General features: G+C 43.0%; 51 protein-coding genes, 2 tRNA genes and 1 riboswitch (1 of these 54 running past the window's edge). Of the genes, 50 read left to right on the top strand and 3 right to left on the bottom strand.

The features are described 5' to 3' along the window. The 4 genes in view from LIZ66_RS10495 to LIZ66_RS10480 are tightly spaced (at most 39 nt apart) and all read left to right on the top strand, a layout consistent with a single transcriptional unit that may run on beyond the window. Nucleotides 1-2,223, top strand: partial view of a PolC-type DNA polymerase III gene (locus LIZ66_RS10495; RefSeq protein ID WP_148462782.1) — the 3' portion only. The gene continues 2,289 nt to the left of window position 1, outside the view; only the last 2,223 of its 4,512 coding nucleotides appear in the window; its start codon lies off the left edge, out of view; the stop codon is at nt 2,221-2,223. A 39-nt stretch (nt 2,224-2,262) separates the two neighbouring features. Next, complete coding sequence (locus LIZ66_RS10490) at nt 2,263-4,221, top strand: fructose-1,6-bisphosphatase (protein ID WP_173718259.1); 1,959 nt, start codon at nt 2,263-2,265, stop codon at nt 4,219-4,221. 15 nt (nt 4,222-4,236) lie between these two features. After that, on the top strand, nt 4,237-5,652 hold the full coding sequence (locus LIZ66_RS10485) for an amidophosphoribosyltransferase (protein WP_148462780.1): 1,416 nt from the start codon (nt 4,237-4,239) through the stop codon (nt 5,650-5,652). A 17-nt stretch (nt 5,653-5,669) separates the two neighbouring features. Beyond that, nucleotides 5,670-6,605, top strand: coding sequence for a YARHG domain-containing protein (locus LIZ66_RS10480; RefSeq protein ID WP_226837704.1), 936 nt, complete (start codon nt 5,670-5,672; stop codon nt 6,603-6,605). Between the two features lie 122 nt (nt 6,606-6,727). Here LIZ66_RS10480 and LIZ66_RS10475 read toward each other — a convergent pair whose 3' ends face one another. Next, nucleotides 6,728-6,940 carry a helix-turn-helix domain-containing protein gene (locus LIZ66_RS10475; protein ID WP_118579180.1) on the bottom strand — a complete coding sequence of 71 codons (213 nt, stop codon included), beginning with the start codon at nt 6,938-6,940 and terminating at the stop codon, nt 6,728-6,730. Between the two features lie 209 nt (nt 6,941-7,149). On the opposite strand from LIZ66_RS10475, the gene LIZ66_RS10470 reads away from it, so the two are divergent. From LIZ66_RS10470 to LIZ66_RS10420, 12 genes are all read left to right on the top strand, one after another. Continuing rightward, nucleotides 7,150-8,739, top strand: coding sequence for a YifB family Mg chelatase-like AAA ATPase (locus tag LIZ66_RS10470; RefSeq protein ID WP_227200791.1), 1,590 nt, complete (start codon nt 7,150-7,152; stop codon nt 8,737-8,739). A gap of 42 nt (nt 8,740-8,781) precedes the next feature. Then, nucleotides 8,782-9,666 carry a DNA-processing protein DprA gene (gene dprA, locus LIZ66_RS10465; RefSeq protein WP_118579174.1) on the top strand — a complete coding sequence of 295 codons (885 nt, stop codon included), beginning with the start codon at nt 8,782-8,784 and terminating at the stop codon, nt 9,664-9,666. Between the two features lie 42 nt (nt 9,667-9,708). Then, nucleotides 9,709-11,787: a type I DNA topoisomerase gene (gene topA, locus LIZ66_RS10460; protein WP_195983261.1), complete on the top strand. Its 2,079-nt coding sequence runs from the start codon at nt 9,709-9,711 to the stop codon at nt 11,785-11,787. A gap of 257 nt (nt 11,788-12,044) precedes the next feature. Then, nucleotides 12,045-12,161, top strand: a complete 117-nt coding sequence (locus LIZ66_RS19980; protein ID WP_368361412.1) for a DUF6783 domain-containing protein — start codon at nt 12,045-12,047, stop codon at nt 12,159-12,161. Further along, nucleotides 12,142-12,927, top strand: coding sequence for a GTP-sensing pleiotropic transcriptional regulator CodY (gene codY / locus LIZ66_RS10455; RefSeq protein WP_118579172.1), 786 nt, complete (start codon nt 12,142-12,144; stop codon nt 12,925-12,927). Before LIZ66_RS19980 ends, codY begins: the two co-directional genes overlap by 20 nt. A 427-nt stretch (nt 12,928-13,354) precedes the next feature. Further along, on the top strand, nt 13,355-13,639 hold the full coding sequence (gene groES / locus LIZ66_RS10450; RefSeq protein ID WP_118579169.1) for a co-chaperone GroES: 285 nt from the start codon (nt 13,355-13,357) through the stop codon (nt 13,637-13,639). Between the two features lie 44 nt (nt 13,640-13,683). Further along, nucleotides 13,684-15,306, top strand: a complete 1,623-nt coding sequence (gene groL, locus LIZ66_RS10445) for a chaperonin GroEL (protein ID WP_195477787.1) — start codon at nt 13,684-13,686, stop codon at nt 15,304-15,306. 390 nt (nt 15,307-15,696) lie between these two features. Continuing rightward, entirely contained in the window at nt 15,697-16,203 is a 507-nt protein-coding gene (locus LIZ66_RS10440; RefSeq protein ID WP_195983262.1) for a DUF6106 family protein, read from the top strand. A gap of 81 nt (nt 16,204-16,284) precedes the next feature. After that, nucleotides 16,285-17,742, top strand: coding sequence for an IMP dehydrogenase (gene guaB, locus LIZ66_RS10435; RefSeq protein ID WP_118579160.1), 1,458 nt, complete (start codon nt 16,285-16,287; stop codon nt 17,740-17,742). Then, on the top strand, nt 17,742-18,515 hold the full coding sequence (locus LIZ66_RS10430; RefSeq protein WP_227198875.1) for a peptidoglycan recognition protein family protein: 774 nt from the start codon (nt 17,742-17,744) through the stop codon (nt 18,513-18,515). Before guaB ends, LIZ66_RS10430 begins: the two co-directional genes overlap by 1 nt. A gap of 152 nt (nt 18,516-18,667) precedes the next feature. Then, a riboswitch (ZMP/ZTP riboswitch) is annotated at nt 18,668-18,750 on the top strand. A 113-nt stretch (nt 18,751-18,863) separates the two neighbouring features. Further along, nucleotides 18,864-19,577, top strand: coding sequence for an IMP cyclohydrolase (locus LIZ66_RS10425; protein WP_148462774.1), 714 nt, complete (start codon nt 18,864-18,866; stop codon nt 19,575-19,577). Between the two features lie 106 nt (nt 19,578-19,683). Continuing rightward, the gene (locus LIZ66_RS10420) at nt 19,684-20,868 is read left to right on the top strand and encodes a phosphoribosylaminoimidazolecarboxamide formyltransferase (RefSeq protein ID WP_148462773.1); all 1,185 of its coding nucleotides are present in this window, start codon (nt 19,684-19,686) and stop codon (nt 20,866-20,868) included. 347 nt (nt 20,869-21,215) lie between these two features. On the opposite strand, the gene LIZ66_RS10415 is transcribed toward LIZ66_RS10420, so the two are convergent. Further along, nucleotides 21,216-21,288: transfer RNA gene (locus LIZ66_RS10415), tRNA-Gly, on the bottom strand. 243 nt (nt 21,289-21,531) lie between these two features. Between LIZ66_RS10415 and LIZ66_RS10410 the strand changes: the two genes are divergently transcribed. The 30 genes from LIZ66_RS10410 to LIZ66_RS10265 all read left to right on the top strand — a co-directional run bounded on the left by LIZ66_RS10410 (nt 21,532) and on the right by LIZ66_RS10265 (nt 53,578). Then, nucleotides 21,532-22,452 (top strand): 3D domain-containing protein, encoded by a 921-nt coding sequence (locus tag LIZ66_RS10410; protein WP_227198874.1) that lies wholly within the window; start codon nt 21,532-21,534, stop codon nt 22,450-22,452. A gap of 173 nt (nt 22,453-22,625) precedes the next feature. Further along, nucleotides 22,626-23,324, top strand: a complete 699-nt coding sequence (locus LIZ66_RS10405; RefSeq protein WP_195699912.1) for a CpsD/CapB family tyrosine-protein kinase — start codon at nt 22,626-22,628, stop codon at nt 23,322-23,324. 52 nt (nt 23,325-23,376) lie between these two features. After that, entirely contained in the window at nt 23,377-24,108 is a 732-nt protein-coding gene (locus LIZ66_RS10400) for a CpsB/CapC family capsule biosynthesis tyrosine phosphatase (protein ID WP_195699911.1), read from the top strand. Nucleotides 24,109-24,189: 81 nt separating this feature from the next. Continuing rightward, a complete protein-coding gene (locus tag LIZ66_RS10395; protein WP_195699910.1) occupies nt 24,190-24,924 on the top strand; it encodes a YveK family protein in 735 nt (244 codons plus the stop codon). A 27-nt stretch (nt 24,925-24,951) separates the two neighbouring features. Then, entirely contained in the window at nt 24,952-25,707 is a 756-nt protein-coding gene (locus LIZ66_RS10390) for an immunoglobulin-like domain-containing protein (protein WP_195699909.1), read from the top strand. Between the two features lie 107 nt (nt 25,708-25,814). After that, nucleotides 25,815-26,732: an LCP family protein gene (locus LIZ66_RS10385; protein WP_195699908.1), complete on the top strand. Its 918-nt coding sequence runs from the start codon at nt 25,815-25,817 to the stop codon at nt 26,730-26,732. A gap of 175 nt (nt 26,733-26,907) precedes the next feature. After that, nucleotides 26,908-27,459 carry a phosphatase PAP2 family protein gene (locus LIZ66_RS10380; RefSeq protein ID WP_195409449.1) on the top strand — a complete coding sequence of 184 codons (552 nt, stop codon included), beginning with the start codon at nt 26,908-26,910 and terminating at the stop codon, nt 27,457-27,459. A gap of 16 nt (nt 27,460-27,475) precedes the next feature. Next, the gene (rlmD, locus tag LIZ66_RS10375; protein ID WP_195699907.1) at nt 27,476-28,633 is read left to right on the top strand and encodes a 23S rRNA (uracil(1939)-C(5))-methyltransferase RlmD; all 1,158 of its coding nucleotides are present in this window, start codon (nt 27,476-27,478) and stop codon (nt 28,631-28,633) included. An 88-nt stretch (nt 28,634-28,721) separates the two neighbouring features. Continuing rightward, nucleotides 28,722-29,066 (top strand): DUF1622 domain-containing protein, encoded by a 345-nt coding sequence (locus LIZ66_RS10370; protein ID WP_173718265.1) that lies wholly within the window; start codon nt 28,722-28,724, stop codon nt 29,064-29,066. A 74-nt stretch (nt 29,067-29,140) separates the two neighbouring features. Further along, a complete protein-coding gene (tsaA, locus tag LIZ66_RS10365) occupies nt 29,141-29,827 on the top strand; it encodes a tRNA (N6-threonylcarbamoyladenosine(37)-N6)-methyltransferase TrmO (RefSeq protein WP_227198873.1) in 687 nt (228 codons plus the stop codon). A 73-nt stretch (nt 29,828-29,900) separates the two neighbouring features. Further along, entirely contained in the window at nt 29,901-31,220 is a 1,320-nt protein-coding gene (locus LIZ66_RS10360) for an aspartate kinase (RefSeq protein ID WP_118579127.1), read from the top strand. Nucleotides 31,221-31,574: 354 nt separating this feature from the next. Further along, the gene (locus LIZ66_RS10355) at nt 31,575-32,924 is read left to right on the top strand and encodes a putative DNA modification/repair radical SAM protein (protein WP_195983300.1); all 1,350 of its coding nucleotides are present in this window, start codon (nt 31,575-31,577) and stop codon (nt 32,922-32,924) included. Beyond that, complete coding sequence (locus tag LIZ66_RS10350; RefSeq protein WP_195699905.1) at nt 32,921-33,700, top strand: TIGR03915 family putative DNA repair protein; 780 nt, start codon at nt 32,921-32,923, stop codon at nt 33,698-33,700. Before LIZ66_RS10355 ends, LIZ66_RS10350 begins: the two co-directional genes overlap by 4 nt. An 89-nt stretch (nt 33,701-33,789) precedes the next feature. Then, entirely contained in the window at nt 33,790-36,159 is a 2,370-nt protein-coding gene (locus LIZ66_RS10345) for an ATP-dependent DNA helicase (RefSeq protein WP_195983301.1), read from the top strand. A gap of 122 nt (nt 36,160-36,281) precedes the next feature. Further along, nucleotides 36,282-37,784 (top strand): serine hydrolase, encoded by a 1,503-nt coding sequence (locus LIZ66_RS10340; protein ID WP_195699903.1) that lies wholly within the window; start codon nt 36,282-36,284, stop codon nt 37,782-37,784. A 130-nt stretch (nt 37,785-37,914) separates the two neighbouring features. Further along, nucleotides 37,915-38,286, top strand: a complete 372-nt coding sequence (locus LIZ66_RS10335; protein WP_195379534.1) for a RidA family protein — start codon at nt 37,915-37,917, stop codon at nt 38,284-38,286. Between the two features lie 305 nt (nt 38,287-38,591). After that, nucleotides 38,592-39,065: a 2-C-methyl-D-erythritol 2,4-cyclodiphosphate synthase gene (gene ispF, locus LIZ66_RS10330; protein ID WP_118579255.1), complete on the top strand. Its 474-nt coding sequence runs from the start codon at nt 38,592-38,594 to the stop codon at nt 39,063-39,065. A gap of 59 nt (nt 39,066-39,124) precedes the next feature. Then, on the top strand, nt 39,125-40,534 hold the full coding sequence (cysS, locus tag LIZ66_RS10325; protein WP_195699902.1) for a cysteine--tRNA ligase: 1,410 nt from the start codon (nt 39,125-39,127) through the stop codon (nt 40,532-40,534). Continuing rightward, on the top strand, nt 40,519-40,944 hold the full coding sequence (locus LIZ66_RS10320) for a Mini-ribonuclease 3 (protein WP_118579103.1): 426 nt from the start codon (nt 40,519-40,521) through the stop codon (nt 40,942-40,944). Before cysS ends, LIZ66_RS10320 begins: the two co-directional genes overlap by 16 nt. A gap of 50 nt (nt 40,945-40,994) precedes the next feature. Beyond that, nucleotides 40,995-41,726 (top strand): 23S rRNA (guanosine(2251)-2'-O)-methyltransferase RlmB, encoded by a 732-nt coding sequence (gene rlmB / locus LIZ66_RS10315; RefSeq protein WP_195409455.1) that lies wholly within the window; start codon nt 40,995-40,997, stop codon nt 41,724-41,726. Nucleotides 41,727-41,740: 14 nt separating this feature from the next. Beyond that, nucleotides 41,741-42,322 carry an RNA polymerase sporulation sigma factor SigH gene (gene sigH / locus LIZ66_RS10310; protein ID WP_118579097.1) on the top strand — a complete coding sequence of 194 codons (582 nt, stop codon included), beginning with the start codon at nt 41,741-41,743 and terminating at the stop codon, nt 42,320-42,322. Nucleotides 42,323-42,787: 465 nt separating this feature from the next. Next, complete coding sequence (locus LIZ66_RS10305; protein ID WP_195991908.1) at nt 42,788-43,291, top strand: hypothetical protein; 504 nt, start codon at nt 42,788-42,790, stop codon at nt 43,289-43,291. 10 nt (nt 43,292-43,301) lie between these two features. Next, nucleotides 43,302-43,988, top strand: coding sequence for a hypothetical protein (locus LIZ66_RS10300; protein ID WP_173773351.1), 687 nt, complete (start codon nt 43,302-43,304; stop codon nt 43,986-43,988). Between the two features lie 21 nt (nt 43,989-44,009). Further along, nucleotides 44,010-44,786 carry a TasA family protein gene (locus tag LIZ66_RS10295; RefSeq protein WP_195983298.1) on the top strand — a complete coding sequence of 259 codons (777 nt, stop codon included), beginning with the start codon at nt 44,010-44,012 and terminating at the stop codon, nt 44,784-44,786. 19 nt (nt 44,787-44,805) lie between these two features. Beyond that, complete coding sequence (locus tag LIZ66_RS10290; RefSeq protein WP_195983297.1) at nt 44,806-46,194, top strand: hypothetical protein; 1,389 nt, start codon at nt 44,806-44,808, stop codon at nt 46,192-46,194. After that, nucleotides 46,191-46,685: a signal peptidase I gene (locus LIZ66_RS10285; protein WP_173772378.1), complete on the top strand. Its 495-nt coding sequence runs from the start codon at nt 46,191-46,193 to the stop codon at nt 46,683-46,685. Before LIZ66_RS10290 ends, LIZ66_RS10285 begins: the two co-directional genes overlap by 4 nt. Before the next feature lies 1 nt (nt 46,686). Then, nucleotides 46,687-47,322 carry a hypothetical protein gene (locus LIZ66_RS10280; protein WP_148462756.1) on the top strand — a complete coding sequence of 212 codons (636 nt, stop codon included), beginning with the start codon at nt 46,687-46,689 and terminating at the stop codon, nt 47,320-47,322. Further along, nucleotides 47,319-51,416, top strand: a complete 4,098-nt coding sequence (locus tag LIZ66_RS10275; RefSeq protein WP_227200790.1) for an isopeptide-forming domain-containing fimbrial protein — start codon at nt 47,319-47,321, stop codon at nt 51,414-51,416. The genes LIZ66_RS10280 and LIZ66_RS10275 overlap by 4 nt, the downstream gene beginning before the upstream one ends. Before the next feature lie 166 nt (nt 51,417-51,582). Continuing rightward, nucleotides 51,583-51,655, top strand: a tRNA-Thr gene (locus LIZ66_RS10270). Nucleotides 51,656-51,910: 255 nt separating this feature from the next. After that, a complete protein-coding gene (locus tag LIZ66_RS10265) occupies nt 51,911-53,578 on the top strand; it encodes a glutamine--tRNA ligase/YqeY domain fusion protein (protein WP_118579073.1) in 1,668 nt (555 codons plus the stop codon). A gap of 168 nt (nt 53,579-53,746) precedes the next feature. Here LIZ66_RS10265 and LIZ66_RS10260 read toward each other — a convergent pair whose 3' ends face one another. Further along, nucleotides 53,747-54,178, bottom strand: coding sequence for a hypothetical protein (locus LIZ66_RS10260; RefSeq protein ID WP_148462754.1), 432 nt, complete (start codon nt 54,176-54,178; stop codon nt 53,747-53,749). 152 nt (nt 54,179-54,330) lie between these two features. Between LIZ66_RS10260 and LIZ66_RS10255 the strand changes: the two genes are divergently transcribed. The 4 genes from LIZ66_RS10255 to LIZ66_RS10240 form a co-directional block, all read left to right on the top strand. Next, nucleotides 54,331-54,933 carry a Maf family protein gene (locus LIZ66_RS10255; protein ID WP_195477772.1) on the top strand — a complete coding sequence of 201 codons (603 nt, stop codon included), beginning with the start codon at nt 54,331-54,333 and terminating at the stop codon, nt 54,931-54,933. Continuing rightward, nucleotides 54,930-55,598 carry an HAD family hydrolase gene (locus LIZ66_RS10250; RefSeq protein WP_195477771.1) on the top strand — a complete coding sequence of 223 codons (669 nt, stop codon included), beginning with the start codon at nt 54,930-54,932 and terminating at the stop codon, nt 55,596-55,598. The genes LIZ66_RS10255 and LIZ66_RS10250 overlap by 4 nt, the downstream gene beginning before the upstream one ends. A gap of 68 nt (nt 55,599-55,666) precedes the next feature. Then, nucleotides 55,667-55,924, top strand: coding sequence for a glyoxalase (locus LIZ66_RS10245; RefSeq protein ID WP_195477770.1), 258 nt, complete (start codon nt 55,667-55,669; stop codon nt 55,922-55,924). Nucleotides 55,925-56,428: 504 nt separating this feature from the next. Continuing rightward, on the top strand, nt 56,429-57,671 hold a 1,243-nt coding region (locus LIZ66_RS10240; protein ID WP_330663592.1), incomplete at its 3' end, for a hypothetical protein.

Below are 57,671 nucleotides of genomic sequence, written 5' to 3'. Positions count from 1 at the left end.
AATGATACGATTCATTCGAAAGAGGATCTGATTGAGATCAACAAAAAAATTGTAAAGCTTGGTGAACAGTTTAACAAGCCGGTTGTTGCTACCTGTGACGTTCACTTTATGGATCCCCAGGATGAAATCTACCGTCGTATTATCATGGCTGGAAGCGGCTTCAAGGATGCCGACAATCAGGCACCTCTTTATCTTCGCACTACTGAGGAAATGCTGGAGGAGTTTTCCTATCTGGGAAGCGAGAAGGCAGAGGAAGTGGTAATTACAAATACAGTGAAGATTGCGGATATGATAGAGAAAATGTCACCGATCCATCCGGATAAATATCCGCCGGTTATTGAGAATTCTGACCAGGACTTAAAGGATATGTGTTTCCAGAAAGCCCATGAAATGTATGGTGAAGTGCTTCCCAAGATCGTAGAAGACCGTCTGGACAAAGAGCTGAATTCCATTATTTCCAATGGATATGCGGTGATGTATATTATTGCCCAGAAGCTGGTGTGGAAGTCCAATGCAGATGGTTATCTGGTGGGCTCCCGAGGGTCTGTAGGTTCTTCCCTGGCGGCTACCATGTCTGGTATTACAGAGGTAAATCCTCTGCCACCCCATTATCTGTGCCCAAATCCGGAGTGTAAGTACAGTGACTTTGATTCTCCGGAGATCAAGGCTTTTTCCGGTATGGCGGGATGCGATATGCCAGACAGGATCTGTCCAAAGTGCGGCACCAGGATGACCAAACAGGGCTTTGACATTCCCTTTGAGACCTTCCTTGGATTCAAAGGAGATAAGGAGCCTGATATTGACCTGAACTTCTCAGGAGAGTATCAGTCCAATGCCCATCATTATACAGAGGTTATATTCGGAAAAGGTCAGACCTTCAAGGCGGGAACCATCGGTACCCTTGCGGATAAAACCGCATTCGGATATGTAAAGAACTATTTTGAAGAGCGGGGACAGCACAAGCGTTCCTGCGAGATCAACCGTATTGTACAGGGGTGTACCGGTATCCGGCGAAGCACCGGACAGCATCCTGGCGGAATTATTGTACTCCCAATGGGAGAGGAAATAGAGAAATTTACCCCGGTCCAGTACCCGGCGAACGATTCCAGCAGTGGATTTATCACCACCCATTTTGACTACCATTCCATTGATGGAAACCTGCTGAAGCTGGATATTCTGGGACACGATGATCCCACCATGATCCGTACCCTTGAGGATATGACAGACCTGAATGCAAGAGAGGTTCCTCTTGATGACAAGGCGGTTATGTCACTTTTTGCCAGTACAGAAGCTCTTGGAATTGATCCGAAGGATATCGGCGGCTGCAAGCTTGGCTGTCTGGGAATTCCAGAATTTGGTACTGATTTCGCCATGCAGATGCTTGTGGATACCAAGCCGAAATATTTTTCTGATCTGGTCCGTATTGCCGGACTTTCCCACGGTACGGATGTATGGCTGGGAAATGCGCAGACACTGATCGAAGAGGGAAAAGCTACTATTTCCACGGCAATCTGTACCCGAGATGATATTATGATCTACCTGATCGGTCAGGGTGTGGAAAGTGGTCTTGCCTTTACTATTATGGAGAGCGTCCGTAAAGGAAAAGGTCTCCGGGATGAGTGGATCACCACTATGAAAGAACACGGCGTTCCGGACTGGTACATCTGGTCCTGCAAAAAAATCAAATACATGTTCCCGAAAGCCCATGCGGCAGCTTACGTTATGATGGCATACAGAATCGCCTGGTTCAAGGTATTCCAGCCGCTGGCTTATTACGGTGCATATTTCAGTATCCGTGCCACAGCTTTTTCCTATGAACTGATGTGTATGGGAAAAGAAAAGCTGGAGTTTTATATGGCAGAGATACGCAAGAAAGGGGACGCTGCATCCAAAAAAGAGCAGGATACCCTGAAAGATATGCGTATTGTCCAGGAAATGTATGCAAGAGGTTATGATTTTATGCCCATTGATATTTACCGGGCGAAGGCACATCGTTTCCAGATCATAGAAGGAAAACTGATGCCGTCCATTGATTCTATAGAAGGTCTTGGAGATAAGGCGGCAGATGCTGTAGTGGATGCTGCTGTACAGGGAAGATTTCTTTCCAAGGATGATTTCCGTGACAGGACCAAGGTCAGCAAGACCGTAATTGATCTGATGGATAAACTTGGATTATTTGGAGATATTCCACAGTCCAATCAGATTTCATTGTTTGATTTCTAACGCTGGTTAAATAAGAGTAATATGAATTTAGGAGGTTCCATGAAAACAGAAGAACTGCGCTACCTACAACGTCTGGCGGAGCTCTACCCCACTATCGGGAAGGCTTCTACAGAGATCATCAACCTTCAGTCCATTCTCAATCTTCCAAAAGGCACCGAGCATTTTCTTTCCGATATCCACGGAGAGTACGAAGCTTTTTCCCATGTGCTTCGAAACGGTTCGGGAGCTGTGCGAAAGAAGATAGATGATGTATTTGGACATACCTTAAGCAACAGTGACAAGCGTTCCCTGGCAACTCTCGTGTATTACCCGAAGGAAAAAATTGCCTATGTGAAGAAAAAAGAGTCTGATATGCAGAACTGGTACAAGATCACCCTGTACCGTCTTATTGAAGTGTGCAAGACAACTGCCTCCAAATATACCAGATCCAAGGTTCGTAAGGCATTGCCTTCGGATTATGCATATGTGATCGAAGAGCTGATCACGGAGAAAGCAGAAGTTCTGGATAAAGAGGCTTATTACGATTCCATTGTGGATACCATTATAGATATCGGCAGGGCAGAGAACTTCATTATCGCTCTTGCTGAACTGATCCAGAGACTGGTTGTAGACCACCTTCATGTGCTTGGAGATATATATGACAGAGGTCCCGGTCCTCATTTTATTATGGACAGACTGATGGATTATCATTCTCTGGATATTCAGTGGGGAAACCATGATGTGGTATGGATGGGCGCCGCTGTAGGACAGGCTGCCTGTATGGCCACAGTGATCCGTAACAGTATCCGTTACGGCAATCTGGATATTCTGGAGGATGGTTATGGAATCAATATGATGCCTCTTGCTGCTTTTGCCATGGAGGTTTACGGGGATGATCCCTGCCAGGTATTTGAAGTACATGGCAATCCTTCCAATTACAATGCTCTTGAGAAAGAGCTGAGCAGGAAAATGCACAAAGCCATTTCCATTATCCAGTTTAAGCTGGAAGGGGTACTGGCGAAAGAACATCCGGATTTTCATATGGAGAATCGATGCGTTCTGGAGGGGATTGATCCGGAGAAGGGCACTGTGCAGCTGCCGGATGGAAGTGTGCATAATCTTCTGGACACCCATTTTCCAACCATTGACTGGGAACATCCTTATGAGCTGACAGATGGGGAAAAAGAAGTAGTGGAGCGCCTGAGCTCAGCATTTCGAAACTGCGAGAAGCTTCAGAACCACATGCAGCTGCTTCTGGATAAAGGCGGCCTTTATAAGACCTATAACGGGAACCTTCTTTTCCATGGAAGTATTCCGCTGAACGAAGATGGAACTCTGAAAGAGGTTGAGATTTACGGTGAGACTTGTAAAGGCAAGGCACTTTATGATAAACTGGAAGCCTACGTAAGAAAAGCTTTTTTTACCGTAGATGAGAAGGAGAAGAAAGCAAGCCAGGATATTCTGTGGTATATCTGGGCCGGGCCTAATTCTCCCCTTTATGGAAAAGATAAAATGACTACCTTCGAGCGTTATTTTATCGCAGATAAAGAGACACACAAAGAGAAAAAGAATGCCTACTATCACCTCTGGGAAAAAGAAGAGGTAGTAAATCGTATGCTGGAAGAATTCGGGCTGGATCCGGATGAGGGGCATATTATCAATGGTCACGTGCCTGTTCATCAGCTGGAGGGAGAGAATCCGGTGAAATGTGATGGCAAGGTGATCGTAATTGACGGTGGTTTTTGTGAGGCATACCGGAATGTGACCGGTATTGCCGGATATACTCTTGTTTACAGTTCCTATGGTCTGAGCCTGACTGCCCATGAGCCTTTTACTTCGGCGGAAGATGCAGTGGAAACAGAGAGGGACATTGTGTCCAACCGTGTGGCTGTCCGCTATAATCCAAGGCGTGCCCTTGTGGGAGATACGGATAACGGTAAGGCACTGAAAGAACGAATTCAGGAGCTGAAACAGCTTTTGGATGCCTACAGAAAAGGCGTTATAAAGGAGAAAAAATAAGGAGACTAAGGAAAAATGGGTGGAATTTTTGGTGTTGCGTCAAAGTCTGATTGTGTAATGGATCTTTTTTTTGGAATTGATTATCACTCCCATCTGGGTACAAGAAGGGGCGGAATGACCGTTTATAGCAGGAGCAGTGGATTTAACCGCGTGATCCATAATATTGAGAACTCACCGTTCCGTACCAAATTTGACAAGGATGTGGCAGAGATGGAAGGCAATCTTGGAATAGGCTGTATTTCTGACAATGAACCGCAGCCTCTTCTGGTGCGTTCCCATCTGGGAAATTTTGCAATTACAACAGTAGGCAAGATCAATAATATAGAAGCTTTGGTAGAGAAATGCTTCAAAGACGGGCATACCCATTTTCTGGAGATGAGCGGTGGCAGTGTGAATCCTACAGAGGTAACGGCAGCGCTGATCAATCAGAAGGACAGTATTGTTGAGGGAATCCGCTATGCACAGGAGATGATCGAGGGCTCTATGACCCTTCTTCTTATGACAGGGGAGGGCATTTACGCAGCACGCGACCGTTATGGAAGAACTCCTCTTGTAATCGGCAAGAAGGAAGATGCATGCTGTGCTTCTTTTGAAAGTCATGCCTACATTAATCTTGGCTATGAAGACCTGAAAGAGCTGGGACCTGGAGAGATTGATTTTATTACCCCGGAGGGAGCCCAGGTTCTGCAGAAGCCAGGAGACAAGATGCGAATCTGTTCTTTCCTCTGGGTATATTATGGATATCCAACCTCCACTTATGAGGGGGTAAATGTAGAGGAAATGCGTTACAAATGCGGCGATATTCTGGCAGGAAGAGATGCCGGAGAAGTGAATCCGGATCTGGTTGCAGGAGTACCGGATTCCGGTATTGCACATGCCATCGGCTATGCTAACCGCTCTGGTGTGCCGTTTGCCCGTCCGTTTATTAAATATACGCCCACATGGCCAAGATCTTTTATGCCGACTCAGCAGAGCCAGCGAAATCTTATCGCCAGAATGAAACTGATCCCAGTACATAAACTGATCAAAGATAAAAGCCTCCTTATGATTGACGACTCTATCGTAAGAGGTACCCAGCTTCGTGAGACAACAGAATTCCTCTATAACAATGGTGCTAAGGAGGTTCATATCAGACCTGCCTGCCCGCCGCTTTTATATGGATGTAAGTACCTGAATTTCTCACGCTCTAAGTCAGAGATGGATCTGATCACAAGAAGGATCATTGCGAAACGTGAAGGGGACAATGTATCAGACAGGATTTTGCAGGATTATGCAAATCCGGATTCTACAAACTACAAAGAAATGCTGGAAGAAATCCGCAAGGAACTGAATTTTACATCCCTGAAATATCATCGTCTGGATGATCTGAAGAAGTCAATTGATATTGAACCGTGCAAGCTTTGCACTTATTGCTGGAACGGACAGGAATAAACAGGAGGTGACTGCCTGTGAAAAAGCACAACAAAGATGTACTAAAAGCAACGCTGTTTGCCTTGATCGCCATATTTATCATGATTGGAGCAGCGGGGCTTCTGTTTGCCGAACATAAGAAAAAGATTCAGAAGGAGCAGCAGAAGAAGGCTGCTATTGAGGCTTTGGAAAGGGTGCCCACAGTGACACCGACTCCAGCGGCTACAGCCACGCCCACACCGGAGCCTACGGCCACAGTGACACCGACTCCTGTGATCACCCGGGCACCGGCGTTCGTGGCAAATGATTATATGGGAACCTGGTACAGTAAGGATGGACTGGTGACACTGTCTATAGACGACCTTACCCTGAAGTCTGTTACTTTTACTTTTTCTCAGGCTGGTGACAATGCCGGCACTAAGGTTTCGGAAGCTTCGGACACTGCAAAAGTGGCTGGAAATGCAGCAAAGCTTTCCTTTACAGATTCCTGGGGAAACCAGGTGCGTGGAAATATGACCTTTGATCAGGGCAGACTTTATCTGCGCCTAAATACAGCTTCCCCTGCAGAGGGTGCCGGGGTGACACCAAAGGTAGATGGGGTCCTTACAAGGGAGAAAGCCGCTTCAGTGACACAGGCACCTTCAGTGACTCCGGCTGATAATACAGATAAAACGGATCTCTCTTCCCGGGATTATATATTCCCGGACAGCAACAGCCGATATCTTACAGATGAGGATTTGTCGGGCTATTCATCTGACCAGCTGGAACTGGCGAAAAATGAGATTTACGCCCGACATGGCAGGAAATTTGTGACACAGAGAATTGCGGATTATTTTAACAGTAAATCCTGGTATAAGGGAACTGTGGAGCCGGAGACCTTTGATGCAGATACTTCTGTGTTTAATGAATATGAAGTCGCAAATATTCAGAAAATTGCAGATACGGAAGGAAAGCTTCGAAGTGAAGGAAAGTAACGGATATATGAAAAATACTTTACGGAATGTTACGAGTGAATGGTAATAACTTTATTTATGGTATACAAAATGAGGGGGAAATCGCATCCCCCTCATTTTGTACCTGTTCAGTACCTTTGCAATTACGGCATTTTTTTATTATCAGTACGGCCAACCAGATAGTCAATGCTGGTTTCATAATAATTTGCAAGGCGGATCAGCATTTCGATTGGAATGTTCCTGGAGCCAGTTTCGTAGTGGGAGTAGGAACGCTGGCTGATGTGAAGGATATCACTGATCTGCTTCTGGGACAGATCAGCGTCTGTCCGAAGGTCTTGAATTCTCTGAAATTTCATAGGTTCACCTCTTTTTCTTCTGTAGAGTCTGCAGGGACCAAATGTAACGAACAACGAAAACCGTCTGTCCCCGAATCCTTTCAGAAAGTATAAATCAGAACGAAATGCACTATTGCAATTCAGAGCAAAATGGGCTATAATGAATTTTATATATCTTTTAATCATATCTTTTTAACTTTTATTCTTTTTTATTCCAGAGATACATTGAAATGGCAGAACAGGTTCGGTATGGGGAAGGACTGTATCTGCAGAAAGGGATAAGATTGTTTGCAAGTGTTTTATCAGCGGCGATTTCAGGAATGGAAGTCTGCCCGGTTCAGGTGGAAGCTGATGTAAGCAGCGGTCTGCCTTGTTTTACTATGGTTGGATTTCCCAGCACCCAGGTGAAAGAAGCACAGGACAGAGTGCGCACAGCGTTAAAAAATAATGGGATCAGTCTGCCGCCTAAGAAGGTGACTGTGAATCTGGCACCTGCTGATCTGCGAAAAGAAGGGGCTGGTTTTGACCTGCCTGTGGCAGCAGCAGTGCTGGCAGCATCGGGATTTATAGAACCACAGCTTCTTCGGAATGTAATGGTGGTTGGCGAACTCAGTCTGAATGGGGAGGTAAGGAGTGTATCCGGAGTGCTGCCAAGAGTGATCCGGGCAAGGGAACTGGGATGCCGGTATTGTATCATTCCGTTTGAAAATCTGGCAGAAGGAGCTTTGGTGAAGGATATGAAAGTGGTCGGAGTCCAAAATATAAAAGAAGTTTTGAAGCTTGTCTCAGATCCGAATGCATTTGGAAAAGAAAATCCGTTTTCAGAGGAAAATTCAGAAGAGAATCACGTAGAAGAGAGTCTGGTGGATTTCGGGGAAATCTGTGGTCAGGAGAGTGCCAGAAGAGCTGCTGAGATTGCAGTCAGCGGATTTCACAACATCCTGTTTATCGGCCCTCCGGGCACTGGGAAGACCATGCTTGCCAAAAGAATACCTACGATCATGCCCTCTCTTACTTTTGAGGAAAGCCTGGAGCTTACAAAAATCTACAGCATTGCTGGACTTTTAAGTCCAAAGAGACCATTAATTAAGGCAAGACCCTTTCGAAGTCCGCATCATACCAGTTCGTCTGCAGCTCTGGCTGGAGGCGGAAGAATCCCGGGTCCCGGTGAAGTGACCCTGGCTCACAGAGGCGTTCTGTTTCTGGATGAAATGCCGGAATTTGCAAGAGGTAGCCTGGAAGTGCTGCGGCAGCCCCTGGAGGACAAGCAGATCCAGCTGTCAAGGGCAAGTGGAACGTATGTGTTTCCGGCGGGATTTATTCTGGTAGCAGCCATGAACCCCTGTCCCTGCGGCTATTATCCGGATATGAATAAATGCAGGTGCACACCTGGCGAGGTGAGTCATTATCTTCATAAGCTGAGCCAGCCCCTTCTGGAGCGGATCGATCTATGTGCAGATGTGCCGCCTGTTAATTTTTCCCAGATCTCAGAAGAAAAACCAGGAGAAAGTTCTGCCCTTATCCGGAAAAGAGTGGAAAAAGCCAGAAGAATACAGCAGAAACGCTACCAGAATGAGAAAATCTGTTTCAACGGAGAACTGTCCGGGAAGCAGATCCGGAAATACTGTGTGCTGACAGAGAATGCCTTTCAGGTGGCAAAAAATGCTTTTGAGCTTATGGAACTCAGTGCAAGATCCTATCACCGGATTCTGAAGGTTTCACGCACCATTGCGGATATGGAAGGAGAGGAACTGATACACACAAGACATGTTGCAGAAGCCCTTACTTACAAAGCATTTGATAAGAAGTACAGAAGCTGAATGAATTTATTCATAAAACCGCACGCAGGGAGGTATTTTAGTATGGAAGCAATGCAGAAAATCAAATGTTTAACTATAGAGGATTCCAATTTTCCAGATCGTTTGAGAAAACTTTCCGGAATGCCAAAAAAACTGTACTACATCGGAAACCTGCCAGATCCGAAGAAGCCTGCTGCAGCAGTGGTAGGTGCCCGCATGTGCAGTCCTTATGGCAGATGTCAGGCATTTAAATATGCAAGGACCATGGCAAGCTACGGTGTGCAGATCATCAGTGGAATGGCAAGAGGGATTGATGCAGAGGGGCATAAAGGTGCACTGGATACGGACACTCCTACTTTTGCAGTGCTGGGAAGCGGAGTGGACGTGTGTTATCCCAATTCCAACAGATGGCTTTATCAGCGGATCCTGGAAAAAGGCGGCGGGATCATCAGCGAGCTTCCCCCGGGCTCTCCGCCTGTGAACTGGGCTTTTCCGGCAAGAAACCGAATCATCAGCGGACTTTCCGATGCTGTTCTTGTGGTAGAAGCCAAGGAACAGAGCGGTTCCCTGATCACTGCAAACTTTGCCCTGGAACATGGACACAGTGTTTATGCCCTTCCGGGAGCTGTGACAGAGGAACTGAGCAGAGGCTGCAACAAGCTGATTTTCGATGGTGCAGGAATCGCTTACAGCCCGGAAATCATGCTTATGGAATGGGGAATTGAGGCAAAAAACAGACCTCAAAATGTGGAAAAAAAGAAGTTGGGGCTTGCGCCGGATTTGGATTTGGTGTATAGTGGTCTCGATTTACGACCTGAAAATCTGGATAATTTAATACGAAAAACCGGTTTTTCAGCATCAAAAGTCTGTGCTCTTCTGACAGAACTTCAGCTAATGGGGCTTGTGGGAGAGACAGGCAGACAATACTACAGAATATCAGGGGGATAATTTGTAGTGTATGTAGACTGAATACAAAGTAGGAGAGGTAGTATGGCTAAATATCTGGTGATAGTTGAGTCACCTGCAAAAGTAAAGACAATAAAGAAATTTCTTGGGGCAAATTATGAGGTAGAGGCATCTAACGGACATGTCCGTGATTTTCCCAAGAGTCAGTTTGGAATAGATGTGGAGAATGATTTCGAGCCGAAATATATAACCATCCGTGGTAAGGGGGAATTGCTTGCCAAACTTCGCAAGGCAGCCAAAAAAGCTGATAAGATTTATCTTGCCACTGACCCTGACCGTGAAGGAGAAGCAATTTCCTGGCACTTGATGCAGGCTCTGAAAGAAGATCCGGATAAAATGCACCGAATCACTTTCAATGAGATCACAAAGACTGCTGTAAAGGATTCCCTGAAGCATGCACGCGGTCTGAATATGAATCTTGTAGATGCACAGCAGGCGAGAAGAATGCTGGACCGTATGGTGGGGTATACCATCAGTCCGCTTCTCTGGGCGAAAGTAAAGAGAGGCTTAAGTGCCGGCCGTGTGCAGTCTGTTGCACTTCGCATCATCTGTGACAGGGAGGAGGAGATTAATTCTTTTATCCCGGAAGAATACTGGAGCCTGAATGGTGAATTCCTTGTGGATGGCGAGAAAAAGCCTCTGGAGGCTAAATTCTACGGAACAGACAAGAAGATGGATATCCACAATAAAGCTGAGATGGATGAGATTCTTAAGGTTCTTGAGAACGAAGAATTTGAGATCTCTGAGGTGAAAAAAGGCGAGAGAATCAAGAATGCTCCGCTTCCTTTCACTACCAGTACCCTGCAGCAGGAGGCATCCAAAACACTGAATTTTTCCACCCAGAAGACTATGCGTCTGGCACAGCAGCTTTATGAGGGTGTTGATATCAAGGGCAACGGTACTGTAGGTGTGATCACATACCTTCGTACTGATTCTGTACGTATTTCTGACGAGGCAGATGCGGCAGCAAGAAGCTACATCAGCAGCCAGTATGGAGAAGAATATGTGTCAGAAACAGCCAAGACAGTGAAGAAGGGACAGAAGATCCAGGATGCTCATGAGGCTATCCGCCCAACTGATATCAGCCGTACACCTGTACAGATAAAAGAATCCCTTACACGAGATCAGTTCCGTTTGTATCAGCTGATCTGGAAGCGTTTTGCGGCCAGCCGTATGGCTCCTGCGAAGTATGAGACTACCTCTGTAAAAGTGGCTGGTGGAGACTATACGTTCACTGTGTCCGCTTCCAAGGTAGCATTTGAAGGCTTCCTTTCGGTATATATGCAGGAAGAGGATATGAAGAAGGGAAATGTGTTAAGCCAAAGCCTGAGTAAAGGCATGAAGCTGAAACTGAAAGAGTTAAAGCCGGAACAGCATTTTACCCAGCCGCCGGCACATTATACAGAGGCTTCCCTGGTAAAGACCATGGAGGAGCTTGGAATCGGCCGTCCGAGTACTTATGCGCCGACCATCACCACCATTATCAGCCGCCGCTATGTTTCCAAGGAGCAGCGTAACCTTTATGTGACAGAGCTGGGCGAGGTGGTAAACAGTATTATGAAGCAGGCGTTCCCAAGCATTGTGGACGTGAATTTCACGGCTACCATGGAGGGACTTCTGGACTGTGTGGAGAATGGTACTGTACAGTGGAAGACAGTAGTCCGGAACTTCTATCCGGATCTGAAACATGATGTGGATGCTGCCCAGGAAGAGCTGGAGAAAGTAGACATCCATGATGAAGAGACCGATGTGATCTGTGATAACTGCGGTCGTCATATGGTGATTAAATATGGTCCTCACGGACGTTTCCTTGCATGCCCGGGATTTCCGGAATGCCGCAATACCAAGCCTTATTATGAAAAGATTGGTGTAGCCTGCCCGAAGTGTGGTAAGGAAGTGGTGCTTAAGAAGACGAAGAAAGGCCGTAAGTATTATGGTTGTGAAGATAATCCGGAATGTGACTTTATGTCATGGCAGAAGCCATCGGATAAGAAATGTCCGGTGTGCGGAAGCTACATGGTGGAAAAAGGAAATAAACTGGTGTGCAGCCAGGAAACCTGCGGCTATGTAGAAGCCAGGCCGAAGGATGAAAAAGAAAATTAAGGTTGCTGTGAAGCTCGCGAACAGTAACAAATTAAGAAGTTTTCGGGAAAGATCCCCTGCAAGGCAGATGTATTATGTTTTGCAGGGGATTTTTTAAATAAAAGCTCTATTACTTCCATTGTTTGATGAATAGTTTCAAAAACGTGATATTTTCAGAAAAGCTAAACAAAATTGAAAAATAGTAAAAAATAGCTTGTAAATAGTTTGAAAAACGTGTAGTATTAGAATAACAGGTAAAGTCAGAGCATGCCTGAAAAATGCTTTCTGCAAAATCTCCTGCAAAGTGGAGCGTACAGATTGCGGGAGTGGGTTTTCAAACAGGCTCTCATGTAACAAAAGCGAAGGGAGGACAAAATGAGCGTTCAGTTACTTGATAAAACAAGAAAAATCAATAAACTTCTCCATAACAGCAGTTCCAGTAAGGTGGTTTTTAATGATATCTGCCAGGTCCTGATGGATACTTTAAGTTCTAATATCCTGGTTCTCAGCAAGAAAGGCAAGGTGCTTGGTGTAAGCTTTTGCCCGGGAGTTGAGGAAATCCAGGAGCTGATAGCTGATGAGGTGGGCGGTCATGTTGACCCTCTGCTGAATGAGCGTTTTTTAGGGGTATTATCTACCAAAGAGAACGTGAATCTTCAGACACTTGGCTTTGAGCATGTTTCCAGCAGCTATCAGGGAATCATCAATCCTATTGATATTGCAGGAGAACGTCTTGGAACGGTGTTTATGTACCGCAAGGATCGTCCATATGATATTGAGGATATTATTGTCAGTGAATACGGCACTACAGTTGTAGGTCTTGAGATGATGCGGGCTGTACATGAAGAGAATGCTGAGGAAGACCGAAAGAAACAGGTTGTAAAATCTGCTTTTAACACACTTTCTTTCTCTGAACTGGAAGCTATCATCCACATTTTTGATGAGCTTGACGGAGATGAGGGAATTCTTGTTGCCAGCAAGATTGCAGACAGAGTAGGTATTACCAGATCAGTAATCGTAAATGCACTCCGCAAGTTCGAGAGCGCAGGCGTTATTGAGTCCCGGTCATCCGGTATGAAGGGAACCTATATCAAGGTTCTCAATGAAGTGATCTTTGATGAATTGGAAGAGATTAAGGCCCAGAGAAATAAAAAGGCCTGAGTGAATTCAATAAATAATAAACAAGTGTACAGAAGAACTGTTTTCCTTCGAACGTGTTTGAAAAAGGCTTTCTGCAAATTGTGAAGTTGCAGATTGCAGGAACGCTTTTTCAAACACGCTCTGGAGGGCAGTTCTTTTTTGTGTATAACAGGAAACTTCGTTGGAATTCATGATTTCACAAAAAAACTTTACCAGGCAGTCTTCAGAAGCTTCGAAATAGAAAAAAATTCAGAAAATTTTTAAAGTGAGAAAACAAGAGAAAAAAAGAGCATAAAAGAGAATAGAAAAGAATATACTTAAAAATGCAACTATGAAAAGAGTTGCACAAATAACGATAATTCAATAATATAATGGACAGTGATTAGCACTCGGCAATAATGAGTGCTAGCAAGGAAAAGAAAAGCAATTCTAAAGGAGGACATAGATCATGAAATTAGTTCCATTAGGCGACAGAGTTGTATTAAAACAGTTAGAAGCAGAAGAGACAACAAAATCCGGTATCGTTCTTCCAGGACAGGCACAGGAGAAACCACAGCAGGCAGAAGTAATCGCAGTAGGACCTGGCGGAGTTGTTGACGGCAAAGAAGTGAAAATGGAAGTTACTGTAGGCGACAAGGTTATCTATTCCAAATATTCAGGAACAGAGGTTAAGCTTGACGGTGAAGAGTATATCATTGTAAAACAGAGCGATATTCTTGCAATTGTGAAATAAGACATAACCTTATAAATAACTTGAAATCAGGAGGATGATTCATTATGGCAAAAGAGATTAAATATGGCGCAGAAGCCAGAACAGCATTAGAGGCTGGTGTAAATAAACTTGCTGATACCGTAAGAGTAACACTTGGACCGAAAGGAAGAAACGTAGTACTTGATAAACAGTTCGGTGCTCCGCTTATCACAAACGATGGTGTTACAATCGCAAAAGAGATCGAGCTTGAGGATGCTTTCGAGAACATGGGTGCTCAGCTGATTAAGGAAGTTGCATCCAAGACAAACGATGTAGCTGGTGACGGTACTACAACTGCTACTGTACTTGCTCAGGCAATGGTTCACGAAGGAATGAAGAACCTGGCAGCAGGTGCTAACCCGATCGTTATGAGACGCGGTATGAAGAAAGCTACAGATACTGCTGTAGAAGCAATCAAGAACATGAGCCAGAAAGTAAGCGGAAAGAAACAGATCGCAAACGTTGCATCTATTTCCGCCGGAGATAAAGAAGTCGGAGAGCTTGTTGCAAATGCAATGGAAAAAGTTTCCAACGACGGTGTTATTACTGTAGAAGAGTCCAAGACCATGCACACAGAGCTTGACCTTGTAGAAGGTATGCAGTTTGACCGTGGATATATTTCCGCATACATGTCCACTGATATGGAGAAGATGGAAGCAAACCTTGAGGATCCATATATTCTGATCACAGACAAGAAAATCTCCAACATTCAGGAAGTTCTTCCGCTGCTGGAGCAGATCGTACAGGCTGGAGCAAAACTTCTTATCATTGCTGAGGATGTTGAGGGTGAGGCTCTTACCACTCTGATCGTAAACAAATTAAGAGGAACCTTCCAGGTAGTAGCTGTAAAAGCTCCTGGCTATGGTGACAGAAGAAAAGAAATGCTTCAGGATATTGCAATCCTCACAGGTGGTACTGTAATTTCTGATGAGGTTGGTCTTGAACTGAAAGATGCTACAATGGCTCAGTTAGGACGTGCAAAATCCGTTAAAGTTGCAAAAGAGAATACTGTTATTGTCGATGGTATGGGAGATAAAGAAGCAATTGCCAATCGTGTTGCCCAGATCCGTGCTCAGATTGAGGAGACAAAATCTGATTTCGACAGAGAGAAGCTTCAGGAAAGACTTGCAAAACTTGCAGGCGGTGTAGCAGTGGTTCGTGTTGGTGCAGCTACTGAGACTGAGATGAAAGAAGCAAAACTTCGTATGGAAGATGCTCTTGCAGCTACCAGAGCAGCTGTTGAAGAAGGAATCATTGCAGGAGGCGGTTCTGCATATATCCACGCTTCCAAAGAGGTTGCAAAACTTGCGGCAGATCTTGAGGGAGATGAGAAGACTGGTGCAAACATCATCCTGAAAGCACTGGAAGCTCCGCTGTTCCGTATTGCTGCTAATGCAGGTCTTGAAGGTGCAGTTATCATCAACAAAGTAAGAGAGTCTGAGCCAGGTGTTGGTTTTGATGCTCTGAACGAGAAATATGTAAACATGGTAGACGAGGGAATCCTTGATCCTGCAAAGGTTACAAGAAGTGCTCTTCAGAACGCAACAAGTGTTGCTTCTACTCTGCTTACAACTGAGTCTGTTGTTGCAAATATCAAAGAAGATACTCCGGCAATGCCAGCTGGCGGTCAGGGTATGGGAATGATGTAATTTCCGGCAGCGGAAAACAGAACGGAAAATCCATGAATGGATTTTTGAAGGTATAATTCAGAACTCAAAAGGGTCGGTGTCAAAGACGCTGGCCCTTTTGCATTCAATAAAAGTCATTTTTTACAGTAACTGTGTACTGTTCACTGGTAACGTTCCGCGAGGCGTTTTTTGTGAACAAAGTTCACAGAAAACCCGAGAATTGCGGCGCGAAATCATGCGAATGCATGATTTCTGTGCATCGCGAAGCGCGTTACTGTGAACGGAGTGAACAGTAACTGTGTACTGGCAATATTCCGCGTTTTATCAGGAACTATGTTCACAGGAAAACTTTTGTGTGTTATACTTAAAACAACATGCCGGCTGGCAAAAAAAACAAAGGAGAATTGTAATATGAGCGATTTGTATTCCGAGCTGCTTGTAAAAAAAGAGCGGACCGCAAAGGACAGGCTGGTAAAAGGCGGTATCATTGCACTGATCGTGCTTCTGGTACTCGCAGGACTGTTTATCATGCCCCCGCTTCTGATCGCGGCAATTGTGCTGGGAGTCTGTGCCTATCTTTTTATCTTTCCAGGCACTGATCTGGAATTTGAGTACCTGTTTGTAAACGGAGAACTTGACATTGACAAGATCATGGCAAAGTCCAAGAGAAAAAGAGTAAAAAGCCTGAACATCACAGAATGTGATATTATGGCACCTCTTAACTCACATAGAATGGACTATTACAACAGCAACCAGAAGCTGAAAGTACAGGATTTTTCCTCCGGAAATCCGGAACATAAGCGTTTTGCAATTGTCTGCCGCGATGGCGCAGATACCTGCAAAGTAATTATCGAGCCAGATGAAATATTGGCAAAAACCATGAGAAATACTGCTCCGAGCAAAGTATTTTTAGATTAATTTACTAGATTGACACACTTTTAGTTTTTTGCTACACTAATCTACAAACCAAAGACACAATAAGACAAGGGAGGAAAAGCAATGGGTACTATCATTGGTGAAGGCATTACTTTCGACGACGTCCTTTTAGTTCCGGCGTACTCCAAAGTAATCCCGAATCAAGTTGACGTTTCAACTTACCTTACAAAGAAGATTAAACTGAACATTCCCATGATGAGTGCAGGAATGGACACCGTTACTGAGTACAATATGGCGATTGCCATGGCACGTCAGGGAGGTATCGGTATCATTCACAAGAACATGTCTATCGAGGCGCAGGCAGAAGAGGTGGACAAGGTTAAGCGTTCTGAGAATGGTGTTATCACAGATCCATTTTTCTTATCTCCGGAACATACATTGAAGGATGCCAATGACTTAATGGCGAAATTCCGTATTTCCGGTGTCCCGATCACAGAAGGCAAGAAGCTGGTAGGTATTATTACCAACCGTGATCTGAAGTTTGAGACAGATTTCAGCAAGAAGATCAAAGAGTCCATGACATCTGAGGGACTGATCACAGCCAAAGAAGGTATTACACTGGAAGAGGCGAAAGAGATCCTTGCGAAATCCCGTAAAGAGAAATTACCCATTGTAGATGATGATTTTAACTTAAAAGGACTTATCACCATCAAGGATATTGAGAAACAGATCAAATATCCTTTGGCTGCCAAAGATGAACAGGGACGTCTTCTCTGTGGAGCTGCTGTTGGTATTACCGCCAACGTGCTTGCCCGTGTAGATGCACTTGTGAAGGCAAATGTTGATGTCATCGTTGTTGATTCTGCTCATGGTCATTCTGAGAATATCCTCCGTGCTGTACGAGAAATCAAGGCTGCATATCCGGAGCTTCAGGTTATCGCAGGAAACGTTGCCACAGGAGCCGCTACCAAGGCTCTGATCGATGCTGGTGTAGATGCAGTTAAGGTCGGAATCGGACCTGGCTCTATCTGTACCACCCGTGTAGTTGCAGGTATTGGTGTACCGCAGATCACAGCAGTCATGGATTGCTATGAGGTTGCCAAGAGATATGGTATTCCGATTATTGCAGACGGTGGTATCAAGTATTCAGGCGATGTTACCAAGGCAATCGCAGCTGGTGCAAACGTTTGTATGATGGGAAGCATGTTCGCCGGATGCGATGAGAGCCCGGGAACTTTCGAGTTATATCAGGGAAGAAAATATAAAGTATACCGTGGAATGGGATCCATTGCAGCTATGGAGAATGGCAGCAAGGACCGTTACTTCCAGGAGAATGCCAAGAAGCTTGTTCCAGAAGGTGTGGAAGGACGTGTTGCATACAAGGGACACCTTGAGGACACTGTATTCCAGCTGATCGGAGGACTTCGCTCCGGTATGGGATACTGTGGAGCTGAGAATATTGAAGCACTGAAACAGAATGGTAAATTCGTGAAGATTTCTGCTGCTTCCCTGAAAGAGTCTCACCCACATGACATTCACATTACAAAAGAAGCACCGAACTACAGTGTGGATGACAAATAATGAAAAGAAAATCTGCAAGGCCGTCTTTTTCAAGGCGGCCTTCTTTTAACAAAAGAGAAAAAACAGATAAGGGTGGCAGGATCCGTCAGAGAAATCAGCGTCTGGCATTACTGGTGCTTCTTTTACTTCTGGTTGTGACAGGAATGGTTCTTCTGATGGTAAGGAATGGACAGAAGCAGGAGGAAAGTGCAGAGACATTCCAGGAAACGAATGATCATACGAATTATGGACCGGAAGAATGGATGTCCCAGGGTGCTCCCTACATAGATGTACAATTATTGACACCAAATGAGTATTCCAGGCCTCAGCTGCCCCTGAATAGAGCAGATTACATAGCAATTCATTATACAGCCAATCCTGGTGCTACAGCCCAGAATAACAGGGATTATTTTGAGAATCTTTCCATTTCCCATGAGGCGAAAGTAAGCAGCCATTTTGTGATAGGTCTGGAGGGTGAAGTGATCCAGTGTATTCCTACCTCGGAGATGTCTTATGCGACTAACTCAAGGAATGTGGACAGTATTTCCATTGAGTGCTGTCATAAAGATGATACCGGCGTTTTTGAACAGGAAACTTATGATTCTGTAGTAAAGCTGGCTGCATGGCTGTGCGCCCGATTTGGGCTGACTTCAGAGCAGGTGATCCGGCATTATGATGTGACAGGCAAGGAATGCCCCAAGTATTATGTGGATCATCCGGATGCCTGGGAGCGGATGAAGGCGGATATCAGTGCACAGATCACAATAGATCAGGGCCTGATGGGGATTTCCTGAGAAGAGAGTACGGATTATATCCATAAATTCGCTCATGCAGGCATTCCGAAGTGCACTGTTGCGAAGGGTGTGAACAGTGGCTACAAAAAAATTGTACATAAAAGAAAAAGATTTCCCATCTTGAAATAACGAAAAAAATATTGTAGTATAAAAAAGAACTGCATGACTGGCGGATCGTGGGAATACCCACAGGGAGTGCAGTAATATCATTGTGTCGACCGCCTGGGCAGCCTGGAAGAGAGGCTTCCCAGGCGTTTTTTTATACACGCAGTCAACATTTATACTATTGATGAAAATCTGGTGGCTGCGGTAATATACTCATGTAAATTTCGAAAGGAGAACATCTGCATGGAAATGATAGCATTGGACAAAGAACTGAAGGAAAATTCTTACCCGGGACGAGGAATCATCATTGGCCGCAGCGCTGATGGAACGAAGGCAGTTACTGCTTACTTTATTATGGGAAGAAGTGAAAACAGCCGAAACCGTGTATTTGTGGAGGATGGCGAGGGAATCCGCACACAGGCATTTGACCCTTCCAAACTGGTAGATCCAAGCCTGATCATTTATGCACCTGTCCGCGTACTTGGAAATAAAACAATCGTGACAAACGGTGACCAGACAGACACTATTTACGAAGGAATGGATCATCAGCTCACTTTCGAGCAGTCTTTACGTTCCAGAGAGTTTGAGCCAGATGCACCAAACTATACACCACGTATTTCCGGAATTATGCATGTGGAGAACGGCTCTTACAGTTATGCAATGTCCATTTTAAAGAGCAATAATGGAGATCCTTCTTCCTGCAACCGTTACACTTTTGCATATCAGAATGCAAAGGCTGGTGAGGGACATTTTATCCATACTTATAAATGTGATGGAAACCCGCTGCCAAGCTTTGAGGGCGAGCCGAAGCTTGTTCAGATTCCGGATAACATGGATGAGTTTGCAGATATGTTGTGGGAGAGCCTGAATGAAGACAATAAGGTTTCACTTTTTGTGAGATACATTGATATCGAGACTGGTAAATATGAATCAAAAATTATCAACAAGAATCACTGAAAATAAAGCTTTCCGTTTTGGGTAAATTATATTCACAAAACGGAATGCCTCACGGAATAGTACCTACTGAATCGTTACCTTAAAAGATAAAATGGAGGAGATAACCATGAAAGAGTTAGAATTAAAATACGGCTGTAACCCAAATCAGAAACCATCTAAAATATACATGGAAGATGGAAGTGAACTGCCAATTAAAGTACTTTCCGGAAAACCTGGATATATTAATTTTCTGGATGCCTTTAACGGCTGGCAGCTGGTGCGTGATCTGAAAAAGGCAACCGGACTTCCTGCAGCTACTTCATTTAAACATGTTTCCCCGGCAGGTGCTTCCATTGGTCTTCCGCTCACAGAGACGCTTGCAAAAATTTACTGGGTAGAGGATATGGACTGGCAGAATTTTTCGCCACTTGCCTGTGCATATGCCCGTGCAAGAGGCGCAGACAGAATGTCTTCCTTCGGTGATTTTATTTCCCTTTCTGATGTATGTGACAAAGACACAGCACTTCTGATCAAGAGAGAAGTTTCCGACGGTGTGATCGCTCCTGGTTATACAGAGGAGGCACTTGAGATTCTGAAACAGAAGAAAAAAGGCAACTACAATGTAATTCAGATCGATCCGGAATATGTACCGGCTCCATTAGAGCATAAGCAGGTGTTCGGCGTTACTTTTGAGCAGGGAAGACAGGAGCTTGCAATTGATGATGAGCTGATTTCTAACATCGTAACTGAAAATAAAGAATTATCTGAGGAAGCAAAGCGTGATATGAAAGTTTCCCTGATCATTCTGAAATACACCCAGTCCAATTCCGTATGCTATGTAAAAGATGGACAGGCAATCGGAGTTGGTGCAGGACAGCAGTCAAGAGTTCACTGTACACGTCTTGCAGGACAGAAAGCAGATAACTGGTTCCTTCGCCAAAGCCCGAAAGTATTGAATCTTCCATTTAAGGAAAGTATTTCAAGAGCTGAGCGCGACAATGCTATCGACGTTTACATTGGTGATGAGTATATGGATGTTCTGGCGGATGGAAACTGGGAAAAGACATTCACAGAGAAACCTGCAGTTTTCACAAAGGAAGAGAAGAGAGCATGGCTGGATCAGATGACAGATGTAACATTAGGATCTGATGCGTTCTTTCCATTCAGCGACAATATTGAGCGAGCTTACAAAAGTGGCGTGAAATATATTGCACAGCCAGGCGGTTCGGTGAGAGATGCAGACGTAATCGATACCTGCAATAAATACAATATAGCAATGGCATTTACCGGAATTAGATTATTCCATCACTAAATCGTAGCTGAAAAATCATTCCTGCAATTGAGACGCACATCTTGCGGAAAGTTTTTTTACATGTTTTAAGAAAAATATTGGATTCTGGACAGAATAATAAAATGAAGTAATAAAAGGTCTTGTACAAAGTGCAAAGAACTGAAAATTCTTATTGGAAGATGAGTCAATAGAGAATCTTCAGATAGAAAAGCAAATTGTACAAGGCTTTTTTGTTTAAAATAAGATGTCCTTTATAAATTATTTCCGAAAGAATAAGCGGGATTTTCTTATGAAGTATACAAAAGACAGTGACCGCTTTGTAAGGCGGATTCAGACACAAAAAAGCTCCGACTAAATCGGAGCTTCAGAGCGATAGACGGGGCTCGAACCCGCGGTCTCGACCTTGGCAAGGTCGCGCGTTACCAACTACGCCACTATCGCATTTATTGCTGTCAACTGTTTTCCTCAGCGACAAAACATATGATACAGTATAAAATCTATTTTGTCAAATGTTTTTTTGAAAAAAATGAAATAATGTTTTTTTTAATGAAAAAATAAAAAAGCTACAATAATAAATGTGAAAAATTTCTAAAAAGCCTGATGGGATTTGAAATAAGAAAATAGCTGTGCTATGATAAACAAAGAGTAGAGGGGAAAATTGAACAGATCAGGAGATATAAATTTATGAAAAAAAGATTTCTGGTTATGGCAGTATGTGTTTCCGCATGTATGCCTGTTTCTGCGCTTGGAGCGGAAATAGCCGGTCCGGCCATTTCAGGTACAGCACAGGAAAATACTGATAATAAAGAAGAAACAGTTTCAGAAGAAGCTATCGAAAAAAAGAATTCCGGGAAAATCGAGGACGAGATTACGGAAGTCCAGGATACTGTCACAGTAGCGGCAGATACAGATGTATTAGATTATCCTGGCAGAAAAGAGGGTTCTGTGATCGGTGAAGTGCTGGAAGAAGATGAAATCAGCCGGACAGGTACTATTGATGATATCTGGAGCAGGATTCTGTTTGAAGATGATAATGGAGAAGAACAGGTGGGATATATTCCAACCTCTGTTTTGGAGGGGTATGAAGATAAGGATCAGGTAACTTCAGATGCAACCTCAGATGGAGCTGTAGAAGCAGGAATTATACATAAAAGTACAGGAGAGGGCGTATTTGCAGAAGCAGTAGAAGGTGTTACACAGACGGGTGGAAATGCAGGTGTTCTTGAAGGACAGCCGATTATGGTTTCCGCAGACAGCAGCCTTCGTCCACTTGGTGTTTTCCATATTACCCATTACTGCCAGTGCAGCATTTGCTGCGGTCCGTGGGCAAACGGAATCACATCCACAGGTGTGACAGCTACCACGAACCGCACTATTGCAGTAGATCCAACTGTAATTCCTTATGGCTCTAAAGTAGTCATCAATGGACAGGTCTATGTGGCCGAAGACTGCGGCGGCGCCATCAAGAACAACCGCATTGATATTTATATGGGAAGTCACGCGGAAGCATTGAACAGCGGTGTATTTGATGTAGAAGTATATCTTTTGGAAGAGGGGTCATCCGTCCAGAATATAGAAGGGATTCAGGAAGAGAACCAAGAATAATATGAAATTTTTGTGAAAAATTGTGCATATTTAGTTCGAAAATGTACTAGCCAATGCGGTACTTCTAGTGTATAATATTTAGGCAGACACTGCCATGACGTGATTTGTGGGAAATTAGAAGGAAAATATGGCAGATTTACAGGATAACAAATAGATAAGGTGAAAACAAAATTATGGTAAAAGTAAAAATTAGCGACTGGAAAGCTGATTCATCCATGGATGAGGCTTATAAGGCACTTCGTACAAACATTCAGTTTTGCGGTGCTGACAAAAAGGTGATTGCATTTACAAGCTGTACCCCGAACGAAGGAAAGAGTAATGTGACTTTCCATCTTGCAGCTTCCCTTGCAGAGAGTGGTAAATCTGTACTTTTGATTGATGCAGATCTTCGTAAATCCGTTCTTATGGGACGTGTACAGGTTGAGGAAGAGGTGAAGGGCCTGACCCACTACCTGTCCAAGCAGGCGAAACTGCAGGACGTTATCTGCGCAACTAATCTCCCCAAGTTTCACATTATTTTTTCAGGCGTTGTACCGCCGAACCCGGCAGAGCTTTTAGGAAGCAGACAGTTTAAAGACATGATCCGTGTTGTAAGAGATGTATATGATTACATTATCGTAGATACACCGCCTCTTGGACGAGTAATCGACTGTGCAGTTGTGGCGGATTCCTGCGATGGAACTGTCATTGTAATCGAATCCGGCAGTATCAGCTACCATTTTGTACAGGAGATCAAGGGTCAGCTGGAGAAGACCAACTGTCCGATCATCGGTGCGATTTTGAACAAGGTAGATACCAAGGAATATGGTAAATACGGTAAGTATGGTAAATATGGCAAATATGGCAAGTACGGAGAATACGGAAAATACTGATTCGGCATTATTCGAGATTGTTATATGAAGAGATTGGAAATGGGCGAAGCGAATGAAAGGTATTTATGATATTCACTGTCATATTGTTCCGGGAGTAGATGATGGAGCGAAGGATCTTAAGACATCTGTACGCATGCTCCAGAAGGAATATGATGACGGTGTCCGCAACATTATTGCCACTCCGCATTTTCGATATGATATGTTTGAGCCGTCTCTGGAACAGGTTAAGAAGCAGTTCCTTCGTGTGAGGAAGGCTGCCGCTGAGATTGGAGAAGACGGTATTCAGATGTATCTGGGCTGCGAGCTTCATTCCAGCATGGATATGACAGACTGTCTGAAAAAAGGGGAAAGACTTACCATGTCAGGTTCCCGTTATGTGTTAACGGAGTTTCGGACTTCAGACGAAAAGTCCTATATCAGGGAACGGGTGCAGGCATTGATCCGGAAGGGCTATTATCCTATTATTGCACACGTAGAACGCTATCATTCGGTAGTAAAAAGCGGTCTGGATTTTATTGATGAACTCAGGGATATGGGGGCCTATATCCAGATGAATGCGGACAGTATTATTGGTGAGGATGGCTTTATGATCAAGCGTTTCTGCAAGAAAGTAATTAAAGAAGAAATGCTGGATTTTGTAGGGTCTGACGGTCATGATCTGGCCAAACGAACACCTCACATTGGCAAATGTTACGACAAAATTGAAAAAATGATGGGAACGGATTACGCAGATATGATTTTTATCAGCAATCCGGAGTGCATTATAAATAACGAGAGATTTTGACTTTTATATATGGGATGTCGTTGAAAACGATGTATCTGTTTTGAAAAAGTAAAGAAAATTACAGGGTAACGGAGAAGAAGAATGGAAAATCAGGTTACAAATAATAACGATGAAATTGAAATCGATTTAGGTGAGATTTTTCACCTGATTCTTAGCAGGCTGGGAGTGATTATTCTTTCCGGTATCATTCTGGGTGTGATTTCCATTATCGGAACAATGCTTTTTATCACTCCACAGTATGAATCTACTACGAAGATCATGGTGCTGAATAAACAGGACAGCAATACACTGACCAGTGCAGATATGCAGACCAGTACACAGCTGACTAAGGACTATGCGGAACTTATTAAGAGCCGTACAGTTCTTGAAGGTGTAATTGCACAGCTGAATCTTAATATTACCTATCAGCAGCTGCTTGGCAAACTGACCGTAGATACTTCTACAGACAGCCGTATTGTAACGATCATAGTATCTGATGAAGATCCATATACAGCAAGTGAGATGGCCAATGCTATCCGCGATATGGCAGCAGAGCACATTCAGTCAGTTATGGATATTGAGGCGGTTAACGTAGTTGACAGCGCAAACATCCCAAATGAAAAAGCCAGCCCAAGTCTTGCGAAGAATGGTGTGATCGGTGGACTTTTAGGTGTTATCATTGCAATGGCGATTGTGATCATCATTTATCTTACAAATGATACGATCAAGGTTGAGGAAGATGTAGAGCGTTATCTTGGACTTTCTGTTCTGGGAAGTATTCCATATTCAGAGAAAGAAAGCAGATCCAAGAAACAGAAATCAAGAAAACGTCGCTGATGAAATTGAGTATAAGGAGCTGCAGATATGCGTAAATGGTTGATTGTTTTAATGGCGGCAGTGGCAATAGGAACGACCGGAATCCTGGGATGGCTGTATATGAGACAGGATCGTAAGGGACCGGAAATTACCATTGCGGAGAGCAAGAAAAACAGCTACACTGCGGATATGACAACGGAAGATCTTCTGGAAGGGGTAAAAGCTGTTGACGACAGAGATGGAGATGTTTCATCCAGCCTGACAGTTGAGAATGTTTATCCAAATGAAAAAGGGGATGAAGTTACAGTTGTTTATGTTGCAAAAGATAACAGTAACAATGTAACAAAGGTAACTTATCATATGACTTCCGAGGGAAATCTTATGGGATTTACTTCAGAAACCAAAACTTCTTCTGACAATACAGATACAGATGCAGATACGGATGAAGACCTGCAGGATGAAAATGAGACTGATTCAGAAGATGAAGAAGAACCAGAAATGACAGAAGAAGAAAAAGCGCAGGAAAGGGAAGAAGAAAAGATTGACCAGCTGAACCCTCAGGATCCGCGTTTTTATCTGAATACTTACTACGTTGAAATTGCCAAGGGAACACAGATTGACAGATTGAGTTATGTCAAAGACATTCAGGACGATAAAGATTCAACAAGTGATCTTTACCGTAAGATTCAGATCACTGGAACTGTTGATGTGAATACTCCGGGTACTTATGAACTGACTTATTATGTTGTTGACTCCAATGGCAATGCTTCAAACGGAGCTGTTCTGACAATTGTAGTAAAATAATGATTACTGTGAACGGAGTGAACAGTAATCATTAGCGACTGCTGGTTATGAAAGAACCGGCAGACAGATTCCTTTTTGACCATGCACATGTACATAGGAGCAAATATATGAGATCTACCATATGGAAGAAGACCCTTATCTGTCTTGGCGCGGTGTTGTTTCTGGAAAGCCCGGCTGTGGGTACAGCGTTTGCATATACAGTAAAGGCAGAGAATACGGATGCCGAAGCTGATGCCAGCAATATCAAGAGTATTTTGCTGATCGGACAGGACAAAAGAGAGGGAGAGTCCCGTCAGCGTTCCGATTCCATGATTCTTGCCACATTGGACAAGGATCAGGGTACTGTAAGCCTGACCTCTTTTATGAGAGATCTTTATGTTGCCATTCCTGGATATTCGACTACTCGTATTAATGCGGCTTACGCATATGGAGGAATGGATCTTTTGGATGAGACTCTGGAAGAAAATTTCGGAGTAAAGATAGACGGAAATGTGGAAGTGGATTTTGAAGTTTTCCAGGTTCTGGTTGACAAGGTTGGAGGAATAGATCTGGAGCTGACTCAGGCGGAAGCAGATTATATCTGCGGACGAGACCAGAGTGTTCTTTATCCTCAGCCCCTTCGAAGTGACTGGAATCTTCAGGAGGGCATGAATCATCTGGATGGAGAACAGGCACTTATCCATGCCCGCAACCGTTCTATTGGAAATTCTGATTATCGAAGAACAGAGCGGCAGCAGGAAGTACTTATGGCTGCCTTTGCAAAGATAAAAGATCTGGGAGTTTTTGAAATTGCAGATCTGGTTAAAGACGTTCTTCCAATGGTTACTACGGATCTTTCTTTGTGGGATATAACAGGATATGCCATGGATGTAATGAATATTGGTACAGATGAAATTGCATCGTACCGGATTCCGGAGGAAGGAGCTTACACACCTCAGACGATTGATGGCATGCAGGTTCTGGTTCCTGATCTTGAGCAGAATCGGCAATATCTTCAGCAGATCCTGTATCACGCAGGTGAATAAGAAAAAAAGAAATTAAGACGGTTCGCACCACACGAACCGTCTTTTACGCTATAATGACAAAGTAAAGCAGCTGTTGAGTTCCTTCGCAGTTACACACTGTCTGCTGAACCGTTATAAAAAACAAATTACAGAAGTATATAGACAGCAATCAGAATTGAAAGCGGGTGGAGGAGAAATGGAATTGCTTGAATGGATACATAATATTGATGCACAGATTCTGCTTTTTATACAACAGTATTTAAGAAGTGATTTGTTTACCTGGCTGTGGAAGGGAATTACCTTTCTGGGAGACGGAGGCTGGTTCTGGATTGTTTTGGGACTGCTCTTTCTTTTTCCTAAAAAGACAAGAAAGGCAGGAGTGACCGCACTTCTGGCACTGGCTATAGGGGCAGTGGTTACGAATTTATGCCTTAAGGATCTGGTAGCGCGTATAAGACCTTATGATTCTGTGGAGGGACTTGTGCCTCTGGTTGCCAGGCTGAAGGACTATTCTTTCCCATCAGGTCATACCTGCGCATCTTTTGCCTGTGCAGGCGTATATTATAAAGCCTTTCCTGGAAAATGGGGAAAAGCAGCCATGGTCCTGGCAGTTCTGATCGCTTTGTCCCGATTGTACGTGGGAGTACACTATCCTACAGATGTGCTGGCTGGAGCCCTTGTAGGCACTTTTAGTGCGTTGGCGGCGCTGAAGCTTGTCAGATATTATGAAGAACGAAAAGCAAAATAAAGATAAGGGAGAATTTATGGAAGAGAAAAAAACACAGACAGTCTGTCCATACGCAAAAAAGTGCGGTGGATGCCAGTATCAGGGGGTGCCTTATTCCGCACAGCTTAAAAAGAAACAAAATCAGGTACAGGGGCTTTTGAAGAAGTTTGGGAATGTGAAGCCGGTAATTGGAATGAAAGATCCTTATTTTTACCGGAATAAAGTTCATGCTGTATTTGACCGTGACAGGAAGGGAAATATTATTTCTGGAATTTATGAGGCTGGTACCCACAGAGTGGTTTCTATTGAACAGTGTCTGATTGAGGATGAGAAGAGTCAGGAAATCATCCGTACTATCCGGGGAATGCTAAAGTCTTTTAAGATCAAAACATATGATGAGGATACCGGATATGGACTTCTGCGCCATGTACTGGTGCGCCGTGGCTTTTCCACAGGTGAGGTAATGGTAGTACTGGTGGTCGCCTCTCCTATTTTTCCATCCAAAAATAACTTTGTGAAGGCATTAAGAAAAGTTCATCCAGAGATCAGTACTGTGGTATTAAATATTAATGACAAAAATACAAGCATGGTTCTTGGCGAGCGGGAAATCGTACTTTATGGTAAGGGATTTATCCGTGATACCCTTTGTGGAAAATCCTTCCGTATTTCGCCGAAATCCTTCTATCAGGTAAATTCAGTGCAGACCGAAATTCTTTATGGAAAAGCTGTGGAATTTGCAGGGCTGACAGGGAAAGAAAAAGTCATTGATGCATATTGTGGAATTGGCACCATCGGTCTGGTAGCTTCTGGTAAGGCAAGAGAAGTGGTCGGAGTGGAACTGAATAAAGATGCAGTCAGGGATGCAAGGATCAATGCAAGAGAGAATAAGGTGGTAAACATATCTTTCCGCCAGGGCGATGCCGGTGAATTTATGGAGGCAATGGCAGAAGCTGGTGAAAAGGCAGATGTGGTATTTATGGATCCTCCCCGCTCAGGCAGCAGCGAGAAATTCCTGAATTCCGTAATAAAACTCTCTCCGAAGAAAATTGTTTACATTTCCTGTAACCCGGAAACACTTGCAAGAGACCTTAATTTCCTTACGAGAAAAAACTATATAGTTAAAGAAATCCAGCCTGTGGAAATGTTCTGTTTTACAGATCACACAGAAGTGGTGACCTGGCTGGAGCAAAAATAAAAAACTGTTGCTGTTTACAGGTTGTGCAGCGATGAAAATACATTCTGCAAGAAAAGGTATCCTGTCAGCAGGAAAAAAGGAGGTACCTATGATGACGACCATAACTGGAATTATGGAGTGGGTTCTGGAGAATATTGCTGGTTTCGCCATTGTAATTTTTGAGTTTATTGGAGTTGCCATTATTATCTGGAGTGGAATTACCGGATTTATCAAATGGCTGAAACATGCCGGAGATACTGGTGTCTATCTGGCGAGGGGACTTGCCATGGGACTGGAATTTAAAATGGGAAGTGAGATTCTTCGTACTGTAGTGGTACGTGAGTGGAAGGAAATCGGAATTGTAGCCGGAATTATTGCTCTTCGTGCAGCTCTTACGTTCCTGCTTCACTGGGAAATCAAGGAGGAAGAAAAAAGCGGCGGACATGAGGAATAGAGGTTCGCTGTTTATAGAGGATATCTGCGGGTTTATAAGAGCACACATAAAGATTGATAAAGGTATAACAAACAATGGAAATGAAAGTAATTGCTCATATCAGAAGTGATTTTCCAACGAAATTTGGAATTCCCCATCAGAGCGGCAGGATACAGGAACTAAAGGCGGATATTATTTTTGAACCGGAATATCGGAACCATGAGGCATTTCGAGGGCTGGAAGAGTATACTCATATCTGGCTGATCTGGGAATTTTCACAGGCTGTTCGCAAGGAGTGGTCTCCTACAGTGCGTCCTCCAAGACTTGGGGGAAATGTCAGAATGGGCGTTTTTGCTACAAGGTCTCCTTTTCGTCCAAATCCCATAGGACTTTCCAGTGTAAGGCTGGAGAGCGTAGAGTTTTCTGAAAAGTATGGACCGGTGCTTCATGTATCAGGAGCGGATCTTATGGACGGAACACCTATTTATGATATAAAGCCTTATCTGGCTTACGTGGACAGCCATCCGGAAGCAGCGGGCGGATTTACCGACCAGATTCAGGATCATAAGCTGAAAGTAGAGTTTCCGGAAAAGCTTTTGAAGAAGATTCCAGAGGAAAAAAGAGAAGCACTTCTGGCTGTGCTTGCAAACGATCCAAGACCTGGGTATCAGAAAGACCCTGAAAGAAAATACGGAATGTCTTTTGGATCCTGGGATATTCAGTTTAAAGTGGATGGAGAACAGCTGCAGGTATTGGAGGTATTTAACACTTTCACGAATTAAATCGAAAAAACCCTTGCAAAAAGTCGAATTTTTTCATAAAATGGAGAAAAAGTTTTTGAGGAGCATAAGGATTATGAGAAAAGTTGTAAAGTTTGGCGGAAGCTCCCTTGCAAATGCGGAGCAGTTTGAAAAAGTCGGAGATATTATCAGAAGTGAAGAGAGCAGACGTTTTGTTGTTCCTTCTGCACCAGGTAAGAGATTTGACGGGGACACGAAGGTAACAGATCTTCTTTACAGCTGTTATGACGCAGCTGCAAATGGCGGTGATTTTGAAAAGGTTTTAGAAGAAATCAAATCTCGTTATTATGAGATTATTAAAGGGCTTGGTCTTGCTCTTTCCATGGAAGAGGATTTCCAGTTGATCAAAGAGAATTTTAAAGCACAGATTGGCAGGGATTACGCCGCTTCCCGTGGAGAATATCTGAATGGTAAAGTAATGGCTGCTTATCTTGGTTATGAATTTGTGGATGCAGCAGAGGTGATCCGTTTTGATAAAAACGGAAATCTGGATTCAGAGAAGACAGACAAACTTCTGAACAAGCGTCTTTCCAAATGTGAGAATGCAGTTGTGCCGGGCTTCTATGGTGCAAAGGACGATGGAACTGTGACCACTTTTTCCAGAGGTGGTTCTGATGTGACTGGTTCTCTGGTTGCCAAGGCAATTAAGGCTGATATGTATGAAAACTGGACTGATGTGTCCGGTTTCCTTGTAACAGACCCGAGAATTGTAAAGAATCCGGCTGTGATTGAGACCATTACATACCGTGAACTTCGTGAGCTTTCCTACATGGGAGCTACTGTTCTTCATGAAGATGCTATTTTCCCTGTAAGAAAAGAGGGAATTCCGATTAATATCCGCAACACCAACCGTCCGGAGGATAAGGGAACTTTTATTGTGGAGAGTACCTGCCGTAAGCCGAAATATACCATAACCGGTATTGCAGGAAAGAAAGGTTTCTGTTCTATCAACATTGAGAAGTCCATGATGAACAGTGAAATCGGATTTGGCAGAAAAGTGCTTCAGGTATTTGAAGACCAGGGAATCAGTTTTGAGCATGTTCCATCCGGTATTGATACCATGACAGTATATGTTCACCAGGATGAGTTTGAAGAAAAGGAGCAGCAGGTAATTGCGGGAATCCATCGCCTGGTTCAGCCGGATTTTGTGGAAATGGAATCTGACCTTGCCCTGATCGCAGTTGTAGGACGTGGAATGAAATCCACCCGCGGTACAGCCGGAAGAATTTTCTCTGCCCTCGCACATGCAAATGTAAACGTCAAGATGATTGACCAGGGCTCCAGTGAGCTGAATATTATTATCGGCGTGGAGAACCGTGATTTTGAAAATGCAGTGAAAGCAATTTATGATATTTTTGTGCTGACTCAGATTTGAAATTGAGTGGATAGGTCGCCTGTCGGCAGCATTCACATATATGAAAATCTGCTCATACATTCAGAACGTCTGGTATTCAGGAATTTGCTGATGTAAGCATGTACCATTTCTGGCTGTCGTCCGGGAGCTTTAATAGTAAAAGAATGAGATAAGAGCCGTAAATCAAAGGGAGTGTTAGAAGTAATCTTTGATTTATGGCTCTTTTTGTATAGAAAAAATTTCGTTCCGTTTTATGATATTGACAAAACAGAACACATGTTCTAAAATAAAACAAGAACAAACGTTCTGAATTTGAGAAGAATAAATAATAAAGAATGCGAAACACAGATTACATAAAAGGAGCTTTGTTACGGGATGATTATTCAGGAATCAATGACATTGAAGCGGAAGCTGGAGATTTTATCGGATGCCGCGAAATATGATGTGGCTTGCACATCCAGCGGTGTGGATCGAAAAGGAGATGGAAAGGGCATGGGAAACAGCATTGCTGCCGGAATCTGTCATAGTTTTGCTCAGGATGGCAGATGTATCAGTCTTTTGAAGATCCTTTATACAAATGAATGTGTATTTGACTGTAAATATTGTATAAACAGAATCTCCAATGATGTGGTGCGTACCAGTTTTACCCCAGAAGAAGTGTGCCGTCTGACTATGGAATTTTACAGGAGGAACTATATTGAAGGACTGTTTTTAAGTTCCGGAGTAAAGGAAAGTCCGGACAGGACTATGGAAGAACTGCTTTGTACAGTAAACCTTCTTCGTAATAAATATCATTTTCAGGGATATATTCATTTGAAAGCCATTCCAGGTGCTGCTCCTGAACTGATCGCCCGGGCTGGGTATCTGGCAGATCGCATGAGCGTGAACCTGGAACTTCCTACTGCAGACGGGCTTAGGAAACTGGCACCGCATAAGAGCAGGCAAACCATTCTTCGCCCCATGAAGCAGATTCAGCAGCAGCGAGATCAGAATAAGGAGGAATTGGTTCTGTACCGCCATGCACCTAAGTTTGTACCAGCCGGTCAAAGTACCCAGATGATCATTGGAGCTATGGGGGAGAGCGATTATCAGATCGTGTCGGTAGCAGAATCTTTGTATAAGAACTTTGCATTAAAAAGAGTTTTTTATTCGGCTTTTGTCGCCGTAAATGAAGATAAGGATCTGCCTATGTCCTTATCAGGTCCGCCTCTTCTTCGAGAACACCGGCTTTATCAGGCAGACTGGCTTATGCGGTTTTATGGTTTTCAGGCTTCAGAGCTGCTTTCGGAGAAACACCCGGATTTTAATCTTCTTCTGGACCCCAAGGCAGACTGGGCAGTGTCACATCTGGAGTTTTTTCCGGTAGAGATCAATCAGGCAGATTATTATGAACTTCTTCGTGTACCGGGAATCGGTTATACCTCTGCCAGAAGAATCATTGGGGCCAGGAGAACCCATTCCCTGGATTTTGCAGATCTGAAGAGGATTGGTGTGGTTCTGAAGCGTGCCTTATATTTTATTACCTGTAATGGCCGCATGATGTACAATACCAGGGTAGAGGAAGCCTATATTACCCGTAATCTTCTATCTGAAGAGAACTGCCGAAGGCGTGGGAATGAAGCTGCATTTCAGCAATTATCCCTCTTTGGAGATGAGATGGGGAGCAGAAGACTGTATACAGGAAATACGAAGAATCATGTGGAGCGAAAGGTGGGAGCTATATGAATCAGGAGAAAAGAATCCTGGTATGTGAGGATTCTATGGAGGGGATTTTTTCTGCTGTCTATGATGGATGGAAAGAGTGTGCAGGCGGCTGTAAAGTGAGCATTCAGACCAGTTTTCCTGTAAATATGGAATTGTTCACTTCTTATCGGGAAATTGTTACGGATCAGAGTAAGGCTGGTAAGGTTATGAGGACGATTCTTATGAGACTGGGAAGTGAAGTTTACGAACAGATTTGTCTGGCGGCAGCTTCGGCAGATGAAGACAGGGGAACTGCCATTTATTATGTGCTGCACCGGGCTTTTGGGGGAGGCAGATGTGAAAAACGTGTGATGGAGGCACTGGCAGATCCATATGTATCCAGAGTTGCGAAACTGGCACTCTGTGTGAAAAGGGAATATCACCACTATTTTGGGTTTGTCCGTTTCAGAGAGATTAGCGGAAGATTTCTGTTGGCGAAGATCCAGCCGGGGAATGATATCCTGTCTCTTATGGCTCTTCATTTTTCCAATCGTTTTCCCAATGAGAACTGGGTAATCTACGATGAGAAGAGGCAGAAGGCGTTGTGCCATGAGAAAGGGAAGGAGTGCGTCATGAGAAAAGGGGTGCGTATACAGGTGCCAGGGAGCGCCGTAGGGGATATGGGAGAGTACGAGGAACTGTGGCAGACATTTTGTGACAGCATATCCATTGAAGCAAGGAGAAATGAGAAACTTCAGAAGCAGATGCTTGCTTTGCATTTTCGGAGTAATATGCCGGAGTTTTCTATGAAAGGATAGGCCGATAAGTAAAATTCGTGTTATAATGCTTACAGATAAGGTATCTTTGTTTGGAAGGCAGCAGACCAGTAAAAGGCGGTAAATTGGAAATGGACAATCCGGTAACACGAATATCAGTAAGAAATCTTGTGGAGTTTATATTGCAGAGTGGTGATCTTGATAACCGAAGAGGTACTATAGACAAAGATGCTATGTTAAAGGGCAGCAGACTGCATCGGAAGCTTCAGAAACAAATGGGCGGAGACTACAGAGCAGAGGTTGCTTTGCGGATGAATTACAGCTATGAGGATCTGGACATTCGGGTGGAAGGGCGTGCAGATGGAATTTTTACAGAAGATGAGATTGTCTGGATCGATGAGATTAAGGGAATATATGGAAATGTGGAACAGATGGAAGAGCCTGTGAAGGTTCATAAGGCTCAGGCTATGTGTTATGGTTATATTTACGGTGTTCAGGAAGGCTTGTCGAAGATTGGAATCCAGATGACATATGCCAACCTGGAGACAGAAGTGGTGAAAAGGTTCCGGGAGGTGCTCTCCATAGAGGAACTGCAAGAATGGTACCAGAAACTTCTGGATGAATATCATAAATGGCTCAGTTATCAGAAAAAATGGAAGGAAGAGAGAAATCATTCTCTTCAGAGCCTGGAATTTCCATTTCCCTACAGAGAAGGTCAGAGAAAGATGGTGAGCAGTGTTTACCATGCAATTGGAGCCAGTCGTCAGATTTTTATTCAGGCACCTACCGGCGTAGGAAAAACCATGTCTACCATATTTCCGGCAGTTCGTGCTGTTGGCGAAGGGAAAGGGGAGACGATCTTTTATCTTACAGCCAAGACTATTACAAGAACAGTGGCTCAGGAAGCTCTTGAGGTGCTGCGGGAAAAGGGAATGAAATACAAAGTGGTGACCATTACAGCCAAGGAGAAGCTGTGTTTTATGGACGAAACCAAGTGTGATCCGGTACATTGTCCTTACGCCAGGGGACATTTTGACAGGGTCAATGACGCTGTCTATGAGCTGTGGACGACGAAGAGCAGATATGACAGGGAGACTATCCGGGAGCAGGCCGAGAAATGGCAGGTGTGTCCTTTTGAAATGTGTCTGGATCTGTCTTTGTGGGTGGACGCTGTAATTTGTGATTATAATTATGTGTTTGACCCTACAGTTCATTTGAAACGTTTTTTCGGGGAAGGTGCAGGTGGAGATTATATCTTTCTCATTGATGAAGCCCATAATCTGGCGGAACGGGGAAGAGAGATGTACAGCGCTTCTATTTGCAGGGAAGATGCTGTTCGGGTTCGAAAAGCTATGAAGGAGAGAGCACCCCGGCTTTACCGCTCCCTTGGAAAGCTGGATAAACAGCTGAAAGAACTGCAGGTGGACTGTGGAAATTACATCGTTCTCCCAGGCACGGGTTCCATAACTATGACGATTTTAAAGGTTCAGGGAGAATTTGATGCTTTTCTGGAAGCACATAAGGATGTGGAACTGGAAGATGAAGTAAGAAAGTTTTATTTTGATATTCGCAATTTTCTGAATATTGCAGAACTGATAGACGAGAACTATGTAGTTTATGCTGAGAATGGAGAAGATGGTCTGTTTCGCCTGAAACTGTTCTGTGTAAATCCGGCAGTGAACCTGGGGGAATATCTGAAGAAAGGCCGCAGTGCCGTATTCTTTTCTGCTACATTGCTGCCCATGAGCTACTACAGAAAATTGCTCAGCAACAGGCAGGACGATTATGGAATCTATGTGGAATCACCGTTTTCACAGAAGAACCGCTGTATTTTAAATGCCGGCGATGTAAGTTCCTTATATAGCCGCAGGGGATATGAGGAATATCACAAAATTGCGGAATATATAGCGAGGACGGTATGGCAGCACAAGGGAAATTATATGGTATTTTTTCCTTCTTACAAAATGTTGGAAGAGGTTTATGCAGTCTACGAAGAAGAATTTTCTGTAAACTGGGTGAAGTGTATCTGTCAGAACAGCTCTATGAAGGAACAGGAAAGAGAAGAGTTTCTTCAGGAATTTGAACAGGATCAGGAGTCACTGGTAGCTTTTTGCATTATGGGCGGTATTTTTTCAGAGGGAATCGATCTGCTGGGAGAAAAACTGATTGGAGCCATTTTAGTGGGAACCGGATTGCCCCAGTTGGGAAATGAGAGGGAAATTCTTCGTTCTTTTTACACAGAAAATGGGGAAAATGGATTTGATTACGCCTATAGGTACCCTGGCATGAATAAGGTTCTGCAGGCTGCTGGAAGAGTAATCCGCACAAGGGAGGATCATGGTGTTATTCTCCTTTTGGATGAACGATTCCGGCAGAGAGAATACAGCAATCTTTTTCCGGTGGAGTGGAATGACAGGAAAACATGTACATTGTCAAATGTGGAAGCACAGCTGCAAAAATTTTGGGAGAGTATTCCAGACAAAATCTCTTGCAAATTGTGACGTACATCCTGCAGAAAGTCTTTTCAAACACATTCCAGAGCCTGTAAAAATGTTATGGCAAACAAAGAGGTTGCATACAAAGCAGAAACAGGTTATACTGCCCTTATTAAAAGGAGAATAACATGAAAAAAGGCAAAAAAACCAGATGGCTGTATAAAGCAGCTGGAATGGCAGTCCTTTTGGGGGCAGCATTTTGGTGCAGCAACAGCGGGCTCCTGTTATGGAAGCCTGAAGTTCTTACTGTATTAGCGGAATCAGAAAGTGGCGGCAGCCTGTCATCTGTTACAGAGGCAGCTAAGATACTTCCTATTCCTAATAGTGATGGCAAATATATGTTGAAAAGTGACGGATTTTACTGTCTGAATGAAGACGGTTCAGGAGACTGCACTCAGGCAATACATTATTTCGACCATTTTGTTGTAGATGGAACAGTGTTTAATGGATATTATTATCACGACGAGACAGGAAAATTTAAAGCTTCTGAAGCACATCTTACAGCCATTTCACAGGAAGCACTCCCGAAAGCAGAAGATGGAACTGTGGAAGCAGGATGGACTTCGGGGATTTATGTGGTAAATAACCTTGGAAGGCTTTCTGGTACTGGAAGAGTTTGTATTCTAAAAGAAGAGATTGGACAGATAAAACTAGATGGCGGGTATTACGTTGACAGAAATGGAAAAGTGTGTCAGGAAGGCGGTATTTATTATATTCAGGAAATGAATGTGGGAGAAAAGAGATTTTCCGGGTATTATTATTTTGATGAATCAAGCGGCGTATTAGTGGAAGAAGCTGGTACTACACCAGAGGGCTTGACAATCCAAAAAGATGGCTGCATTAAAGAACTGACGGATCCGGGAATCAAAAATCTGAAGAAAGCTGTGAAGGAATTTACGGAAAAACTGGAAGGGGACTGGAGCGTCTATGTGAAAGATCTAAAGAACGGAGAGAAGTTCTCCATCAATGATAAAGCCATGTCTTCCGCAAGTCTGATAAAAGCATTTACAATGGCTGCAAGTTATGAAAATATGGAAAAAATCAGGATGGTTGAGGGGATGCTTCTGAAAGCAGATCCAGCTAGTCAGACTGTGACAGACAAGCTGTTTCGGCTTATGGAGAATATGGTAACCTACAGTGACAATGAGTCTTTTAATGAAATGGTAAGGCTTCAGACTGCCTCCAATCAATTCAATGCAGGTGCACGTGTAATTAACCGGTATCTCAGGGAACAGGGCTATAAAGAAACAGCTGTGCTTCATACGCTTGCGCCTTCGAATACAGATCCGGAAGGGCTTGGAAGCAGTAATATGACTTCTGTGGAGGATTGCGGCACTCTGCTGGAGAAGATTTACCGAAGAGAATGTGTAAGTCCGGAGGATTCTGACCAGATGCTGTCTTTGCTTTTGAACCAGGATACCAGAACAAAGATTCCTGGCGGGCTTAAGGAATCTGTTCAGGTAGCGAATAAAACTGGTGAAAATGATAAAAGCCAGCACGATATTGGAATTGTCTATGGAGCTAGAACGGATTATATTCTGTGCGTAATGTCTGAGAATGCAGGAAAGGAAGCAGATGCTGTTTCCAATATTCAGAGGATTTCAGCGATGGCTTATTATTATTTGAATTAGAGCGTATTTGAAAAAGGCTTTCTGCAAAACAGAATCCTTTCCAGACTTGTACAAAAAAATTGCTTGACACTAATAAAATTTTGCGATAGCATGAAGACAATAAAAGAAAAAATGAAAGGAGATTTACACCATGAAAGTAGTTTATACAGATAAGGCACCAGCAGCAATCGGACCATACTCCCAGGCAATGATTTTAAATGGAGTATTATTTACATCTGGACAGATCCCGGTAAATCCTGCAACAGGCGAGATCAACGGAGATACCATTGAGACTCAGGCAGAGCAGGTTATGAAGAATCTTGGCGAAGTACTGAAAGAAGCAGGAAGCAGTTTTGAGAAGGCAGTTAAGACAACATGCTTCCTTGCTGATATGGGAGATTTTGCCAAGTTTAATGAAGTATATGCGAAATATTTCGTAAACAAACCAGCACGTTCCTGTGTCGCTGTGAAAACTCTTCCGAAGAATGTTCTTTGCGAAGTTGAGGTAATCGCAGAAGTTTAATAGTACTGTCCACAGGAAAATGTGTCAAATGTTTTTGTATTTAAAGATATGCAAATATTTAGAATACATATTGTCAGGCCTTCTGGGGTTCACCCGGGAGGCCTTTGTCATAAATAAAAATTGTGCAGAATTCTGTTGCAACGCAGTCTGGAATGTCAGACAGAAATCCCTGGCATATTAAACTGTTGACGGATTGCTTTTTAATTGGAAATCATGTATAATAGCGAACGATAGCATGGGGATTTTTTGCTATGCAGGAAAATCCCTTTCAAGAAGAAAGGCAGGGACGAAATGTGGATAATCTTATGAAAGTGGGAATGGGATATGATGTACACAGACTGACAGAGAACCGGAATCTGATCCTTGGCGGTGTGAAGATACCGTGGGAGAAAGGCCTGCTGGGACATTCAGATGCAGATGTACTGATTCATGCGATTATGGATGCTCTTTTGGGAGCAGCAGCTCTTGGTGATATTGGACAGCATTTTCCAGATACAGATCCGGCATACGAGGGGATTTCCAGCGTAAAGTTGTTGGAACATGTAGCCTCTCTTCTGGAAAAAAAAGGATATGGTGTAGGAAATATTGACGCTGTGATCATTGCCCAGAAGCCGAAGATGGCACCTCATATTCCACAGATGAAGGAGAACATTGCGAAAGCGTTGCATATGGAGCCTGACTGTCTGAATATCAAGGCTACCACAGAGGAGAAGCTGGGTTTTACCGGAAGAGAAGAGGGAATTGCTTCCCAGGCAGTCTGCCTTTTATACAAGAAATAATGTTGTTGTGCGCAGCTGCGAAATAACATTTAGAGAAATTGACCGGAGGGAGAAATAAAATGAAGATTTTTAATACGCTGACCCGTCAGAAAGAGGAATTTGTACCCCTTGAAGAGGGAAAGGTAAAAATGTATGTCTGCGGACCTACTGTATACAACCTGATTCATATTGGTAATGCACGTCCAATGATCATTTTTGATACAGTCCGCCGTTATCTGGAATATAAAGGATACGAAGTAAACTATGTATCCAACTTTACAGACGTAGATGACAAAATTATCAAGAAAGCAATCGAAGAGGGAGTTTCCGCAGAAGAAATTTCCCAGAGATATATTGAAGAGTGCAAAAAGGATATGGCAGGAATGAACGTGAAGCCTGCTACTACACATCCTCAGGCAACTCAGGAAATTGACGGCATGATCAGCATGATTCAGACTCTTGTGGATAAAGGATATGCTTATGCAGTGGCAGACGGAACTGTATATTTCCGTGTAAAGAAATTTAAAGAATATGGAAAGCTTTCCCACAAAAACCTGGATGACCTGCAATCTGGATTCCGTGCACTTCAGGTATCAGGAGAGGACCAGAAAGAAGATCCGCTGGATTTCGTACTCTGGAAACCGAAGAAAGAAGGGGAACCATACTGGACTTCTCCGTGGTGCGATGGCCGTCCGGGCTGGCATATTGAGTGCTCTGTTATGTCTAAGAAATATCTTGGAGATGAGATCGATATCCATGCCGGTGGTGAGGATCTTATTTTCCCGCATCACGAGAATGAAATTGCACAGAGCGAGTGCTGCAATGATAAAATTTTTGCAAGATACTGGATGCACAATGCGTTCCTGAATATTGATAACCGTAAAATGTCCAAGTCCCTTGGAAACTTCCGTACTGTGCGTGAGATCAGCGAGCAGTATGATCTGCAGGTGCTTCGTTTCTTCATGCTGAATGCACACTACAGAAGTCCGCTGAACTTTAGTGCTGACCTTATGGAGTCTTCCAAGAATGCCCTTGAGAGAATTACAGAGGCAGCAGGACGCCTGAAAGACCGTAAGGAGAAGGCATCTGCTGTTGAACTTACTGAGGCTGAGAAGAAACTTCTTGCAGAGGCAGAAGGATATGTAAAGAAATTTGAAGAAGCAATGGAAGACGATTTCAACACAGCTGATGCGCTTGCAGCTGTATTTGAACTGGTCAAATTTGCCAATACAAATGTAACAGAAGAAAGCAGCGCCGCTTTTGCAGAAGGAATTCTTGAAATTCTTGTGAAGCTTTGTGATGTGCTTGGACTTGTTGCTGTGAAGAAAGAAGAAATTCTGGATAAAGAAATCGAAGATCTGATTGCAGAGCGCCAGGAGGCAAGAAAGGCAAAGAATTTTGCAAGAGCAGATGAGATTCGTGATGAACTCCTTGCAAAGGGAATCATTCTTAAAGATACACGTGAAGGAGTAAAATGGAAACGGGCTTAAGTGAATTAAAAGAACTGTTTGAACTGAAAGACAGGGATCTGCGAACCTATTCCCCGCTGACACTGGCTTATATTGGAGATGGTGTTTATGAACTGGTGATCCGGACAATCCTTGTTAAAAAAGGCAACTGTCCGGTGAATCAGCTTCATAAAAAGGCCAGCAGCCTGGTAAAGGCAGGAGCGCAGTCAAAGATGATGGAGCTTCTGGAACCTGATCTTACAGAAGAAGAACTGGCTGTCTATAAAAGAGGCAGAAATGCACATTCCCCTACAATGGCCAAGCATGCTACAATGGCAGATTACCGCAGGGCTACAGGCTTTGAGGCACTGATGGGATATTTGTACCTGAAAGAAGATTATTCCAGAATTGTGGAACTGGTGAGAAAAGGAATTCCGGAAGAGAATTTATAAAGAACAACAGCAATGATTTTACAAAGGCAATAAGAGACAGGAGGCTGCAAATGAGCGAGCAGATTGAAGGAAGAAATGCGGTATTAGAGGCATTTCGCTCAGGAAAATGCGTGGACAAGCTTTTTGTTCTGGACAGATGCCAGGATGGACCAGTACGCACCATTATCCGTGAGGCAAGAAAAAAAGATACGATCATTAATTTTGTACAGAAAGAGCGTCTGGATCAGTTAAGCGAGATAGGCGCCCATCAGGGCGTGATCGCGCAGGTGGCTGCATATGAATATTCCACAGTTGAGGATATTTTAAATAAAGCAAAGGAAAAAGGAGAAGCACCTTTCATTTTTCTTCTTGATGATATCGAAGATCCCCATAATCTGGGAGCTATTATCCGTACTGCCAACCTTGCAGGCGCACATGGTGTTATCATTCCGAAAAGACATGCGGCAGGGCTTACATCAACAGTTGCAAAAACTTCTGCAGGGGCTTTGAACTACACACCAGTTGCCAAGGTATCTAATCTTGGACAGACCATCGAAGAGCTGAAAAAAGAGGGTATGTGGTTTGTATGCGCAGATATGGGCGGAGATCTGATGTACAATCTGAATCTTACCGGTCCTATGGGTGTGGTAATCGGAAATGAGGGAGAGGGCGTGAGTCGTCTTGTAAAGGAAAAATGTGACTTTGTGGCAGCTATTCCTATGAAGGGAGATATTGATTCTCTGAATGCGTCTGTTGCAGCAGGAATCCTTGCCTATGAGGTGGTTCGCCAGAGAATGAAATAAAATCCGGAGGAAATATGGGAAAGTTCGATGGTGTAAGTGATGAAGAACTGATTGCCCGTCTGCGGGCTGGAGAGACAGCCATAGAAGATTATCTGATGGAGAAATATAAGGGACTGGTGCGTCAGAAAGCCCGGGCCATGTTCCTCATCGGAGGAGATACAGATGACCTGATTCAGGAAGGAATGATCGGTTTGTTTAAAGCAGTCCGGGATTTTCAGACAGATAAGGAGGCATCTTTTGCAACTTTTGCCAGAGTGTGTATTGACAGGCAGATATACAGTGCCATTCAGAATTCTAACCGCCAGAAGCACCAGCCTCTGAATTCCTATGTATCGTTGAATCAGGAGGATGAAAGCAGTCCAATCTGGGAACTGAGCGTGGAGAATCCGGAATCTATCATTATTGATCAGGAGACTACAGAGGATCTTCGGAAAAGAATTTCAGATTATTTAAGTCCTATGGAAAATAAAGTGCTGGATTTGTATCTGAAGGGAAAAGGATATGTGGAAATTGGAGGAATCCTGAATAAATCTCCAAAATCTGTTGATAATGCTCTGCAGAGAATCCGCTCCAAAATCCGCGAGGTAATAAGCTAGAGCCTTTTCTAGTCCAGGAGCTGGTACAGGAAATAGAAAAATTCTATTTCCTGTATTGACTTTTTCAAAAAACATGTTATCATATCAATTAATCAATGCGTCACAGAAGACGCGTCAATTTAATCTTTAATTCAAATTTGTTAATTCAGTTATTAAAATCCATTTAATTAATTATTGTATCTTAGAAATTGTTAAAATATTAATAATTATAGTTTCTATTTATTTCACTGATCTCAGATATATTTATAAATCAAATCTTTTATTCTTTTTACTATTTAATTTTCGAAAAAATCCCTAATGACAGATATGACCGTTCTGGTTCTTTGTAAAGGAGGTGGTACCCATGTGCTGATTTTATGGTTACTGGTCTTTTTGAGCAGTAGCTGTTTTGCAGCAGGTCTGCAAAATAACAGAAATTCCAGGAGGAAAGGAGTAAGCAGGAACGGTTCCTGCCGTGATTGATCCATGAGAAAGAAATGGATGCTGTTTGTACTAGCGTTCTGCCTTTTGGCGGGAGCAGCAGGTTCTATGGTGTATGCCTATTTAATTGACCGCCAGGAAACTGTTAACAGGATAAAGATAGTGGAGAATAAGACACACATTGAAGAAGAGTTTGATCCTCCGGCCGATCCTGGACCAGGATCGGTCATAAAGAAAAAGCCATGTATTGTAAATGATTCTGTGATTCCGGTATATGTCCGGGTCAGGGTAGTATTCAGCAATCTGGATGCACAGGCGCAGTGTGAGCCTCTTAAGATAAAAGACAGTTGGAAAACAGGAGAAGACGGATACTATTATTATCAGAAACAGCTTCAGCCAGGACAGCGAACAGATACGGTTTTTGATAATATTGTTATAAAAAACATAGTAAAAAAAGAAGATTTAGTTCCATTTGATATTCTTGTGTATGAAGAGTCGGTTCAGAGCGAAGGATTTTCTTCTCCGGAAGAAGCCTTTGCAAGACTGTAAGGAGGTGCACATGAAAAAAATGAAAAAGGCAGCACTGATCTTTGGAACCGGGTTATGTCTGGCTGTGGGAACTGGCGGCACACTTGCTTATCTTGGTGACACAGGACAAGTTGCAAACAGGCTGACATTTGCCGGGGAAAAAGGCCTGGATGCAGTTCTTACAGAGCCGTCATGGAATCCACAGAAAGGATTACTTACTGTTCCAGGTTCTTCTGTTGCAAAAGATCCTCAGATAACCAATACATCAGAACTGAATATGAATGAGCTTGCAGCATTGAAATGTGAGTTCGTTTACAGTCAGAATTGCCCGGATAAGAGCAAAAGAGGAAAAGTCTTAAGCGCTCAGGATATGGAAAAAGTAGTCCAGGTTTATACCATTGATTATAACAGTGATGATGCCGCTAAAGGAGAATGGGTGCGATTTGCTGATCAGAAAAAGACAGACCCTGTACAGTATTTTTACTACTCGAAAGTTTTGAAAAGGAACCTGAATGGTACAGGAGAAACAACTGTTCCTCTATTTACAAAGGTCTGGGTGGATAAAAAGGTAAATAACCGCAGGCAGACCTGGATTCAGGAAATGGGCGGGGTGGAAATTAAGATTTCCGGACAGATTCTTCAGCAGATGACAGGAGAAGAATATTTTGGTCTTAACAATCCAAAAAGTGCGTATGAAGCAGGATTGTTTCATTTTTAATGAGAGAAAGGAAGAGAAAATATGAAAATGAGCAGAGGAAAAAGAAATGTATTATTTGCGGGAGTACTTTCATATGCCATGTTATTTGGAATTGGAAACACAATGGCTTATTTCACGGAAAATTCTGTGCAGACCAATGTTTTTACCACAGGGGACCTTGATATTGGTCTGAAAGAACCGGACTGGGATCCAAATGAAAACGATGGAAAGAATATGTATCCGGGATACACGGTATACAAAAATCCAACTGTAAAGAACATCACCTCCGACAAAAACGGGGACGAGCCCTGTTATGTGAGAATGAGTGTGGACATTCTGAATAGTCAGGGGACACCGATCACAGACGATCAGGCGTTGAATCTGATTTATAAAACCATTTATTTTGATAAGACTTTTACCGGTGGATATGACAAAAAAGAAGGTAAGGCTACCGGACTGATTCAGGATAGGATTCCTGGCTACAACCTTGCACAGCTGGCAGCCTATCCAATGGTAAATCCATTGTGGACAAAGGACACGGCACGCTCCACTGCTTCAAAACTTGTTTTCAATTATATGGGAGCAAAAGGGGATGGAATTTTAAATATTGGAGAGGAGTCTACCCTGTTTACCAATATTGCGATTCCTACAGACTGGAACCAGACACAGATGCAGAAAGTTGGAAATTATCAGCTGAAAGTAACAGCACAGGCAATTCAGAGCAAAGGATTTGCTACCCAGTCAGAAGCTTACCGCATGTTGGATGAAGAAATTAAAGGAGGAACCTTGCAGGAAATAAACCGCGGCAGTGAGAACTGATCAGAAAGGAAGAGATACCATGAAGAAGCATAAGTGCACAAGTATCTGCATAACTGTGGTGGCAGTACTGCTGCTTGCATGCGGTACTGCGCTGGCTGCCTGGAATGTATCTGAATATGCAGTAAATCTGCTGTCCATGTCCTCTTACAAAAATTCCATACAGGAAAATTATGTAAGGCCAGATCATGTAGATCCGGGACAGAAAGTGGTGAAAGAGGTAAATATAAAAAATGAAGGAACTGTGGATTCCTTTGTCCGGATAAAAATTGGAAGAGTGTTTGGGAGTATCAGTGAAACCGGTCAGTTTCTGGAAAATCGGGAACTGGATCCTGAGATGATCGAAATTCATTACAACACCGATCTCTGGAAGCTGTGTGAGGACGGCTACTGGTACTATAAGGATGTATTGCCGGCAGGAAAAACCACGAAAAAGCCTCTGATGGACAGCTACTATCTCTCTGAAAAAGCAGACAACCGTTATAAGAACAAAGAGGCAAAAATTATTGTAAATCTGGAGAGTATACAGGCAGAGAGCGGCGAAATGAAAGCAATATGGGGGAAAAATGAGAAGGATCTTGGAATTACCTATCAGCCATGTACTTGCGAAGTTGTTACCAGTGTGATTTTTGACAAAAATCATAAGTTGATCATTGGCGGCGAGAAAACAGATCTGTTTGCAAATTTTAAGAACCTGCAGCCTGGATGTACAAGAAGCCAGACAATAAGGCTTGCTAATAACTCGGATTTAAACATTAAGATGAGCCTTCGGGCGGAAGCTGCCAAACAGAACAAGTACAGCAAAAAGAATCTGGAGCTGATACGGAAGCTTCTTACCAGTTATGCAAAGATTGAAATTCTGGAGAACAATAAAGTTCTTTATCATGGAACTGTAGATGGAAATCTGACGAAAAAAGGCTGGAGCATGAAAAAAGACATTTCCCTTGGTGAGTTTAAACCAGGAGCAGGAAAAAATCTGATTGTAAAATTGTCTTTAAGTGAAGAGATGGATAATGAATATCAGGAACTGTTGGGAAAAGTGAAATGGGTATTTTCTGCGAGTCAGGCCTCTTCGGATTCATCTTCCGGTCAAAATGGAAATGGTGACCGGGGGCACAATGACGATGAGAACAATGGAGATGACGGAAATAACGGAAATAACGGCGGAAGTGGAAATAAAAGCGGAAATGGAAAGCATGGCGAAAACGGAAACAGTGGTGGAAGTGGATACAACGGTGGAGGGGAAAGCTTAAATGGAGCAGCAGGAGAAAAAGTGTATGCAACTGCGTCTGCAAGCCCTAAAACCGGAGATAACACAAATCTGCTGGCAAGATGGTTTGCGCTATTTGCAGCTGCAGTGGTTCTTGCAGTAACTGCAAGAAAACTGTACAGAAAGGAAAAAGACAGATGAGATTAAAAATCTGGGGAAAAGGTCTGTTGAAAATCATATGGGTGATTTTTGTCATTTTGTTAGTCGGACTTTCGTTTCCCCAGATATATGGCATGAAATGTTACAGCGTAATGTCTGGAAGCATGAGCCCTGATTTGCCAGTTGGAAGTGCCATATATGTGAAGGAAAAGGAGCCGGAAAAAGTAGAAAAAGGGGAGATCATTACATTTACCACAGAACAAGGGAGAACAATGATTACACACCGGGTAGCTGAAAACAATAAGGAAAAGCATTTTTTTGTAACAAAAGGGGATTCCAATCAATATCAGGATACAAAACCGGTAAAGTGGGAAAATCTGCAGGGCACGGTTGTATTTTGCATCCCTTTTGCCGGATATGTGCTGAACTTTACAGGAAGCAGAACGGGTAAAATTGCGGCAGTCTTTTTCCTGTTTGCAATTTATCTGGCAACAGAAATTTTTGAAGGGCAGACAAAAAGGAGAGTGAGATAAGTTGAGGAAAAAAAGAAGCTTTTTGGCAGTTATGGGGCTGCTTGTCGGAACTATGTCTTTTGCCGGGGGAACAGCTGCGTATTTAAGCAAATCCGCCGGCGAAGTAAAGAATGTTTTTACGGCAGGATCTGTAAAGGCGCAGCTTACAGAAGCCCACTGGGATACGCAAAAAGCGTCAAAGGTTTATCCAGGTCAGATCCTGGAAAAAGATCCGGTTGTAAAAAATATAGGGGAAAACAGTGCAAATGTTTTTCTGGAGGTAAATGTTCCTATGAGAAGTATAGCTGTTCTGGATGGCAGTACAGGCAGAAAAACAATAAGAGAAAACAGAGAATTGTTTACATTTCAGGCAGACGAGACGAAGTGGACTCTTCTTTATCAGGAGAAAACCTCAGGAAACAAAAAATATATTTACGGCTATAAAAGTGTTTTGAACCCAGGAGAATCCACTACACCGCTATTTCGAAAACTTGCTGCTGTTTCCTATTTAGAGGGGGAATTGGATGCAAGTGTAAGCTATGATGTACCTGTGATTGCCAGCGTTATTCAGGAACAGGATGGAAGCAAAACCATGAAAGAAATCTATCAGGAATATTTGAAACAGGCTGATATTGACCAGAAGGAGGCGAGGGGATGAGAAAAAGAAATCTGAAAAAAACTATATTGGCCGCGGCTCTGGCTGTGCCTGTAGCGTTCTCCTATCCTGGCTGGGCAGTAAGGGCACAGGAAGATGAGAAGGTGTCAACTGAAACGGAAGCGCAGGAAGTAATGCAAGACAATACAGCGCCTGAAGAAGCTGAATGTGAAGAAAATCCTGCTCATGATGAAATGGATGGGGCAGAAACAGATAGTACAGAAACAGACAGTACAGAAGCCGACAGGAATGTTTCAGAAGAGGAGAAATTTTTTCAGAGTGGACTGATTGCAAATGAGGATGGAGAATTTTTGTCTTCTTTGGAGGAAATGGAAACTTCAGGAGAGGATTCCATGTTTTTTCAAGATGGTCTGGAAGTGCTTGAAGATGGCAGCACAGATGACTTGATTGATGCATATGTTGCTCCGGAAAATTATGCACAGGAAGGAACTCCTGTAAGAGAAGGAAAGGGCGGTTTTACCGCTGTTGCAAATGGAAGTACGCTTTTCAGCAGCAAATATACAAGACTTGGCTGGAATGCGGATACCCAGGTTTATTCATGGAACAATGCAGGAAATGACGTTATTTCAGGAATGAAGCAGGGAGCAATGGTAGAGGGACCGTATTTTGTTCCACTTAATAACAATGCAAAAGGAAAATTTGGTTTTCGTGTTACACATGTAGGATACAATAAAGAAGCAAATACGAAGGTAGACCTTCTTCTTACCTGTAATAATTATCAGGATTATACCTACGATTACAAGGGAAATAAAATAACGGGAATTTATCCTATGTTTGGTGTCAGCAATTCAAATGAATTGTGGATCAGCTTTAAGGATGAGCTCTCTGCACAGGAAATCAAAATTGATATTGTAAAAAGCGGTACAGATATTCCGGTTGCAGGCAACTATCGTTTTCGATGGCTGGATATTGATTTGTACCAGAGATTTGGAATCAATCTTCAGAATGGTTCTATAGGACACCGGTATGCGACAACTGATTCTGTAGTAAATGTAGTGAAGAAAACTTTATTTTCCAAAAACTTTGAAGTTCTTACCGCACCGGCACCTGCCGTTGACGGAGAGATTCCGCAAAATACAGTTGTTTATGAGCTGGACAATTCATCCGGCTTCTATCTGGCAATTCTGCGGCCTGGTTGCGGAGCTTATTCTATTGAAACAGCAAGCAGGATCAAAAGTGTATTTGCTGATGTACAGACTGGAACCTGTAAAACGTCTGCCGGACTTAACTGGGATGCGAAAGGCTATGGTCCGGTAGAGTATCCTGGCCTTGTAAAAAAGACTGGAAATACACTGGCTTCCCAGGGAACGTCAAACACCTTGTCTGACAGTACCTCGGAATTTTATTATACCTTGCAGACAGATATCCCGGAAGAGCATTCAGCGTATTATTACAGCTCTTGCGAAGTCAGTGATACCCTGCCGGCAGGAGTCGATTTCGCTGGTTACGCAGCTGTAAAGATGCTGCCTTCAGAGAATGATGTAACCTCATGGTTTAGTATTTCTACAGATGGGGATGTGATAAATTTTCAGGCTACACAGGCAGCATTGTCACAGGCGGACTTTTATGGAAAAACATATGAGTTTCAGATAAAAGTGAGAATGGATCCTACTGAAATAACACCGGTTTACAGTGGTGACAGTTACCGTTATGAGGTAAAAAATAAGGCTTCGATTACCTGTCAGCATATAAATGGGCTCGCAGGAACTTCCTGGTCAGATGAAGTGACTACAGATTGTACAAGATATAAAAACAAAGTAGTGAATGCCTCTGTAAAGAAGTATACTGCCAATTTGCAGGATGGGGTATGGAGAGAAGACCTTCTTCTTCCAGGTCCGGACAGTGAGTATAAATATAAACTGAATATAAATGTGCCGGATAATGAATTTGGCGGGTATATGACCAGAATGGAAATTGCAGATACATTGCCTGCGGGAGCAGAATTGACAGCTGCAACAGCGGAGGTTTATGAAAACGGGCAGAACAGAGTGGATGGACGGTTCCAGATATCTGTAAATGGAAAGAACATTACCTTAAAGGCAACAGAAGCTGCTCTTGGTGACAGAGGATTTTATGGGAAATCCTATGATGTGATTTTTAACGCCAGAATGGTACCAGGAGAGATTTCCTGTACTTATAACGGAACTGTAGCTTCTTATGTGACCAGCAATCATTTTACTGTTACGACACAGCATAAAGGAGACTCGCAGGCTGTAACAATTACCTCGAACAATGTTGCAGATAGGGCAAGCGTAAACAGAACCGAACCAAAGAATCCTCAAAAATGGATTCTAAGGGAAAATCAGAGAATAGTTACTGCAGAGTATAATGGCAGAGATTTTGAAAGTGTGTTTGAAATTGTTCAGGAAATTCCTTCCAATAAAAGAGAATGGAAAATTTCCAAATTTAAAATCCAGGATACTTTGGCAGACTGTTTTGAACTGAAAGGGGTTCAGATATATCTTGATCAGACAGTAGAAGCTTCATTTGGCGCTTCTGACAGTGTACGCGGAGATTGGAGTCTGAATGTTGCTGGAAATTCGATTACCTTGTCTTCTGTGGCAGAATTGCCAGAGCGCTGTTATGGAAAATCCGTGCGTCTTTTACTTACTGTTGGATTGAAGAGTAACAGTAACTTACAGCAGTACTATGTAGCAAATCAAAATCCGGATGTACTGGAAGCCCATATATACAATATTGCTACAAGTACTTTTAACTGGATCGGAGGAGAACCTTCTTCCACATCAAAAAATACAGAAAAGACCAGGGTGATTGTAAAGGAAAAAGTTCCAAAAGGTCATATTACTATAAGAAAAGTGGATGAGACAGGAAAGGCACTGCAGAATGGAAAATTTCAGATCACAGCTTTGGAGGACATCCGTTCTGCTTCTGGAAATATTTTGCTGAGAGCTGGGACTGTAGCAGATACTATAGTAACGGATAGAAATGGAACAGCCATTTCAAAAGATATTTATCTTGGAAAATATAAGGTAAGTGAGGTAAGACCACCGGAGGGATATGCAATCAGCCGGCAGGTATTTGAGGCGAATTTAAGCAAAACAGAGCCTGAAAAAGCGATCCTTGTCAGAAATCAGAAAATGCATCTGTACATCAAAAAAGTAACAGAAACGGAAGAAGCAGGAGGAAATCGTCCTCCTATTGAAGGCGTAAAATTCCGTTTATGGGAAAGCAGTGCAAATGCAGATTCGGCGGGAACAACATACACAACAAACAAAAACGGATTAATAAAATTGGAAGGGCTGTCACCTGCAACATATTGTATACAGGAGACAGCAGTACCTGCCGGATATGTTTTAGATAACACAGTTTATAAATTTACTGTGGATGCAAATGGATTGGTAAAGAATGAGCAAGGTTATACAATGGTAATTGAAAACCGTTATATAAAAGCGGAATTTTTAAAGACGGATAAGGTGACAGGTGAAGCTGTTGCAGGAGCTGTTATGCAGTTGACGGATAAAAGCGGAAAAGTGATCGACACCTGGACGTCCGGGAAAACTGCTCATAGGATTAATAAACTGCCAGCCGGAGAATATGTACTTACAGAAATAACAGCTCCTTCCGGTTACAAAAAAGGAAAAACGGTGATTTGTACGGTAAAAAGTACATCTGGAGTTCAGAAGTTCCAGATGACAGATGTGAAGATGGTGACTCTTACAATAAACAAAATTCTTCATGGAGATGAAATTGTCTGGGGACAGGGAAATCCGGCCTTTACATTCACGGTGAAAGGAACAGATCTGGATGGAGAAGAACGTATTTACTCTAAAACTGTGGAATTTACAAAAGAAAACACAGACACCCGGGCAGATGTAAGCAAAAGGGCTGTATTCGCACTTCCGGCAGGGAAATACCAGGTTCAGGAGAGTAAAGTTATGCGGTATAAACTGGAGAAAATTGACCAGGTAGTAAATGGAACTGTACAGGGAAATACTGTTCAGTTTGATCTGTCTGGAAATCAGAATGGGACCGCTTCCTTTACAAACAAGAAAAGCGGAGATGGTTTACTGACAGATACAGATTATGTGCGGAATATTGTTATTCCTGAAAAATGAAAAATGCAGTATAGCAGTACCTGCCAGGTTGCAGCGGCAGGTGCTGCAGCAAAAAATTTTAATTATTTTATATTTTTTGAAAAAATTTGAAAATAGGTGTTGACAATAAGATAACCTTCTGGTAATATAATCAACTGTGAGCGGCAGAAATGCCGGACATGAGAGTGCTGATGTGGCTCAGTCGGTAGAGCGTCGCCTTGGTAAGGCGGAGGTCACGGGTTCGATTCCCGTCATCAGCTCTTTTTAATCCCTGATTATATATCAGGGATTTTTTTGTAGCATAAATTAATATACTCTCATAGATAGGGATAAAAATCAACAATTTTTTAAGAAAAACTTTTAAAATGCACCTATTTATGATAAGATAAATCATCAAAGAACAGAACATGTTTGAGAAATTATTCCCGATACACATATTGAAGAAAATTTTTTAACATGCTCTGACAGATATTGGAATTTATGCTATAAAAGAGTTGATATCAGGAGGAAGAACCATGGAGAACGAAAAGGTTTCCAAAAATTTTATTGAGAATATCATTGATAAAGACCTGGCAGAAGGAGTTTATGACACCGTTCATACACGTTTTCCGCCAGAGCCAAACGGTTATCTTCATATAGGACATGCCAAATCCATTCTTTTAAATGCCGGACTGGCGAAAGAGTACAATGGTAAATTCAACATGCGTTTTGATGATACCAATCCGACTAAGGAGAAATCTGAGTTTGTTGAGTCCATTAAAGCCGATATAAAATGGCTGGGAGCTGACTGGGAGGACAGACTGTTCTTTGCTTCCGATTATTTCGGACAGATGTATGAAGCCGCAGTAAAACTGATTAAAAAGGGTAAGGCATATGTCTGCGATTTAACTGCGGACCAGATCAGAGAATATCGTGGAACTTTAAAGGAGCCTGGCAAAGAGAGTCCGTATCGCAACAGAACTGTAGAAGAGAATCTTCAGCTTTTTGAAGAGATGAAAGAAGGCAAATATGCTGATGGTGAGAAAGTTCTGAGAGCAAAGATTGACATGGCTTCTCCAAACATGAACATGCGAGATCCGGTTATCTATCGTGTAGCTCATGTAAGCCATCACAGAACAGGAGATACCTGGTGTATTTACCCGATGTATGATTTTGCTCATCCTATTGAGGATGCAATTGAGGGAATTACACATTCCATTTGTACTCTGGAATTTGAAGATCACAGACCATTATATGACTGGGTTGTAAGAGAACTGGAATATCCACATCCTCCGAAGCAGATTGAGTTTGCAAAGCTGTATCTGACGAATGTAGTAACAGGTAAGCGTTATATTAAGAAGCTGGTAGAGAATGGAATTGTTGACGGATGGGATGATCCAAGACTGGTATCTATTTCCGGTTTACGTCGCCGTGGTTACACACCTGAATCTATTCAGAAGTTTGTGGAACTTTGTGGTGTATCCAAAGCTGACAGTTCAGTAGACTATGCAATGCTCGAGTACTGTATCCGTGAGGATCTGAAATTAAAGGCTCCTCGCTATATGGCAGTCCTTGATCCGATCAAACTGATCATTGACAATTATCCGGAAGGACAGGTGGAATATCTGGATGCTCCGAACAATATGGAAAATGAAGCCCTTGGTAGCAGAAAGGTTCCATTTGGAAAGGAACTTTATATTGAAAGAGAAGACTTTATGATCGATCCTCCAAAGAAATACAAACGACTTTTCCTTGGTACGGAAGTTCGTCTTATGAATGCATATTTTGTTACATGCACAGGTTTCGAGGCATTGGATGATGGAACAGTTACTGCTGTACATTGTACTTATGATCCGGAAACAAAGGGCGGAAATGCACCTGACGGACGTAAAGTAAAAGGAACCATTCACTGGGTTGAAGCGTCAAATGCAGGTAAGGTTCCGGTACGTCTTTATGAGAATATCGTAGATGAGGAAAAGGGTGTTTATGATAAAGAGACAGGAGAACTGAATCTGAACCCGAATTCTCTTATAGAGATGTCTGCTTATGTTGAACCAGAGCTTCTGAAAGCCAAAGGACTGGATAGTTACCAGTTTGTAAGAAATGGCTTTTATTGTGCAGACATTCATGATTCCAAAGAAGGGGCACCGGTATTTAACCGTATTGTTTCTCTTAAGAGTTCATTTAAACTTCCAAAAGCGTAAAAGAAACCCCCACGGAAAATTATATTCAAATTGCCGTGGGGGTTTTTGCAATAGAAAATTCTGTTGGAACTTCTTCTTGCAAAGTGAAATCTAAATACTGTCAACGAAAGTGGCAAGCCTGATTGTCACTATTTGTAAAATGTGGAATAATTATGAATTTACCTGCAATTAATCAATGTGGATAGAAGCTTCTTCTTCGTCCTGCTCTTTCTCAGCTTCAGCAAGTTCTTCCTCGAATTTATCTTCATCTTTCGCTGCTTTTTCAAGAGCATCGGCTATAGCATTATCCTGCTCTTCTGCATTTTCAGCAGAATCCTCTTCTGTATCCTCTGAACTTTCTTGTGAATCAGGCTCCTCAGAGCCTTCGGTTTCATCATCTTTTTCATCTTCGGAAGTAGCTTCCCAGGTTACGAAATCTTCGTGGACATCCTTTGCTTCAGGCTGCTCGTCATCTTCCTGCTCATCTTCAAAATCATCTTCAAGGTCAGCTGCCTCTTCCAAAGCATGTCTTTTGGCAAAAGCTGCTGCTACGGCACCGGCTACTGCTGCTGTTGCTGCTCCGAGTGCAACCATTCCCCAATATTTGTTAATCTTAGCCATATTGTCTGCTCCTTTCGGTATTTTCCATCTGTCTAAACAAAGCTTAATGGAGTTGTCTATATTGTAATACTTTTTACGCAAAAAGAAAAGAAAAAAATCGTTGCACCCATATAAATGGAGGGTTATACTGTTAAGACAGAAAAGGAGAGATTATGGAGAAAATTGTTTTGGCTTCGGGGTCCCCACGAAGAAAGGAACTGCTTGCAAGAACCGGTGTGGTTTTTTCTGTGGTTGTAAGCAATGGGGAAGAGAAAACCAACCTGACAGATCCAGCGGAAACGGTGGAAAAGCTTTCGCAGGATAAAGCAATATCGGTTGCAGACAGACTTGAAAATGAAAGTGAACCTTGTCTGATCATTGGTGCGGATACCGTAGTTGCATTTGAAGGAAAGATTCTTGGAAAGCCGTCAGATGAAGAAGATGCATTAGATACATTGTTAAAACTTCAGGGGAAATCCCATCAGGTCTATACCGGTGTAACCCTTCTTGTAAAAGAACAGGGTATCTGGAAGCCTTATACTTTCAGTGAAAGGACCGATGTTGAATTTTATCCTGTTTCCAGGAAAGAGCTTCTGGAATATATAAAAACAGGGGAGCCTATGGATAAAGCAGGAAGCTATGGAATCCAGGGGAAATTTGGAATTTACGTAAAAGGAATCCACGGAGACTACAATAATGTGGTTGGGCTTCCTGTAGGAAGACTGGTTTATGAACTTAAGAAAATGAAAATCAATATAAGGGGAATGAGAAAATGATAAAAGCATGTATTTTTGATCTGGACGGAACTTTAGCCTACACGTTGGATTCCATGGCTGTTGTAGGAAATGAAGTTGTAAAAAAATACGGTTTGAAACCAATGCCTATAGAAAATTACAGATACTATTGCGGAAACGGTGCTGACATGCTGGTAAAAAGACTTCTGGTCGATGCAGGAGATCCGGAATTGCTGCACTATGAGGAAGCAAGAGCGTTATATAGAAAAGAATTTGATAAAGACCCATTTTACAAAATACAGCATTATCCGGGAATGCCGGAAACCTTAAAAGAGTTGAAAAAAAGAGGCGTGAAGCTGGGGGTGTGTTCAAATAAACCACATGAAGCAGCCGTGAAAGTGGTGGAAAGAATGTTTGGGTCTCAGATTTTTGATGCAGTTATGGGACAAAGTGATTCTGTAAGAAAGAAACCAGCACCAGATGGTCCGCTTAAAATTGCGGAGCAGTTTGGAATTAAGCCAGAAGAGTGTATGTATCTGGGAGACTCCGGAACAGACATGCAAACTGGAAAAGCAGCCGGAATGTACACGGTAGGTGTTTTGTGGGGATACAGGGAAAAAGAAGAACTGCTGAAAAATGGAGCGGACTATCTTGTGGATTCTCCAGAGGATATTCTTGATTTATATGAGGAAAAATGCGAAGAGTAAAATTTTGATAACTATTTAGCAGACTCTAAACAGTTATAACTTTTATTATAAAACAGGAGGTCGGAAAAATGTATACAGAGGAGTGTATTCAGACATTTTTGGAAAAACAGGAGCAGCTTTTTGATGAACCGGTTGCAGAAACTTACGAAGAAGCAGAGGAATTCCTGGAGGATTGCATGGCTGTAGTTGCAGATTCTATTGACGAAGTGCGAAAATATCTGTCTGGAATGGGTGCAGATGTGGATGGCATGAGTAAAGAAGAATTAGAAGAAGCAAGTGAAGTATTTGCCCTTCCAGATGGAAAATATCTGATTGTGGAGGGATGATCTTTAGAAGCAGAGGTTTGCAGCTGCAGAGTAACTGACTTTCACATAAGGTGATGAAAATGGCGAAAAGGCAGTATGTCCGGTTGGAATTCCGAACAGTTATCGGATAAATTCATATTACATAAGTATAAAATCAGGTTGCTATAATGACACTAAACAAGAGAACATAATGTGTTACTGTTCAGAAGAGAAGATACATCCCATAAGATGTTTTCCGGAGAAAGAAGTGACCAGCAACTATCGCGTTATGGTTCACTGGCAATGTTCCGCGAGGTGTTTTTTGTAAACAAATTTCACAGAAAACCCGAGAATCTGGGCGCGGAATCATGCGGATGCATGATTCCTGTGCAGCGCGAAGTGGTTGCGGTGCGCGGAGCGAACAGTAGCACTGTCACATGTACTGTAAGAATTACAATAAAATAAAAGTGCTTGTGAAAATGTTTAAAATATGTTACAATAATGTTACAGGTCAGCCTAAAAGGGGAATGTAAAGGAGGATGGCATATGAGACCTAGGAAAATTATAGCAATGGTCATGACTTTTCTTATGATGCTTTCATTGCTTCCGTCTCTGGTATTTGCGGCAGCAGCACCAGAGGGAGAACTTGGAGGTCAGCTTAAGATTAAGGGAACTGCAGCTGTAGGCTCTGAGCTTAGCGCCGATTATGAAAAGGTTACACCGGAAGGACTTACAGACGATTATGTAACGTTCAGCTGGTCAAGAAAAGTTGGAGATCAGCTTACTGAAGTAGGCACTGAGAAGACCTATAAGCTTGTTGATGAAGATCTTGGAAATAAGATCGAGCTGAAAATTACCGGAAAGGCCGAAATGGGCATAACCGGAGAACTGAAAGTAAATACAGTTGAAATTGTGGCTACACCGGAAGAAGCTCCGGAAGAGACAACAGAGCTTCCAGAGGGAGAGCAGGAGGCTGCACCGACAGAGGAAACCCCTGTTCAGGAGATCGCAGCAGAGGATACACCTGCGGAAGGTTCCCAGACAGATGAGAACACACAGCCGGCTCAGGATGTAGCAGAAGATACACAAACCGAGGAAGTAATTGACATTGGTGCTGATGAACCAACTGATTCTTCCGCTGATGTTATGCAGCCGGCAGATGGACAGGACACAGAGAATTCTGCTGACAATTCCCAGTCTGAGATCACTACAGATGACAGTGTGATTAACATTGGAACAGAAGGCTATCTGGAAGTTCCTGAGAATGGACAGGCTGAGGATGCAAATCAGGGAGCTTCAGCTGAATCCCCTGCCCAGCAGAAACCTGTGTATACAGCAGAAATTGTTGCAGAAAATACTGCAGAAGATGGTACTGCAGTACTTGATTTTGGAACCGTAAATGCAGGCTTCACACAGGAAAATGCAAACTCTTCCATGACTAAGAATGTAACTGTTAAGAATACTGGCAACAGCACTCTTAATTTCAAAGAAATCAGTCCGGAACATTTTATGGTAAAGGATCTGGGTTCTCTTGCGGCTGGAGAATCAGTTGATGCATGGGTTATGCCAAGAGAAGGTACAGCTGTTGGAGAATACAGTGATACGATCACTTATGAAACAGAGGAAGGTGTAAAGGTTTCCTTTATTGCAAAGCTTACAGTAGCTGAGCAGAAGCAGGATGATACGAATACAGATCAGCAGCCAGCAGAGAAACCAGCTGCACCGGAAACTACCCCGGAAGTGACACCAGAGGTAACTCCAGAAGTGACACCAGAAGTCACTCCGGAAG

Source organism: Blautia faecis (genome assembly GCF_020554845.1).
Taxonomy (GTDB): Bacteria; Bacillota; Clostridia; order Lachnospirales; family Lachnospiraceae; genus Blautia_A; species Blautia_A faecis.
Note: the sequence above shows the minus strand (reverse complement) of the source record. Positions and strands in the feature narration are given on the sequence as shown.

What these genes read in the sequence shown, in the direction of transcription:
- LIZ66_RS10370 (WP_173718265.1), top strand. Translation starts at nt 28,722, where the DNA reads ATGATGACGACCATAACTGGAATTATGGAGTGGGTTCTGGAGAATATT.
- LIZ66_RS10440 (WP_195983262.1), top strand. Translation starts at nt 15,697, where the DNA reads ATGAGCGATTTGTATTCCGAGCTGCTTGTAAAAAAAGAGCGGACCGCA.
- guaB (WP_118579160.1), top strand. Translation starts at nt 16,285, where the DNA reads ATGGGTACTATCATTGGTGAAGGCATTACTTTCGACGACGTCCTTTTA.
- rlmB (WP_195409455.1), top strand. Translation starts at nt 40,995, where the DNA reads ATGAGCGAGCAGATTGAAGGAAGAAATGCGGTATTAGAGGCATTTCGC.
- LIZ66_RS10320 (WP_118579103.1), top strand. Translation starts at nt 40,519, where the DNA reads ATGGAAACGGGCTTAAGTGAATTAAAAGAACTGTTTGAACTGAAAGAC.
- LIZ66_RS10285 (WP_173772378.1), top strand. Translation starts at nt 46,191, where the DNA reads ATGAGATTAAAAATCTGGGGAAAAGGTCTGTTGAAAATCATATGGGTG.
- LIZ66_RS10410 (WP_227198874.1), top strand. Translation starts at nt 21,532, where the DNA reads ATGAAAAAAAGATTTCTGGTTATGGCAGTATGTGTTTCCGCATGTATG.
- LIZ66_RS10245 (WP_195477770.1), top strand. Translation starts at nt 55,667, where the DNA reads ATGTATACAGAGGAGTGTATTCAGACATTTTTGGAAAAACAGGAGCAG.
- LIZ66_RS10295 (WP_195983298.1), top strand. Translation starts at nt 44,010, where the DNA reads ATGAAAATGAGCAGAGGAAAAAGAAATGTATTATTTGCGGGAGTACTT.
- LIZ66_RS10470 (WP_227200791.1), top strand. Translation starts at nt 7,150, where the DNA reads ATGGCAGAACAGGTTCGGTATGGGGAAGGACTGTATCTGCAGAAAGGG.
- LIZ66_RS10340 (WP_195699903.1), top strand. Translation starts at nt 36,282, where the DNA reads ATGAAAAAAGGCAAAAAAACCAGATGGCTGTATAAAGCAGCTGGAATG.
- LIZ66_RS10390 (WP_195699909.1), top strand. Translation starts at nt 24,952, where the DNA reads ATGCGTAAATGGTTGATTGTTTTAATGGCGGCAGTGGCAATAGGAACG.
- groES (WP_118579169.1), top strand. Translation starts at nt 13,355, where the DNA reads ATGAAATTAGTTCCATTAGGCGACAGAGTTGTATTAAAACAGTTAGAA.
- rlmD (WP_195699907.1), top strand. Translation starts at nt 27,476, where the DNA reads ATGGAAGAGAAAAAAACACAGACAGTCTGTCCATACGCAAAAAAGTGC.
- cysS (WP_195699902.1), top strand. Translation starts at nt 39,125, where the DNA reads ATGAAGATTTTTAATACGCTGACCCGTCAGAAAGAGGAATTTGTACCC.
- LIZ66_RS10485 (WP_148462780.1), top strand. Translation starts at nt 4,237, where the DNA reads ATGGGTGGAATTTTTGGTGTTGCGTCAAAGTCTGATTGTGTAATGGAT.
- codY (WP_118579172.1), top strand. Translation starts at nt 12,142, where the DNA reads ATGAGCGTTCAGTTACTTGATAAAACAAGAAAAATCAATAAACTTCTC.
- dprA (WP_118579174.1), top strand. Translation starts at nt 8,782, where the DNA reads ATGGAAGCAATGCAGAAAATCAAATGTTTAACTATAGAGGATTCCAAT.
- LIZ66_RS10420 (WP_148462773.1), top strand. Translation starts at nt 19,684, where the DNA reads ATGAAAGAGTTAGAATTAAAATACGGCTGTAACCCAAATCAGAAACCA.
- LIZ66_RS10255 (WP_195477772.1), top strand. Translation starts at nt 54,331, where the DNA reads ATGGAGAAAATTGTTTTGGCTTCGGGGTCCCCACGAAGAAAGGAACTG.
- LIZ66_RS10260 (WP_148462754.1), bottom strand. Translation starts at nt 54,178, where the DNA reads ATGGCTAAGATTAACAAATATTGGGGAATGGTTGCACTCGGAGCAGCA.
- LIZ66_RS10360 (WP_118579127.1), top strand. Translation starts at nt 29,901, where the DNA reads ATGAGAAAAGTTGTAAAGTTTGGCGGAAGCTCCCTTGCAAATGCGGAG.
- LIZ66_RS10335 (WP_195379534.1), top strand. Translation starts at nt 37,915, where the DNA reads ATGAAAGTAGTTTATACAGATAAGGCACCAGCAGCAATCGGACCATAC.
- groL (WP_195477787.1), top strand. Translation starts at nt 13,684, where the DNA reads ATGGCAAAAGAGATTAAATATGGCGCAGAAGCCAGAACAGCATTAGAG.
- topA (WP_195983261.1), top strand. Translation starts at nt 9,709, where the DNA reads ATGGCTAAATATCTGGTGATAGTTGAGTCACCTGCAAAAGTAAAGACA.
- LIZ66_RS10400 (WP_195699911.1), top strand. Translation starts at nt 23,377, where the DNA reads ATGAAAGGTATTTATGATATTCACTGTCATATTGTTCCGGGAGTAGAT.
- LIZ66_RS10290 (WP_195983297.1), top strand. Translation starts at nt 44,806, where the DNA reads ATGAAGAAGCATAAGTGCACAAGTATCTGCATAACTGTGGTGGCAGTA.
- LIZ66_RS10425 (WP_148462774.1), top strand. Translation starts at nt 18,864, where the DNA reads ATGGAAATGATAGCATTGGACAAAGAACTGAAGGAAAATTCTTACCCG.
- LIZ66_RS10405 (WP_195699912.1), top strand. Translation starts at nt 22,626, where the DNA reads ATGGTAAAAGTAAAAATTAGCGACTGGAAAGCTGATTCATCCATGGAT.
- LIZ66_RS10475 (WP_118579180.1), bottom strand. Translation starts at nt 6,940, where the DNA reads ATGAAATTTCAGAGAATTCAAGACCTTCGGACAGACGCTGATCTGTCC.
- LIZ66_RS10355 (WP_195983300.1), top strand. Translation starts at nt 31,575, where the DNA reads ATGATTATTCAGGAATCAATGACATTGAAGCGGAAGCTGGAGATTTTA.
- LIZ66_RS10300 (WP_173773351.1), top strand. Translation starts at nt 43,302, where the DNA reads ATGAAAAAAATGAAAAAGGCAGCACTGATCTTTGGAACCGGGTTATGT.
- LIZ66_RS10305 (WP_195991908.1), top strand. Translation starts at nt 42,788, where the DNA reads ATGAGAAAGAAATGGATGCTGTTTGTACTAGCGTTCTGCCTTTTGGCG.
- LIZ66_RS10275 (WP_227200790.1), top strand. Translation starts at nt 47,319, where the DNA reads ATGAGAAAAAGAAATCTGAAAAAAACTATATTGGCCGCGGCTCTGGCT.
- sigH (WP_118579097.1), top strand. Translation starts at nt 41,741, where the DNA reads ATGGGAAAGTTCGATGGTGTAAGTGATGAAGAACTGATTGCCCGTCTG.
- tsaA (WP_227198873.1), top strand. Translation starts at nt 29,141, where the DNA reads ATGGAAATGAAAGTAATTGCTCATATCAGAAGTGATTTTCCAACGAAA.
- LIZ66_RS10345 (WP_195983301.1), top strand. Translation starts at nt 33,790, where the DNA reads ATGGACAATCCGGTAACACGAATATCAGTAAGAAATCTTGTGGAGTTT.
- LIZ66_RS10430 (WP_227198875.1), top strand. Translation starts at nt 17,742, where the DNA reads ATGAAAAGAAAATCTGCAAGGCCGTCTTTTTCAAGGCGGCCTTCTTTT.
- LIZ66_RS10380 (WP_195409449.1), top strand. Translation starts at nt 26,908, where the DNA reads ATGGAATTGCTTGAATGGATACATAATATTGATGCACAGATTCTGCTT.
- LIZ66_RS10265 (WP_118579073.1), top strand. Translation starts at nt 51,911, where the DNA reads ATGGAGAACGAAAAGGTTTCCAAAAATTTTATTGAGAATATCATTGAT.
- LIZ66_RS10350 (WP_195699905.1), top strand. Translation starts at nt 32,921, where the DNA reads ATGAATCAGGAGAAAAGAATCCTGGTATGTGAGGATTCTATGGAGGGG.
- ispF (WP_118579255.1), top strand. Translation starts at nt 38,592, where the DNA reads ATGAAAGTGGGAATGGGATATGATGTACACAGACTGACAGAGAACCGG.
- LIZ66_RS10395 (WP_195699910.1), top strand. Translation starts at nt 24,190, where the DNA reads ATGGAAAATCAGGTTACAAATAATAACGATGAAATTGAAATCGATTTA.
- LIZ66_RS19980 (WP_368361412.1), top strand. Translation starts at nt 12,045, where the DNA reads ATGCTTTCTGCAAAATCTCCTGCAAAGTGGAGCGTACAGATTGCGGGA.
- LIZ66_RS10385 (WP_195699908.1), top strand. Translation starts at nt 25,815, where the DNA reads ATGAGATCTACCATATGGAAGAAGACCCTTATCTGTCTTGGCGCGGTG.
- LIZ66_RS10250 (WP_195477771.1), top strand. Translation starts at nt 54,930, where the DNA reads ATGATAAAAGCATGTATTTTTGATCTGGACGGAACTTTAGCCTACACG.
- LIZ66_RS10490 (WP_173718259.1), top strand. Translation starts at nt 2,263, where the DNA reads ATGAAAACAGAAGAACTGCGCTACCTACAACGTCTGGCGGAGCTCTAC.